A 57,671-nucleotide genomic window follows, 5' to 3' on the forward strand; every position below is an offset into this window, starting at 1 on the left:
AACACAGCCACGAGCGTCCCCGATCAGACCAACCGTCTTCCCTCTCAACAGCCGACCATGTCCAGTCGGTGCCACACCCAGCCAGCGCTGGAGCCATAGCGCACCAACAGGTACGGTGACGCCCAGCACGAAGCGGGAGGCAGTTCAATGGCGGTGCGGGCGGTATGACGACGGTGCGGGCCGGTGTGGTCCCGGGGCGGCGGGCTGCCTGGTACGGGGTGGCCGGGGTCTTGGTCGCGGGTTTGATCTGTGTGGCGATTGTCGGCGTATTCGGCCTGAATCGGGTGTTCACCGGGCTGCTGCTGGGGATCGCGGCAGGCGTAGCGCTGCTGGTGCTGCTGTTCGGGCGCGATGGCGTGGTCCTGACCGACCGCTCGATCGTCCGGCGAACCCCCTGGCACGCGGACACCATCGCATGGGACCGAGTGGTGGCGGGCCGGTTCGCGCTGGACGACAAGGCCCGCTGGTCACTGGCCCTGGATCTGAACGGCGGCGACGAGTTGCACGGCGAACTGGTGCTCTTGTCCATTCCGCCGGTGGTCCGCCCCATCGCCAATGCCTACGACCATCGCAAGCGCGAGCAGGTCAACGAGATCCGGGCCATGCTCCGGCAGAAGCGCATCCCCGTAACCGTCCTGCCCGAGATCGCCGAGGCCCTGCAACAGCATTGGCGCCTGGCCCCACCTGCCCGCTGACCCGCCCCCGCCGATCTCTAGGCTGATCCGGGTGATTCGCACAGCTGCTCTGGCTCATGTCCGCGATCGCCGTCTGCTCCAGACCCGTCCGGTCGGCAAGGACGTCTTCTACATGGCGGGCGGCAAGATCGACCCGGGTGAAACCCCCGAGCTCGCCCTGCACCGGGAGATCCGCGAGGAACTGGGCGTGGGCGCCACCGCGGTCACGCGTCTCGGCGTCTTCGAGGCCGAAGCCTACGGCCACGCTCCCGGCACCCGCCTGCACATGACCGCTTTCCTCGGCGAACTCACCGCGGACCCGGCCCCGTCCGGCGAGATCGCCGAAATCCGCTGGTTCACCCTCGGCGAGTACCGGGCCATGCCCCACGTCGCCCCCGGCTCCCTGCTGGTCTTCCAGCGCCTCCGCGAACTCGACCTCATCGACGAATAGCCCGGCTAGCCGTTCTCGGTTTCGCTGACGGCAGTGCCCGGGCGATAGGGGATTCGAGTGGCCGCCGCCAAGCCCACCAGCAGGAACAGCGCCGCGGCGAGCAGCGTGGTGCGGGTGGCGTCGGTGAAGCCGCGGCAGAGCGCGTCGAGGACCGGTTCGGCCACACCGTGTTCGCGCAGACTGGAAATGGCCCCGCCCGCGGATTCCCGGGTAGCGGTGGCCAGGGTGTCCGCGGGCTGATCCGGGAGTTCGCGCACCTCGTCCAGCCGTTTGGGCAGATCGTTGCCGAGGGCGACCGAGAGCAGCGCACCGATGAGAGCCGTGCCGAACGCCGCGCCGACTTGCCGGACGGTGCTCTGGGTGGCGGAGCCCTGTCCGGAGAAGGCGGCGGGCACATCGGCGAGCACGGTCCCGGTCAGCTGCGCGGAGGCCATGCCCAGCCCGATGCCGTAGCCGACGAGCAGTAGCGCCAGCCACCAGCCGGAGATGTGCGGGGTGACGAACAGCGCGGCCAGCGCGATCGCGATCGCCTCGAGGGCGAGGCCGAGCTGCACCACCCGCACCGGGCCGAGTTTGCGCACCAGCCCTTCGGCGATCCCGGCCGCGGCGAACGCGCCCACCGCCATGGCGGCCAGCACGTAACCCGCTCCCAGCGTGGACAATCCGAGCACATTGACCATGAACAGCGGCAGCACGAACAACAGCCCGAATTCCCCCAGCGCCACCGCGAAGGCGGTGATGTTGCCCCACCGGAAACTCGGGATCTCGAACAGCGCCGGATCCAGCAACGCCGATCTGCCGATGAGCTTCCGATGCCTCTCCCAGCGGAGGAACACCGCCAGCGCGAGCACGCCGAGTGCGAGGAAGACGGGGATGGGTGAGACGGGCGCGTCCGCCGACCAGGTGAATCCGGGCATGGGGAATTCCCGCAGCGGCTTCCACCACCCGTAGGTCGCGCCCTCGATGAGCGCGAACACCAGCAGCGCGAAACCGGCCGCACTGAGCAGGAATCCGTCCACGTCGAGTCCGGGCGCGGCCTTGCCCATGCGGGTTTCCGGCACGAACAGGAACAGCCCGATGAGCACCAGCACGCCGAGCGGAATATTGACCAGGAAGATCCACGGCCAGGTGAAGTAGGTGGTGAGCCAGCCGCCGAGCAGCGGCCCGATGGCCGCCACGCCGGAGATGACCGATCCCCAGATGGCGAAGGCGATGATCCGGTCCCGCCCGCGGAAGAGGGCGTTCATGGTGGCGAGCGTCCCGGGCATCACCCCGGCCGCGCCGACGCCCTGCACGATGCGGCCCCAGATGAGCGGCCAGGCGCTGGTGGCGGAGGCGGCGAGCACGCTGCCCGCCAGGAAGATCAGCACACCAAGGGCGAAGAGATTGCGCCGCCCGAGCCGGTCCCCCAGCCGCCCGCTGGTGATCAGCAGCGCCGCCAGCACGACCGCGTAGACGCTGGTGATCCATTGCGCCTGAGTGAAATTCAGCTGGAGATCGGCAATGATGACCGGCAGCGAGACCGCGACGATGGTGCCGTCGAGCACCACCATGGACAGGCCGAGCGCCAGCACGGCCAGCGTGATCCACCGCTTGCGCCCCGGTTCGGGGGCCTGGTCGAGCTCCGCGTCGGTCATTCGTCACTCCCGCCAGCAAGTTAGCCAGACATATGCCGCAAACCTGTATCAGTCTACGGTCAACCGACCGAAACCTGATTCAAGATCACGGACCTACAACGACCGGGCCATGAATGCCGCGATCCGACGGTAGTATCCGAGAAGGATCCACCCTCGGCGTGGCGCGTCGAATCGTTCATTTCCGCCGATGCTGACTGTTTGCCCCCCCCTTGACGCATCGGCCCATCGCCCGACTCACGAGGAGCGCTGATGGCGAAGAACGTGGCTGACGGCATGTGGGAGATGCTGGTCTCGGCGGGCGTGCAGCGGTGCTACGGCATTGTGGGCGACGCGCTGAATCCCACCATCGACGCGCTGCGGCGCAACGGTTCCATTGATTTCGTGCACGTGCGCCACGAGGAGTACGGCGTCTTCGCCGCGGTCGCGGACGCCAGGCTGACCGGCCGCCCGGTGGCGGTGTGCGGCACCGCCGGGCCGGGCGTCACGCACCTCATCAACGGCCTGCTCGACGCCCGCAAGGAGGGCGCGCCGATCATCGCCATCGCGGGCGACAGCGAGACGATGCTGCAGGACAGCGGCGCCCTGGAGGAACTCAACCCGTACCGGTTCTTCGAGACGGCCGCGAAGTACATCGGCCGGATCGTGAATCCGCGGCAGCTGCACCATGTGGTCGGCAATGCGGTCACCATCGCGCTCGCCGAGCACGGGCCGACGGTGATCGCGCTGCCCGGTGACGTGGCCGTCCAGGAGGCGCCGAAAATTCAGCTGCGCGTTCCGCTTCCGGCCACTCGCGCGGCGGCGGCCGTCGATGGGGATCTGCGCACCATGGCGGCGCTCATCGACTCCGGCAAGAAGATCGCCATCTTCGGCGGCGACGGCTGCGCGGCGGCGGGCGCGCAGGTGCGCGAGCTCGCCCGCAAACTCCAAGCCCCGGTGGGCTTCTCGCTCAAGGGCAAGCAGTGGCTCGAACACGACAATCCCCATGCCGTCGGCATGACCGGCCTGCTCGGCTACGGCGGCTGCTGGGACGCGGTGAACAAATGCGATGTGCTGCTGATGCTGGGCACCGACTTCCCGTTCACGAACTTCCTGCCGCACAGCAAGGTCCGGGTCATCCAGGTCGACCGTAATCCGCGCCATCTGGGCCGCCGGATTCCCTTGGAGCTGGCCGTCATCGGCGATGTGGGGGCCACCCTGGACGCGCTGCTGCCCATGGTCGAGCCCAAGGACGACAGCGCCTTCCTCGATAAATGCCGCAAGATCAGCGAGCGCTCCGCCAAGCGCATGCGGCACTACGTGGACGCGGGGCCGACCACGAAACCGATTCGACCCGAATACCTGGCCAGTATTCTCGACGAGGAGGCCGATGACGACGCCCTCTTCTTCGCCGATACCGGCACTGCCGTGATCTGGGCCTCGCACCATATCCACTACGGACCCAACCGCCGCCTGTTCGGCTCGTTCTCCTGGGCGTCCATGGCCAATGCCGCGCCCAATGCCTTCGGCGCGCAATTGGCCATGCCCGGCCGCCAGACCATCGCGCTGTGCGGGGACGGCGGATTCACCATGCTCGGGCTGGGCGATCTGCTCACCCAGGTGCAGCGCCGGACGCCGTGCGTCATGGTCGTCCTCAACAACAGCAGCTTGGATTTCGTGCACATCGAGCAGCAGGAGGCGGGTTTCGTCCCCTACGGCACCGATTTCCGGAACCCTGATTTCGGCAAGGTGGCCGAGGCCATGGGCGCCAAGGGCATTCGCGTGGAGGAGCCCGGTGAGCTGCGGGACGCGGTGCGCGCCGCGCTCTCGCACCGCTCCGGACCGGTCGTGCTCGACGTCCTGGTGGACAGCTACGCGCTGGCACTGCCCGAGCATGTGGAGGCGGAGACCGTGGTGGGCTTCACGCTCAGCCAAGCCAAGCAGCTCATGGAAGGTGACGGCCACAGCGTGCTGAAGAACATCACGCACAACGTGCGTTTGCTCTGATCGCGCGGGTGACCCGGCCCGTTCCGGTTCCGCGTGCAGCCCGCAGACAGCGGGTGTCCGAATCGGTTACGTTTGTGTGCGTGTCGATGATGAAGGGTTCCAACGTACCGGTAGCGGCGTCTGCGGTCCGGGTAGAACTGGGGTGGCAATCAGGTCCGGATGCCGATGCGTCGGCGCTGCTGCTGGTCAACGGCAGGGTTCGGTCGGACGCGGATTTCGTCTTCTACAACCAGCCGGCGCATGCCTCGGGCGCGGTGCGGCACGAGGGCAAGCGGCAGGGGCCGCAGGTCGTCGACGCGCTGTCGGTGCAGCTGGCGCAGGTGGAACCGCAGATCGAGACCATCGTCATCGCGGCGTCCGCGGACGGCGGCACCTTCGCCCAGTTCCGCGGGCTGCATGTGCGCGTGCTGGACGCGCATTCCGGTGCCGAGCTGGCGCGCTTCGATCCCACCGACGCGAGTTCGGAGACCGCGTACGTGCTCGGTGAGCTGTATCGCCGCCAGGGGGCCTGGAAGTTCCGCGCGGTCGGTCAGGGCTATGCCTCCGGATTAGCCGGGCTGGCAACCGATTTCGGCATCACCGTCGACGACGCCCCGGCGCAGTCCGCGCCCCCGCAACCGTCGCACACCGCGCCGCCACAGCCGAATTACGCTCCGCCGCAGGGCTACACCCCGCCCCCGCAGCAGCAGTTCGCGCCGCCGCAGGGCCAGCCGTATCAGACTCCGCCGGGCCAGTACGCGCCCCCGCCCGGGTATGCGCCGCCGCCCGGCCAGTACAACCAGGGCGGCTACCCGCCGCCGCCTCCGCCGGGATACCCGCCGCAGCAGGGCTACCAGCAGCCGCCCATGCCGCCGCAGCCCTATCAGCAGGTCCCGAATCAGGTTCCGCCGCAGCCGTTCCAGCAGACTCCTCCGCCGGCGTCCAATCCGCCGGTCAATCTGGGCAAGATCTCGCTGACCAAGGAAGCCCCCTCGGTCTCGCTGACCAAGCAGGGCGCGACCGGCGGCATCATGCGCGTCAACCTGAACTGGTCGGTGCCCGGCGCCTCGCACGGCCTGTTCGGCCGCAAGCGCGGCGGCAATGGCGGTCTGGATCTGGACCTGTGCTGCTTCTGGGAACTCAGCGACGGCACCAAGGGCAGCATCAGCCCCCTCGATACCTTCGGCAATCTGCATCGCGCCCCGTTCATCGAGCTGGATCAGGACGACCGCACCGGCGCGAGCGCGGCGGGCGAGAACCTGTCCATCAACCTCGATCACACCGCGAAGTTCAAGCGCATCCTGGTCTTCGCCTCGCTCTACGAGGGCGCGCAGGACTTCCGCGGCGTGCACGCCACCGCCACGCTCTACCCGCGCAATTCGCCGCCCATCGAAATGGAAGTGAGCGGCTGCGTGGACGATTCGCGCGAGATGGTGCTGGCGCTCATCGAGAACATCAATGGTGAGCTGGTGGTGCGGCGCGAGGGCGTCTTCGTGCGGCCGCCGGACGGGCACCGCTACTGGGGCAAGCTGGCCGTGGATCAGGCCTACCGCTGGGATCTGAAGTGGGGCACGTCGAAAGGCAAGTCCTAAGGGACGAGCGCGAGTGCGGCTGCCCGGGTCCGGTCCAGGTCTCCCTGCCACCCGAGCAGCCGCAGCATCGCGTCGGGAATCAGCCGTTCGGCGTACTCCGGCGCGGCCCCTTCGTCGGACCGGATATTGATCACGGATTCGACCAGCCGGAACGGCATCAGTTCGGCGCCCGGCACGGCATTGTTCCCCGCCTCGGCGATCACCGCAGCCGCCAGCGTCTCGTAGTGCCGGCGCAGCTCGTCGCGCTGTTCCCGGAATTTCGCGAAGCGCTCGGTGCGCAGCTCCGGCAGCAGGTAGAGCGCGCCCAGATTCCAGCGCGCATCGCAGAGCTGGCTGACGTCGAACCAGGCCAATGCGTACAGCCGCACCGCCGCGGGATCCGCGAGCCTATCCAGTCGCTCCGCCAATTCCAATGGCGCGCCGACGGTTCCGCCGAGCAGCGCGTCGAGGATATCGTCCTTCGCCCCGAAGTGGTGGTACAGCGACGCCTGCCGGATGCCCACCGCGTCCGCGATCATGCGCGTCGAGGTGCTGCCGTAGCCCTTCTCGGTGAACAGTTCGGCGGCGGCGTCGAGAATCTCGGCCCGCGGCGTCTGGCCCGCGCGGCGGCGGGGTTCGAGGCGGGGACGTCCGGGTCCGACTTGGGTCACGGCTTCATTCTGTCCTACCGACCGCGGGGGCCTACCAACCGCGCTGGTCACAGCGGCGTCGGCGCTACCGTGAGGTTTCTGTCACTCGATAGAAACTCCGGCAATGCAGAAGTTACGCCCGGCCACCAGACGGATACACGGGCGTCACCGCCCGGGCGATCGTGCCAGCAAAACTTTCAGTCGATAGATATTCATCCTCGCGAAAGATTCGCCATGGTTGCCTCTGCCCCCGACGTCACCGCCGATGGGAACGATCTGGCCCGCTTCGGCTATCAACCCGTCCTGCACCGCAAACTGGGCCGCTTCGCCTCCTTCGCGGCCGGTTTCTCCTTCGTCTCCATCCTCACCACGATCTTCCAGTTCTTCGCTCTCGGTTACTCTTTCGGCGGCGCCGCGTTCTTCTGGACCTGGCCGCTGGTGTTCCTCGGCCAGCTGCTGGTGGCCTTGAACTTCGCGGAACTGGCCGCGCGGTACCCGATTTCGGGCGCCATCTACCAGTGGGCGCGCCGCCTCGGCGGGGAGGCGGTGGGCTGGTTCGCGGGCTGGATGATGATCATCGCGCAGATCGTCACCGCCGCGGCGGCCGCCATCGCGCTGCAGGTCGTGCTGCCGTCCATCTGGAGCGGGTTCCAGATCATCGGCACCGATACCGCGCTGACCTCGCGGGACGGGGCCTCGAACGCGGTGCTGCTGGGCAGCATCCTGCTGGCGTTCACCACCACCATCAATGTGATCGGCATCGACATCATGTCGAAGATCAACTCCATTGGCGTGACCATCGAGATCGTCGGCGTGGCCGCGGTGATCGCGCTGTTCTTCAGCGGCGCCGAGCGCGGGCCGGCCGTGGTGCTGCAGACCGATCAGGCCGTGCCCGGGGCGTATTGGGCGGCATTCCTGGTGTCCGGGTTGATGGCGGCCTATGTGATGGTCGGATTCAATTCCGCCGGAGAGCTTTCCGAGGAGACCAGGAATCCGCGGCAGGTCGCGCCGCGCACCATTCTCAGCGCGCTGAGCGTCTCGGCGCTGGGCGGCGGGCTGATCCTGCTGGGTGCGCTCATGGCCGCGCCGAGCCTGTCCGATGGCGCGCTGGCCACCGAGGGCCTGGCCTACGTCATCAATGCCAAGCTCGGCACCACGGCCGGGAAGGTCGTGCTGGCCTGTGTCGCGGTGGCGGTCACGGTGTGCACCCTGGCGATTCAGACGGCGGGCTCGCGGCTCATGTTCTCCATGGCCCGCGATGGCAGGCTGCCGTTCGGCAACCAACTGTCGGCGGTGCACCCGCGCTACGGAACCCCGGTGCTGCCGGCCGTGGTGATCGGCGTGGCCGGAATCGGGCTGCTCGCGGTCAACCTCGGCAATGCCGCCATCTTCGCCACGCTGGCCAGCGTCTGCATCGTGACGATCTACCTGGCCTACGCGCTGGTGACGACGCCGCTGCTGATCCGCCGGATCAAGGGCACCACCGGTTTCGCCGAGACCGATACCGACGGGACACCGCTGTTCAGCCTGGGCCGCTGGGGCATTCCGGTCAATATCGGGGCCGTGCTGTGGGGCTTCGCCATGGCGATCAACCTGGCCTGGCCGCGCACGGAGATCTACACCCCCGCGGGCGGCGGCTGGTGGATGCTCTGGGCCGCACCGCTGTTCGTGCTGCTGACCGTGGTGATCGGCGCGCTGGTCTACCGCGCGGTGACCCCGGCCCGCCCGCTGCCCGGCGCCGAACCAGCCGTTCGAACCGCCTGAGCCGCCACCCGACCACCCGGACGGGCACGACACCACCCATCTCAGCCGCCGCAGTTCGCGGCATTCGGAAGGAGTTTCGATGACGAACACCGCCGACACCAGTGGCGCACGGGCGCACGCGAGATCGCAGGCAGCGGCCGCGACCATCAGTGGGCCCGTGCTTCCGGAGGATATAAGCGCCGCGAGAGTCGTTTTCGCACAGCGTATTCCGGCGGGTGGATACGCGAATGTGGTGCTCACCCGGGGCACTCGGGTCCGGCTGTCGGATCCTGACGGCGCGGCTTGTGCGCACCTGCTGCTCCTGCGGGCCGGATCCCCATGGGAGCGACTCAATGTGGCCGACACCGTGAAGGTGCCCTGGCAGGCCTACCTGGGCAAGGGCCACCCCCTGCTCTCCGATCAAGGCCGCATCCTCGCCACCGTCGTCGAGGATTCGTCCACACACCACGACACCCTCTGCGGCCCTTCGGATATTGCCCGTCAGCAACTGCGTATGGCCGGCGCCAAACAGGGCTTGGAACCCCGCGATATCGGCCCGACCGTCTCGTTCTTCCGCGGCGTGCGGGTAGAGCCGGACGGCGGTCTCACCGCGACCGGCAGCTCCGGCCCCGGCGGCACGGTCGACCTGCTCGTCCATCTGCCGGTCACCCTGCTCATCGCCAATGCCGAACACCCGCTCGATCCCATCCCCGTCTCCGCTCTGGACGTGGTGGCCTGGTCCGCCCCCGGCGACCTCGCCCTCGAGCACAACACCGATCCGGAATACCTGCGCGCGGTGGAGAACACCGAAACCGACTGGCACGCCCGCACTCTGGAGGCCCTCGCATGATCACCCGCACCGTCGTCCGCGACGAAACGGTCCCCGCCCGCGCGCCCTGGTCGGCCGTGGTGCACGCCGGTGAGCAGTTGGAGATCATCGACCTGCACGGCAATCAGGCGGTGGACTGCCTGCTCTACTCGGCCGCCGACCACACCGACCGCTACAGCGCCCAGGCCACCATCACCGCCCAACGCAATATCTTCCTCACCACCGGCAGCATCCTGCTCACCGACACCGGAACCCCCCTCATGACGGTCGTCGCCGACGAAGTCGGCAACCACGACACCGTCGCCGGCGCCTGCTCCCAGGAATCCAACACCCTCCGCTACGGCCACCACACCCGCCACCAGCACGCCTGCGTGGAGAATTTCCTGGCCGAAGGCATGAAATGGGGCCTGGGCAAACGCGATCTGGTCTCCAATATCAACTGGTTCATGAACGTCCCCGTGGAACCCGACGGCACCCTCGGCATAGTCGACGGCCGCTCCGCCCCCGGCAAGAAGATCACCCTCCGCGCCGAAACCGACACCCTCGTCCTCATCTCCAACTGCCCCCAGATCAACAACCCCTGCAACGGCTTCAACCCCACCCCCATCCGCATGGTGGTCACCCGATGACAGCCGCACTGTCCCACGGCGCTCAGAGCACACCCACCGCCGGCGACACGGCGGCGCTGTCCGGGGCTGCGGCAGAGCCTTCAGCCGCGGCTCTGGACCATAGCGCGGCCGAGTCGGCCCACGGCAGCAGCGATAGCCCGGCGCAGAGAGATACGGCCGAAATCCCCTCGGTCGCTGCCGCTACCGCTGCTCCGGGCGGTAGGGGCGACGGCCGCGACAACGACCGGGGTGACGGCGCTGTCCTGGACGGCCGCGTCGATCTGCCGGGCATCGCATCGGAGCGCGCCGCACCGCCGGGCGCGGCAGTCGACTCGGCCACCGTCACGGTCGTGCGGCCGGGTGTGCAGACGACCGTGCAGGATTGGCCCGGGCGGGTGGGGTATTGGCATGTGGGGGTGCCGCCGTCGGGGCCGATGGATGATCTGTCGTTCCGGCTGGGGAATCGGGCGCTCGGGAATGCCGAGGGGGCGGCCGGCTTGGAGTGCACGCTGGGTGGGCCCTCGCTGCGGTTCGAGAGCGCGACGTGGGTGTGTGTCACCGGTGCACCGGCGCCGGTGACGGTGAACGGGAAACCGGTGCGGCAGTGGCGGAGTGTGCTCGTGCCCGCGGGGGGTGTTCTCGATGTCGGCGCGGTGCGGGGGCCCGGGATGCGGTGCTACATCCTCATTGCCGGTGGGATCGATGTGCCCGAATATCTCGGCAGCCGTTCGACTTTCACGCTCGGCAAGTTCGGCGGCGGCAGCGGCCGGGCGTTGCGCGCGGATGATGTGCTGGCCCTGGGTGTACCGGGGAAGGTGACGGCGGGGATAACCGGAGACGACCAGCCGGTGCTGACCCGGCAGTGGGAGCTCGCCGTGACGGAGGGGCCGCATGGTGCGCCGGAGTTCTTCACGCGCGGTGATTTCGAGACCGTCATCGGCACGGATTACGAGGTGCATTTCAACTCCGATCGGACCGGTGTGCGGTTGATCGGGCCGCAGCCGCAGTGGGCGCGCGCGGACGGCGGTGAGGCCGGGCTGCATCCGTCGAATATCCATGACACGGCGTATTCCGTTGGGGCGCTGGATTTCACCGGGGATACGCCGATTCTGCTCGGGCCGGATGGGCCCAGTCTGGGCGGATTCGTGTGCCCGGTCACGGTGGTGGCGGCGGATCGCTGGAAGCTGGGGCAGCTGGCTCCCGGTGATTCGGTGCGGTTCGTGCCGGTGCGGGCCGAGCGGGCGGCCTCGCTGCGGGCAGTGGGGGCCGCGCGCCGGGCGTCGTTCCCCATGGTGCTGTCCTCCGGCGGCGATGGGGACGACGGAGTGCTGGGCCGTCGCGACGGCGCGGATACCGCGGTCACCTATCGGCGGGCGGGCAATGACGGCGTGCTCATCGAGTACGGCGATATGACTTTGGATCTGGAGTTGCGGGCGCGCGTACACGCCCTGCACCAGGCGCTGTTGGAGCGCTCCGAGCCGGGTGTCACCGAGCTGACTCCGGGTGTGCGCTCCTTGCAGGTGCGCACCGATCCGGATCGGCTTTCCACCGGAAAGCTGCTCGATCTGCTGGGTGAGGTGGAGTCGGAGCTGCCGTCGGCCGATGAACTGGTGGTGCCCAGTCGTACCGTGCGCATGCCGCTGTCCTGGGACGACCCGTCCACGCGCGAGGCGATCACCCGCTATATGCACGGCGTGCGCGCCGATGCCCCGTGGTGCCCGTGGAATATCGAGTTCATCCGTCGGATGAACGGATTGTCCTCGGTAGACGATGTTTTCGACATCCTGTTCGCCGCCGAGTATCTGGTGCTCGGGCTCGGCGATGTCTACCTGGGCGCACCGGTCGCCACCCCGACCGATCCGCGACATCGCCTGGTCACCACCAAGTACAACCCGGCGCGCACCTGGACCCCGGAGAACGCGGTCGGCATCGGCGGGGCATACCTGTGCATCTACGGCATGGAGGGGCCCGGCGGCTACCAGTTCGTCGGCCGCACCACCCAGGTGTGGAACCACGCCTCGTCCGGGCTCGGCGAAGATCCCTGGCTGCTGCGCTATTTCGACCGGATCAGCTGGTACCCGGTGAGCACGGAAGAGCTCACGGATATGCGCGCCGACTTCGCCACCGGACGCGGTGAGCTCCAGGCCGAGGACGGCGAGTTCCGGCTCGCCGACTATCGCGGCTTCCTTGCCGAGAACGCCGATTCGATCGCCGAATTCCGGTCCCGGCAAGCCGTGTCGTTCGCGGCCGAGCGCGAATCATGGCGTGCGGCAGGCGAGTTCGCGGCGCGGGCGACGTGAGAGCCGACCATGAGGGCATCCGCCTCGCACCTGCCGGCCGCCGCCTGCCGGGCGGGACGGCGGCGGGACCGGCACGGTGGAACCAGCCCGCAACCACGTGCGGGCTCGGAGTGAGAGGCACCGTGACGAACCGCAGAGTAATGGGCAGGACGCAACGGCGGCGGCGCAACGGCGGCGACCTTGTCGGCCGTCACAGAACTTCAGGAGGGCTTCGATGACCGTGTGGATTCACCGACGCAGTGAGGACGAGGTGGCGGCGGAGATTACGGCCGCGGCCGGGCCGCTCGCCGGATTGCGGCTGGCGGTCAAGGACAATGTGGACGTCGCGGGCGCGCAAACCACCGCGGGTTGTCCGGATTACGCGTACACGCCGGTGGACGATGCGGCTGCGGTCGCCGCATTGCGAGCAGCCGGTGCGGTGGTGGTGGGCAAGACGAACTTGGATCAGTTCGCGACCGGATTGGTCGGCACACGCTCTCCATACGGCGTGGTCGAGAATGCGCTGCGGCCCGGATTCGTCTCGGGCGGTTCGAGTTCCGGGTCCGCGGCGGCGGTGGCACGCGGCGAGGCCGATATCGCCATCGGCACCGATACCGCCGGATCCGGTCGAGTTCCGGCGGCATTGCACGGCATTGTCGGGATCAAGCCGACGGTGGGCGTGGTGTCCACGGCGGGGGTGGTTCCGGCTTGTCGTTCCTATGATTGCGTGACCGTCTTCGCCGCCGATCTCGAACTCGCGGGCCGCGCCATGGCAGTGATGGCCGCGGGTGCGCCGGGGCGGCCGTGGCCTGTGGATACCCGGCTGGCTGCGCCGCCGCAGCCGGCAGTGGCGGTCTTCAGCGAGTTGCCGGATCTGGAGACGGAGTGGCGCACTGCCTTCGATCGGACGGTCGCCGGGCTGCGGGATCGAGGCGCGCGCATTGTCGAGGTCGATCCCGCGCCGTTCCTGGCGGCTGCCGAGCTGCTCTACGGCGGCGCTCTGGTTGCCGAGAGGTACTCCGCTGTAGGCGAATTCATCGATGCGCAGGCCGATGCGGTCGATCCCACCGTGGGTGCGATCATCCGCCCCGCCAGGGATATTCCCGCCCACCAGCTGGTTACGGACCTGGCCGAGCTGGAACGGTTGCGCGCGCTCGCTCTCGCAAGTCTCGAGGGCGCGGATGTGCTGCTCACGCCCACCGTGCCCGGCCACCCCACGATTGCCGAGGTGGCCGCCGATCCGATCGGGGTCAATTCCCGCCTGGGTACCTACACCAACTTCTGCAATCTGTTCGACCTGTGCGCCGTCGCGGTTCCCGCCGGGACGGTGGGTGAGGCCCGGTTCGGCGTCACCGTGCTGGCACGCGCCTTCGAGGATGCCGTGGCTTTCGATGTGGCCGCTCTCATTGCCGGGCCGCCGGATTCGCAAGAATCGGCTTGGCCGCTGGAGGTTGCTCCCATGCAAGAGCTCATCGTCTTCGGTGCGCATCTGCGCGGGCAGCCGCTGGAGCATCAGCTGATCGAGCTCGGCGCCCGCTGGGCCGGTCCGGTGCGAACCTCGCCGCGGTACCGGCTCGGCGCGCTCGACACGATCCCGGCCAAGCCCGCCGTCACTCGCGTATCCGACGGCGAGACAGGCGTTTCCGTCGCCGGTGAACGCTGGTTCCTCTCCCCCGCCGCCCTCGGCCGTTTCCTCGCCGCGCTGCCCGCGCCCATGCAGCTGGGCGCGGTCGAACTCGAGGACGGCAGCTGGCGGACCGGTTTCAGCGCCGCCGGCGCGGCCGCCGAATCCGCCAAGGACATCAGCGAATACGGCGGCTGGCGGGCGGCGCTGGCGGCCGGGGCGGTGTGATTCAGCGCAGTGAGCGGAAGAATTCCCGCACATCGGCGACCAGCAGCTCCGGTTCCTCCATGGCCGCGAAGTGCCCGCCGCGATCCGCGTCCACCCAGTGGGTGATGGTGTTGGCGGTCTCGGCATAGCGCCGGATGCCGATATCGTGCGCGAAGGCGATGACGCCGGTGGGCACTCCGGAGTTCACCAGCTCCCGGCCCCAGGGACCGGACCCGCGCTGCGCGTAGCCCACATAGGCCGCCGATCCGGCGGTGCCGGTCAGCCAGTAGAACATCACATTGGTCAGCAGCCGGTCCCGGTCGATGATCTTGTCCGGCAGGACGTTCCGCGGATAGGTCCATTCCCGGAACTTGTCCATGATCCAGGCGAGCTGCCCGACCGGTGAGTCCACCAGCCCGTAGGCCAGCGCCTGCGGGCGCGTGGACTGGATCGCGATATAGCCGAACTCCTCCTGCATGAAGGCTTCGATGCGCCGTACTCGATCCTGTTCGATCTCGGTGAGCCGGGCGAACTCGTCCTCCGGCAGCGGCACCCGCGGAATGGGCGCGGGTCCCCCGTTGCAGTGCACGCCGATCACCCGATCCGGCACGATGCGGGCCACTTCCGGGCTCACCGACGCGCCGAGGTCGCCGCCCTGGACGCCGTAGCGTTCGTAGCCGAGCCGGTTCATGAGTTCGGCCCAGGCCCGCCCGATCCGGTCCATGGTCCACCCGGAATCGCTGACCGGACCGGAGAATCCGAAGCCGGGCAGTGCGGGGATCACCAGGTGGAAGGCGTCCGCGGGATCACCGCCGTGCGCCCGGGGATCGGACAGCGGTCCGATGACATCCAGGAATTCGGCGACCGAGCCGGGCCAGCCGTGGGTGAGCAGGAGCGGGGTCGCGTGCTCCTCGGGCGAGCGCACATGCAGGAAGTGGATGCGCTGCCCGTCGATCTCGGTGGTGAATTGCGGATAGCGGTTCAATTCCGCTTCCGCTGCCCGCCAGTCGTATTCGTCGCGCCAGTAGTCCACCAGCTCGCGCAGCCAGTGCACCGGCACCCCGGTGTCCCAATCGTCGCCGGGCAGCGGCGCGGGCAGGCGCGCACCGTCGAGCCGCGAGCGGAGGTCATCGAGCTGCTGCTGGGGAATGTCGATTCGGAAAGGTGTGATCTCAGTGCTCATGACTTTCACGATAGGAAGCACCTAGGACGGTTTCTGCCCTAGCTCTCCGGCAGAATATTTCTCGTGTTGGAAACCTCGGCTCGACTGCTGAAGCTGCTGTCGCTGTTGCAGACCCCGCGCGACTGGACCGGCGCCGACCTGGCCGAACACCTCGACGTCGATATCCGCACCGTGCGCCGCGATATCGAGAAGCTGCGCAATCTGGGCTATCCGGTGCATGCCGTCGCGGGTGCGGCCGGCTATCGGCTGGGCGCGGGCGCGCAGCTGCCCCCGCTATTGCTGGACGACGACGAGGCGATTGCCGTGGCCATGGGTCTGCGCACCGCCGCGGGCGGGACCATCGCGGGTATCGAGGAGAGTTCGCTGCGCGCCCTGGCCAAACTCGAGCAGGTCCTGCCGTCCCGGCTGCGGCACCGGGTGTCGGCGCTGCAATCGGCCACGGTCGCCATGCCCGCGGGCGGACCGGTGGTCGATCCGGAAACTCTCACCGCCATCGCGGCGGCCATTCGCGACCGTCATCGGCTTCGGTTCGACTACCGCACGCACACCGGCGATTCCAGCCGCCGGACCGCCGAACCGCACAAGCTCGTCCACACCGGCCGCCGCTGGTATCTCATCGCCTGGGATGTGGATCGCGAGGACTGGCGTACCTATCGGGTGGACCGGCTCACCCCGAAGATTCCCACCGGCCCGCGCTTCACCCCGCGCGAGGCTCCGGCCACGGATCTCGCCTCCTTTGTGTCCCAGGCCATCTCGTCGGCTCCGTACCGCTACCGGGCCCGCGTCACCCTGCACACCTCCGCCGAACTGGCCGCCGAGCGCATCGCACCCACCGTGGGCGCCATCGAGGCCGTCGACGAGCACAGCTGCATCCTGCACACCGGCGCCAACTCCCTCGACGAAATCGCCTTCTATCTAGGCGTTTTCGGCTTCGACTTCCACGTCGAGGAGCCGCCGGAGCTCGTCGAGCGCATCCGCGAGATCTCGGTCCGGCTGGACCGCGCCACCCGCTGAGTCAGTCCGAGGTGTGGGTGGCCTCGGGATTGGTGGTATCGCGGACGACGCGCAGCGCGGCAATGAGGTCGTCGAGCTGGGCGGGGGTGAACAGGCCGGTGAACCAGCGCTCCACACCCTCCAGATAGGCGGGCAGGATGCGGGCCACCCGGGTCGCGCCCGCCGCGGTGAGGACCGCGTAGGAGCTGCGGCGGTCGCTGGGATCGGGTTCGCGGCGGACGAAGCCGTTGCGTTCCAGGCGGTCGACCAGGCGGGTGACGCCGCTGGTGGAGAGGCTGGTCTGCACGGCCAGATCGGTCATGCGGAGTTTGCGGCCGGGCGAACGGCTCAGGCGCATCAGGGCGTTCAGGTCGAGACCGGAGAGCCCGTTGTCCTTCCAGGTGGGTTCGAGGCGGGCGACCACGCCGTCGTGGGCCTCGAAGAGGATGCCGACGGCGGTGAGCCGGGGGTCGTCGAAGAGATGCTTGGGATCCACGCCGAGCAGCCTAAACCAATCGTTTGCACCGGGGATAGTTGACACGCGGAACAAATGGGGTATCTTTTTGTCATCGCAATATTCCTCATGGCAACTAAATGGAGGTTCCGATGACGACGCAGCAGCAGTGGGTGGCGGGTTTCCGTGCGCCGCTGGTGAATCCGGCCGAGCAGATCCGGCTGGCGGAGCCGCGTGGCTTCGGCGACGAGACGATTCGGCAGGTCGTGCGGGTGGCGGGCGGCGGATCCCGGCTGCGGGTGCGGTTGACGAATCGGTACTCGGCGGAGGAGCTGGTGCTCGGCGCGGTCCGCATCGCGGTGCGCGCGGCGGGGAGCGCGATCGTGCGCGAGACCGATGCTCGGGTGCTGTTCGACGGCGCCGCGCAGGCCGAGGTCGCGGCATACGGCGATATCGTCAGCGATCCGATCGAGCTGGCGGTGCCGGCGGGCGCGGAACTGGCGGTGAGCCTGTATCTGCCGGAGCGGACCGGGTTTCCGGCGTTCGCGCACATGCCGGTGGAGACCGGCTGGATCGTGGACGGCGATCGGACGGGCGACGCTGCCCTGCCCGACGCCGAGGAGACCACCTCGCGTTTCTTCCTGACCGGGATCGACGTCCTCGTCGACGGCGAGGCTCCGGTGCTGGTCGCCTTCGGTGACTCCTGGTTCGAGGGGGTCGGTTCGACGCACGGCGCGAACCGGCGGTCGGTGGATCGGCTCAATGAGCGGCTGGAACACGGCTGGGCGGTGAATCAGGGCATCGGCGGCAACCGTTTGCTCACCGACCAGGTCGGCGAGCACGGGCTGTCGCGGTTCGAGCGGGATGTGCTGTCGGTGCCCGGGGTGCGGGCCGTGTGGGCCAACTTCGGGATCAATGATCTGATCCTGGGCGAGACCACCGCGACCGCCGCGGACATGATCGCCGGCTACACCGAACTGGCGCGCTCGGCGCATGCGGCGGGCCTGCCCATCTACATCAACACCATCGGCCCGTTCGCCGGGGTCACCTATCCGGGTTTGAATGTGGCCGAAGGCATTCCGGTCCGCCGCGAGATCAATGCCTGGCTGCGCACCACCGATGTCTTCGACGCCGTCTTCGATGTCGCCGCCGCCGTCGAGGACCCGGACCGTCCGGACTTCATCCGCCCCGAGTTCGACAGTGACGGCATGCATCTCAATGACGACGGTCATCGCGCCATTGCCGAGTCGGTGGATCTCGCCGTGGTCGCCGCGGCCCTGCACTGATCCGTCCTCCGGGTTCAGGTCAGCCTGGGCCCGGCCCCCGCCGCCTGCTTCAACCCGTTCGTCCACAGATCATTGGCCACATCCCGCCCGAGCCGCACCCCGCCGATGTTCTGCGACAGATCCATCCCGCCCGAGGAATCGGCGAGGAAGGCGTCGAACGACCAGTGCACACCGAGGAATACCCGGCTGCGACCGTTCTCCTCCATCATCTGCCACAGCCCGCCCGGGAACTTCCGGCTGTGCCGGCTGCGCACCACGCCGTAATTGTCGGACGTGCTCCCATTGAGTTCCTCGGACACGAAACCCATTCCATCGGTGAGATTGTCGGGCCCGTCGGCGTGCACGCCGTAGAAGCGCCGCACGATCTGCAATGCCGCCGCACCGAAAGTGGCATGCCCCGACGGGTAGGCCGGAAAAGGCGGGGTGAAGTTGAAGGCGATCTCATTGCTACGCGGCGCCCCATACGGCTGCCAGAACGGATCGCAATCCGGATCGAGCCCGTGCCCCGGGCTCGCATCCGGCCCCATGGACGGATCGTATTCGCGTATCCCGAGAATCGGCCGCCACAGATTGTGCCGATACTTGTCGTCCCAGCACAGAATCCCGGCATCCGCGAGCCCCGCATTGACCAGCGCGAACAGCCGGGCATTCTGCCCGATGTCATTACCGCGAGCCCTGGCGATCTCACGCACGATCTGGTTGTAGAGCCGAGGCGGCGTCCCCAGCTGTTTGGCCCCGTCATAGGCCCAATAAACGCCGATCAACGTCTCGTCCGCAGTACGCGCGGTGAACCCGGAGGGCAGCCCGACAACAGCTTCGGGCGCGATCCCCTTACCCCGCACCTCCCGCAAGGCCGCCAAATACCGCGGATCATTCCCCTTGGGCGGCGGATCGAGGGTATACCTGCTGGTCACCGCAAAACACCGCGCCCGCGCCCCATAATGCGGCGCATAGTACCCCTGCTTCGAATTGACCGGATCCGCCCGATGATTCGGCGCCCCCGCATCGGGCACATAATCATGATCATCCAACCCCGGATCCCCCTTCCGCGCCTTCAGCACCGCCGCCCCCACCGCCTGCCCGTGCGCCCCGCCCCGCCCGGTCCCGGGCCCATGCAACCCGGCCTCCCGCAAGGCTTTATCCAACCGCGCCGTCTGCGCCGGATACAACGCTGTCAACGTCGTATGCGCGGCCACCGCAATAGCGGCATCGAACGCGGCCCCATTAGCCGCCACCGGCGGATTCGTCAGCCAAGTCCCATGCGTCGCACCAATAATGCTGAAGTAGGCATCATGCATAGCCAGATGCGTGATAGCGAGCGCCCGCGAACTCCCAACCGGCCCACGCACCCCCCGCTCCACGGGTTTGATCTCGGTGTGCGCCACGCGGTCCGACTCCAGCGCCACCGCGTTCCAATACAGTATTTGATCCACAACCCCAGCCTGCGTGCCGAATCCGCTCCGGGCCCCAGTAGTCCACTACCTGAATCCGCCCGTGCACGCACATTCGGTGTGAGTAGCCAGGAATGGCAGTCGGGGCATGACAGCATCCGTGGCCACCGGTAGATATCGAAGCTATGAAGCTGGTTGAGGAACGTGTACAGGGCTGGGTGTGGGGATGGTCGCTGTGCAGGGATACCGGGGAACCGGTGGCGGAGCCCGATGGATTTCGGATTGATGTGGGGAAACACGGACATCGGGTGCGGTTCGTGCTGACCGGGACGGCGTCGGTGCGGCGGCGGGCGGAGTCGCTGACCGAGCCGGGGACGTGGCTCAAGGTCTGTGGGCGCCGGGATGAGGTACTGCCGCTGTTGGACTCGGCATGGAGGGTCGGCGACCCCGAGTATTTGATGAGCGTTCCGGTCGCGGGCGGCGACGCTCGAATCGCCGCGCCCGCAGGGTATTCGAGTGAAATCGTGGCCGAGCGCGGATTTCACGAGGTCGTGGTTCGCCGGGAGGACGGTGCACACGCCGCGCGTGGCCGGGTCGCGGTGCACGGCGCTACCGCGGTGGTGGATCAGGTTGTGACCGAACCGGATCATCGGCGGCGCGGGCTGGGGCGGGTGGTGATGGACGGGCTACGTACGGTCGCCGCGGCTCATGGCGCAACGACTGCGGTGCTGGTCAGCACCGTTGAAGGACGTCACCTGTACCGCACACTCGGTTGGCAGGTCGACTCGGAGATGGTCGCGGCGCACCTGCCCGAACCAGCCATCGCCGCATAGGACTCGTGGTGATCGATGCCGGGGTTCGCTTCGGAACCCCGGCATCTGCACGTTCGCCTAGTTGCCGGGCACGATTCTCACCTCGTCGCCGGCGGCGTCCGTCGGTTCGCCGGGGGCGGTGAACCAGTGGGTGACCTCACCCTCGTCCAGGTCGGCTTCCAGGTCGCCGGTCGGGAGGACCGAGAGGGCGCCTGCCGTTGCGGCGACGAGGAATTCGTCGATGGCGGCGGGGCCGGTGGCGGCCGTGGTGAAGGTGGTCGACTCGTAGTCGACGTCGTTGTCGGTGCGCAGGGTGGTTGCGCGGTCCAGTGCCTCGGTCTGGGTGAGGGTGGCCCAGGCCCCGGCGGGGGTGCGGTAGACGAAGGCCGGATCGGCCTCGGTCAGGGGACGGACGCGGTCGGTGTAGGTGACCGGGTGGGCGGGGCGGGTGGACAGGTCTGCCTGGACCTTCGGGTCGGAGGGGACCAGCCAGCGGACGGAGCTGGCGGCCGGTTCCTGGGCTATGCCGAAGCCGGCGCCCGCGGCGAGGATGTCGCCGAAGGACATGCCTTCGGCGAACAGGGCTGCGGCGCCTGCCTTGTGGATGGCCCAGACGGCCACCACCGCATCGGCGGAGCGCGGGAGGGCCACGGCGACGATGTCGCCGGGACCCGCGCCGCGGTCGATGAGCAGGCGGGCCAGCTGGGAGGAGCGGCGGTCCAGGACGTGGTAGGCCAGCTCCTGGCCGTCGTCGAGCAGGGCGGGGGCCTGCGGGTCTTCTTCGACGACCTCGGCCAGCACGTTGGCGACCGTGCGGGCGCCCACCCGGGCCGGTTCCACGGTCGAATCAGCCGGGGTGACAGCCGATTCGGCGAGGATGCGGGCGCGTTCGGTGGCATCGAGGATGTCGATGTCACCGACCAGGCTCGACGGTTCGCCGAGCAGGGCGTCCAGGACCCGGTCGAGGCGGGCCGCGAGGGTTTCCACCTCTTCCGCGGTGAAGCGGGAGTCGAGGTAGCGCATGGAGACCTCGATGGTCTCCGAGGCCATGACCACCAGCGTCATCGGATAGTGGGTGTCGTCGTTGATGCCGACGCCGCGCACCGACATGCCGTCGATGGAGCTGGCGGCGGCAATGGCGTCCTTGTCGACCGGGTAGGACTCGAACACCACGAGGGTGTCGAATTCCGAACCGGCGCCGACCAGTTGCTGGATCTCGGTCAGGCCGATGTAGTGGTGATCCAGCAGGTCGGCCTGTTCACGCTGGACGCGCTCCAGCAAACCCTCGATGGTGAGGCGGTCGTCGACGCGAATGCGCACCGGCACCGTATTGATGAACAGGCCCACCATGGATTCCACGCCCGGCAGGTCGGCGGGACGGCCGGAGACCGTCGCGCCGAAGACCACATCACCGCGGCCGGTGAGGCGGCCCACCAGGATGGCCCACGCCGTCTGCATCAGAGTATTGACCGTGATGCCGAGTTCGGCGGCGCGCTTGGTCAGCTGCCGGGTGCGTTCGGCGTCGATCTCCAGGGCGTGGCGGCCCACCTCGTACTGCTCGTCCTTGCGGGCTGCGGGCGCCAGCTGGGTGGGCTCGGACACGCCGGAGAGCGAACGAGTCCAGGCCTTCAGCGATTCCGCCCGGTCCCGCCCGGCCAGCCAGGCCAGGTAGTTGCGGTAGGAGGCGACGCGCGGCAGCGCCGAGACATCGCCGCGCACCGCGTACAGCACCAGCAGATCGCGCATGAGCAGCGGCATGGACCAGCCGTCCACCAGGATGTGGTGGGTGGTGATGACCAGGTGCCACTGTTCGTCGTCGATCTTGAACAGGTTGAACCGCATGAGCGGCGCGGTGGCCAGGTCGAAGTGGTTCGCGCGATCCTCGGCAATGAGCTCCCGCATGCGCGGATTGCGGTCCGCCGCGGGGAGATCGGTGAGGTCCACCAACCGGAACGGGGCTTCCACCCGGTCCAGCACGATCTGGTGCGCCTGCCCGCCGGAATCGGTGACGAAGGCGGTCCGCAGCGACGGGTACCGGTCCACGATGGCCTGCCCGGCCGCGCGCAGCCGCTCCACGTCCACCTGTCCGCCCAGGTCCAGCACGGCCTGAATGGTGTAGACGTCCACGGTGTGCTGGGTGAGCAGTGCGTGGAAGAGCAGACCGGACTGCAGCGGCGACAGCGGCCACACCTCGGTCATGGCCGGGTAGGCCCGCTCCCACATGTCCAGATCCGGCTGAGTCACCTTGACCAGCGCCATATCCGACGGCGTGAAGCCGCCGGCGTCGGAGCGCCGGGCGTGGCGGGCCAGCGCGGTCAGCGCCTCCACGTACAGGTCGGCGAAGCGCTGCACCTGTTCCCGGTCCAGCAGACCGCTCGGGTAGGCGAAGGCCGCACCGAGCTGCGGCCCGTCCGCGCCGTCGGTGGCAATGGCATTGATGTCGATGACGGCGTTCGCGGGCATGTCCGCGTCCATCTCGGCATCCAGGCGGCCCAGGTCGTCCGAAGGAGTCCAGCCGATCTCGGCCAGGTCCTCGGGCACCTCGCCGGCGGAGACGCGGCCCAGATAGTTGAAGCTGATCTGACCGGCGTCGCGCAGCTGCGCGCCCGTCTCCGGGTTCAGGTAGCGCAGCATGCCGTAGCCGAGACCCTTGTCGGGCACCGCCAGCAGCTGCTCCTTGACCGACTTGACGATGTCGCCCAGCGTCTTTCCGCCGTCGAAGGCATCGGCCAGATCGGCGCCGTGCAGGTCCAGGCGCACCGGGAAGGCCGCGGTGAACCAGCCCACGGTGCGCGAGAGATCCGCGCCCGGGACGACGTCCTCTTCACGGCCGTGGCCCTCGAGCTTGAACAGCGCCGCGCTGCCGGTGCTCTCACCGCGCCAGCGTGCGACCGCCAGGGCCAGCGCCGCCAGCAGACCGTCATTGACGCCGCCGCGGTACAGACCCGGAATCGAGGTGAGCACGGCATCGGTCACATCGGCCGGGACCGTGACCTCGACCCGCTCCACGGTGGCGAAGGTGTCGACGGCCGGATCGAAGGCCCGGGAACCGAGCAGCGGATCCGGGGTCTCCACGACCTTCTTCCAGAACGGCAGCTCCGCAACGCGTTCCGGCGCGCGGGCCTCCTCGACGAGGGCGTGCGCCCAGCGCCGCATGGAGGTCCCGTTCTCCGGCAGGGCCACCGGCTGCCCGAAGGCCAGCTGCGACCAGGCCAGACCCAGGTCCGGAATGAGGATGCGCCAGGAGACGCCGTCCACGACCATGTGGTGGCCGACGATGAGCAGCACGTCGCGGCGGGTGCCGCCGGCTGCGTCCAGCCCCTCGAAGGCGAACCAGACGAACTGCACCATGGCGGCATTCGCCGGATCGAGACGGCCCAGGGCCGCATCGAATTCGACGGTGCCCAGCCGCGTCAGCTCCGCATCGGAGATGTCGGCGGGCAGCTCGACCCGATGCACCAGGGCGTCCACATCCACGGCTCCGCGCGCGAGCGCCTCGAACTCGAAGCCCTCGGACGCATTGCCGCGCAGGCGGGTTCGCAGCACATCGTGGTGGTCGAAGACCGCCGCGATGGCGCCCACCAGCGCGTCCCGGTCGATGTTCTCCGGCAGGCGCAGCGCCATGGTCTGCGAGAACCGGTCGTAGGGCGAGCCGCTCGACAGGATGGCGTGCATGATCGGCGTCAGCGGAATGTCGCCGACACCGCCGCCGGGCAGCTCTTCCAGCTGCTGCACCTGGGTTTCGCCGCCGAGCGCGGCCACCTCGGCCAGCCCCGCGACGGTCCGCCGCTCGAACACATCGCGCGGGGTGAACACGATGCCGCGCGCCTTGGCCCGCGACACCAGCTGAATCGACAGGATGGAGTCGCCGCCGAGCGCGAAGAACGAATCGTCCGCGCCGACCTGCTCCAGTCCCAGCACATCGGCGAACACCTCGGCGAGGGTCGCCTCCAGCTCGGTGACCGGCTCCCGGAAATCGCGGGCGGTGAACACCGGTTCGGGCAGCGCCCGCCGATCCAGCTTGCCGACCGGGGTCAGCGGAATGGCGTCGAGGACCGTAATGGCCGTCGGCACCATGTATTCCGGCAGTCGACCGGCGACATGCTCTGTCAGAGCGGCGATGTCGACGGAGCGGCCCGCGACCGGCAGCACGTACGCGGCCAGGATGGTCGCTCCCGCCTCGGTCTTGTGACCCACGGTGACCGCGAAGTCGACGGTCTCGAACGACGCCAGCGCGGCGTCGATCTCGCCGAGCTCGATGCGGAAGCCGCGCACCTTCACCTGGAAGTCGTTGCGGCCCACGTATTCCACCTCGCCGGTGGGTGTCCAGCGGACCACGTCACCGGTGCGGTACATGCGCTCACCCGCCGCGAACGGATTCGCGACGAACCGATCGGCGGTCAGACCCGGCCGGTCGTGGTAGCCGCGGGAGAGCTGAATACCCGACAGGTACAGCTCACCCGCGACGCCGACCGGCACCGGCCGCAGCCGCGCGTCCAGGATCAGCGACTGCATGCCCCGCACCGGCGCACCGATGGTGACCAGATCGCCCGGCAGCAGCGCATCGCTGATGTTCGTCATGATCGTGGTCTCGGTCGGGCCGTACCCATTGTGGAAGGCGCGAACCGTGCCGTCCGCCAGCGGAACCGCCCACTTCGCGACCAGATCCGCGGGCACCGCCTCGCCACCGGCGACCAGCACCCGCAGGCTGTCGAGGCCCTTGGCGTCGAAGGTGGCCAGCGCCGCCGGGGTGATGAAGGCGTGCGTGGCCCGCTCGCGCTTGATCAGATCCGACAGCTCGTCGCCGCCGTAAACGCCCGGCGGGACGACCACCAGGGTGCCGCCGGAGCCGATGGCCAGCAGGTACTCCAGCACCGACGCGTCGAATGACGGCGAGGCGAAGTGCAGTGCGCGCGAGGCGGAGTCGAGGCCGTAGCGCTCGACCTGTTCGGCGCTGAAGTTGGCCAGGCCGGAGTGGGTGACCACGACGCCCTTGGGCATGCCGGTGGTGCCGGAGGTGTAGATCACGTACGCGACGTGCTCGGGCCGGATCGGCGCCCAGCGCTCGGCATCGGTGACCGGTGCGGCCGAATGCGATTCGACCTCGGCGATGACCATCGGATCGTCCAGGGAGATCCACCCGGCCAGGCTCTTGACCGGCGGCAGCCCGTCGAGTTCGGCCTCGACGGTCAGGCCGAGCACCGCGCCGGAGTCATCGACCATGTGCGCGATGCGATCCGCCGGGTAGGACGGGTCGACCGGCACGAAGGCCGCGCCGGACTTGGCCACGGCCCAGACCGCGAGCACGGACTCGAAGGAGCGCTTGATGGCGACGGCGACACGGGTTTCCGGTCCGGCGCCGCGCTCGATGAGCATGCGCGCCAGGCGCGAGGACGCCGCGTCGAGTTCGGCGTAGCCGAGCGCCTGCCCGTCGAAGGCCACGGCCTCGCCCACCGGGTTGGCGGCGACGGCCTCGGCCATGAGGTCGGGCAGCACCCGCGGCGCGACGGCCGGACCGCCGGTGCGGGCGGTCAGGTCGGTGCGCTCGCCGGCCTCCAGGATCTCCAGATCGCCCACGGCCTTGCGCGGCTGCGCCACGATCTCGCCCAGCAGTCGCGTGAACCGCTGCGCGAACACCTGAATGGTGTCCGCGTCGAACAGGTCACGGGCGTAGCCGAATTCGGCGTGCATACCGGCGTCGGACTCGGCCTCGGCCTCCTGCACGGTCAGCATGAGGTCGAACTTGGCGGTCTCGACATCGAAGTCGACGGCCGCGACCTTCAGGCCGGGCAGTTCGAAGCTGCTGTCGGGCAGGTTCTGGAACGACAGCGCCACCTGGAACAGCGGATGGCGAGCCGTGGACCGCTCCGGGTTGAGCACCTCGACGAGACGCTCGAACGGAATGTCGGCGTGCGCGAACGCCCGCAGATCGCTGTCCTTGTTCGCGGCCAGCAGCTCCCGGAAGGAGGCGCCGCCCTCGACCTTGGTGCGCAGCGTCAGCGTGTTCACGAACATGCCGATCAGGCCGTCGAGTTCGGCCTCGCCGCGACCGGCGATCGGCGTGCCGATGGCGATGTCGTCGGTGCCGGACAGGCGCGCCAGGAAGACCGCCAGCGCGGTGTGCACGACCATGAACAGCGTCGCGCCCTCCTCGCGGGCGATCCGCTTCAGGCCGCGGTGCAGCTGCTGGTCGATCGGGAACAGCACCCGGCCGCCGCGGAAGGACTGCACCGCCGGACGCGGGCGATCCGAGGGCAGGTTCAGCTCGTCGGGCAGGTCCGCGAGGGCCTGCTGCCAGAACTGCGCCTGCGCCGAGATCAGGCTCTGCGGATCGTCTTCGGAGCCGAGCGCCTCGCGCTGCCAGATGGCGTAGTCCGCGTATTGCACCGGCAGCGGTTCCCAGCCGGGAGCCGAGCCGTGGGCGCGGGACGCGTACGCGATCATGACGTCGCGGGTGAGCGGGCCCATGGACCAGCCGTCGGCGCTGATGTGGTGGGCGACGAATACCAGGACGTATTCGGCGGTTTGCGCGTCTTCGACACGGAACAGCGTGGCGCGCAAGGGCACCTCGCCGGTCACGTCGAAGCCGGTGGTGACCAGGGCCGCCACCCGATCGCGCAGTTCGCCCGCGGCCACCGGGACCGGCGTCAGATCCGGAACCGCCTGGGCGGCGGCCAGAATCACCTGCACGGCCGCGCCGTCGCGCTGCGGGTACACGGTGCGCAGGGTCTCGTGCCGGTCGACCACGTCGTACACGGCCTGCTGCAACGCCTCCACGTCGAGTTCGCCGGTGAGGCGCACCGCGACCGGCACGTTGTAGGCCGCCGAAGCGGTGTCGAACTGGTTGAGGAACCACATGCGCTGCTGCGCCAGCGACAGCGGCAGGTTCTCCGGCCGCTCCTGCGCGGTAATGGCCCGGCGGCCACCGGTTCCCGCATCGGGTGCCAGGGTCGCGGCGAGCCCGGCGACCGTGGAGACCTCGAACAGGGCGCGCACCGGCACCCGGGTGTCCAGCGCCGCGCCGAGGCGCGCCGCCACCTGGGTGGCCAGCAGCGAGTTGCCGCCGAGGGAGAAGAAGTCGTCGTCCGCGCCGACGCGTTCCACGCCGAGCACCTCGGCGAAGACCCCGGCGATGGCGATCTCGACTTCGCCCGTGGGAGCACGGAATTCGCGGGCGGCGAAGACCGGCTCGGGCAGCGCCTTGCGATCGAGCTTGCCGCTGGTGTTGAGCGGGAAGGCGTCGAGCGCGACGATCACGGCCGGAACCATGTAGGTCGGCAGCGTCTCGCCGATGGCCTCGAGCAGCGCCTCCTGGTCGATCGAGTAGCCCGGTGCGGGCACCGCGTAGGCGACCAGCTGATCGCCGAGCGAGGTGGGCAGCACCAGCGCCACGGCCTGGCTGACCGCGGGCTGCGCCAGCAGCGCGGTCTCGATCTCGCCGAGCTCGATGCGCTGACCGCGGAACTTCACCTGGAAGTCGGTGCGGCCGATGTACTCCAGCCGCTGCGGGCGGCCCTCGCTCGCAATCCGCCAGACCACGAGGTCGCCGGTGCGGTACATGCGCGCACCGGGCTCGAACGGGTTGGCCACGAAGCGATCCGAGGTGAGGTCCGGGCGGCGGACGTAGCCGCGCGCCAGCTGGTCACCGGCCAGGTACAGCTCGCCCGGCACTCCGGCCGGCACCGGCCGCAGGCGCGAATCCAGCACGTAGACGGTGCTGTTCCACTGCGGCACGCCGATCGGCGTGGTCCGGGTGTCGGAACCGTCGGCCTGCCAGTAGGTGATGGACACCGTGGCCTCGGTGGGGCCGTACAGGTTGTGCACCTTGATGCCGTCACCGAGCGCCAGCACCTGGGTGACGGTCTCCGGCGGCAGCGCCTCACCGATGACGAACACGTCGCGCAGGGTCGGCAGCGCGCCCGGCGTGGTATGCGTCGCGAACACGGTGAGCATGGACGGCACGAAGTCGGTGACCGTCACGCCCTGCGCCGCAATGGTTTCCGCGATGTAGTCGGCGTCGCGGTGACCGTCGTGGGTGGCCACGACCAAGGTCGAGCCCGCCCGCAGCGGCATGAAGTAGCCCCACAGCGACACGTCGAAGGTGGTGGCCGTCTTCTGGAAGTAGACGTCCTCCGGACCCATCGGGTACTCGGCGAGCATCCACTCCGTCTGGTTGTGGATGGCGCCGTGGGTGATCGCCACACCCTTGGGCTTACCGGTGGAGCCCGAGGTGAAGATGGCGTACGCCGGGTTGTCCGCGCGCAGCGGGCGCAGCAGCTCGGCGGCCGTTACCGGCTCACCCGAGAACTCCTCCAGCGCAACGGTATCCAGGTGCAGCAGCTCGATGCCCGCGGGCACCTCGACCGCGTCGGCGGTGGTGGTGAGCACGCACGCGGGCTGCGCGGTGTCGAGGATGTGGGCGATGCGCTCGGCCGGGTGATCCGGATCCAGCGGCACCCACGCGCCACCGGCGGTGACAATGGCGTACATGCCGACCACCAGGTCCAGCGACCGGCGAATGGCCAGGCCCACCAGCGATTCCGCACCCACGCCCTGCGAGATGAGCAGGCGCGCGAGCTTGTTCACGCGCTCGTCGAACTCGGCGTAGGTCAGCGACGCGCCCTCGTAGACGACGGCGGTCTTGTCCGGGTACTGCGCGACCGCGCGGCGGTAGCCGTCCAGGAGCAGTTCCGGAGCGACCTCGTGGCGAGTGTCGTTCCAGTCCACCAGCATTCGCGAGGTCTCGGCCGCATCGAGCAGGTCGATCTCGCCGACCGGCCGCTGCGGCTGCGCGGCCACGGCCGCCAGCACGCGCAGCAGGCGCTGCGCGAATACGGCCACGGTCGACTCGTCGAACAGATCGGTGGCGTAGACGAAGTTGCCGATGATGCCCGCGGGCGCACCGTTCTCGTCGTACTGGTCGCCCACGATCAGGTTCAAGTCGAACTGCGCCGTGGTGACCTCGTCGTCCACGCCCGAGACGGTCAGGCCCGGCAGCTCCAGAACGGTGCGGCCCAGGTTCTGGAAGGCCAGGCCCACCTGGAACAGCGGATGCCGCGCGGTGGAGCGCACCGGGTTGAGCACCTCGACCAAGCGCTCGAACGGCACGTCGGCATTGGCGAACGCCTGAATGTCGGTCTCGCGCTGACGCGCCAGCAGCTCGGTGAACGCCTCGCCGACATCCACCCGGCTGCGGAACACCAGGGTGTTGACGAACATGCCGATGAGGTCGTCGAGGACGGCCTCGCCGCGGCCCGCCATCGGGGTGCCGATGGCGATGTCGTCGGTGCTCGACAGTCGGGCCAGCAGCACCGCGAGGGCGGTGTGCACGACCATGAACAACGTCGCGCCCTCGGCGCGCGCCAGCTCCACGAGCTGACGGTGCAGCTCGGCGTCGATACGCACCTCGACCTTGCCGCCCCGGAAGGACGGGGTCGCGGGCCGCGGGCGGTCGGCGGGCAGATCCAGCTGATCGGGCAGATCCGCCAGGGCCTGTTTCCAGTAGGCGACCTGCTTGGCGGCGAGCGATTCGGAATCGTCCTCGCTGCCCAGCAATTCGCGCTGCCAGATGGCGTAGTCCGCGTACTGCACCGCGAGCGGGGCCCAGGCGGGCTCGAGACCCATGGACCGGGCCGCGTAGGCGGTCATGATGTCGCGGGTCAGCGGCGCCACCGAGGAGCCGTCACCGGAGATGTGGTGGGTGACCAGCGCCAGCACGTATTCCGCGGCGGGCGCGGTCACGGCGGTCGGGTCGATGGCCGCGAAGGTGGCGGTGGCGTACGGATCGGCGGCCGCGAAGGTGTAGGCCGCGGCGTGCGCGTCCAGATCGCTGTGCGACGGTGCCGCCGCCGGGGCGGCCGGGGCCCCCTCGATGCGGAACAGCGCGACCTTCAGCGGCACCTCGGTGGTCACGTCGAAGGCGGTGGAGGTCAGCTCCAGCACCGCCGCCGCGACCTCGTCGACGCCGACGGTGTGCACCGGCAGCTCCGGCATGGCCTGCGCCGGCGGCAGGATGACCTGCACCGGCCCGTTCTCGGTCTGCGGGTAGATGGTGCGCAGGATCTCGTGACGGGCAACCACATCCGCGACGGCGGCGCGCAGCGCGTCCACATCGAGGTGACCGGACAGCCGCACCGCGACGGGCACGTTGTAGGCGGCCGATTCGGTGTCGAAGCGGTTGAGGAACCACATGCGCTGCTGGGCGAGCGACAGCGGAATGTTCTCCGGTCGCGGCCCGGCGGTGAGCGCCTTGCGGCCACCGGCCCCGGCATCCAGTTCCACGCGCGCGGCCAGCGCGGCCACGGTGGAGACCTCGAACATCAGGCGCACCGGCACCCGGGTGTTGAGCGCCTCGCCGAGGCGGGCCGCCACCTGGGTGGCGAGCAGCGAGTTGCCGCCCCAGGCGAAGAAGTCGTCGTCCAGGCCGATGCGGCCGGCCTCGACGCGCAGCACGTCGGCGAACACGCCGGCGACGATCTGCTCGATCGGGGTGACGGGCGCCCGGAAGACCGCCTTCTCGAAGACGGGCTCCGGCAGCGCCTTGCGGTCGAGCTTGCCATTGGCGTTCAGCGGCAGCGCATCCAGCTGCATGAACACCGACGGGACCATGTAGGACGGCAGTTCCGCGGCCAGCGCGGTCTGCAGCGCCTGCTTGTCGAGTTCGCCGTCGGCGCCCACCACGTAGGCCACCAGGCGGTCGCCCAGCGCCGGATCATTGTGCGCGACAACGGCGGCCGAGACCACGGCGTCTCGGCGCAGCAGCGCCGATTCGATATCGCCGAGTTCGATGCGGAAGCCGCGGATCTTCACCTGGAAGTCGGTACGACCCCGGTACTCCAGCTCACCGTTGGCGTTCCACGCCACCAGGTCACCGGTGCGGTACATACGAGAACCGTTGCTGTCGAACGGGTTCGCCACGAACCGGTCCGAGGTCAGGTCCGCACGCCCGAAGTAACCGCGCGCCAGCTGCGCACCGGCCAGGTACAGCTCACCCGACACGCCGACCGGCACCGGCCGCAGCCGAGCGTCGAGGACGTACACCTGGCTGTTCCACTCCGGCGCACCGATGGACACCGACACGGCGTCGGCCTCGGTGACCCGGTGGCTGGTGATGGAGACCGCGGCCTCGGTCGGGCCGTACAGGTTGAACAACTCGGTCCGCGGACTCTCCCGCAGCACTCGCTGCGCGAGCGGGCCGGGCAGCGCCTCACCGATGGCCAGGATGCGCCACAGCGAATCCGGCAGACCGTCGGTCAGCAGCGCGTCCAGCATGGACGGCACCACATGCAGGGTGGTCACCCACTCCCGCGCGATCAACTCGTTCAGGTACGCCGGATCCTTGTGCCCATCCGGCGTGGCGATGACCATCCGGCCACCGCAGGCTGCGGCGGACCAGAATTCCCACACCGACAGGTCGAAGGTGGCAGCCGTCTTCAACAACACCGCATCGGCCGGGTCGAGACCGAATTCGGTGACCTTCCACAGCAATTGATTGACCACGGCACCGTGCGGCACCGCCACGCCCTTGGGGCGGCCGGTCGAACCGGAGGTGAAGATGACATACGCCGTGTTCGCCGCCGTCAGCTCCCGCACTCGCTCAGCGGCGGTGACGGGCGTATCCGCGTGCGTGGACAGATCCAGCTCGTCGATGCGCAGCACCGTCGCGACCTCGGAGTCGAATCCATCGCCCGCGGTGGTGAGCACGCACGCCGGGGCGGCGGTCTCCAGAATGTACCCGGTCCGCTCGGCAGGCTGATCCGGATCGATCGGCACATACGCCGCACCCGCCTTCGCCACCGCATACATGGCGACGACCAACTCGGTGGAACGCCGGATAGCCAGCGCCACACGATCTTCGGCACCGATACCCCGCGCGATGAGCTCGCGCGCCAGCTGGTTGACGCGGGCGTCGAGTTCCCGGTAGGTCAGTGACTCCGGCTCGCCGTCGGTCCGATCGGCCACGATGGCGACCGACTTCGGATCGGCGGCGACGGAGGCGTCGAGCAGCGACACCAGCGTGGCCCGCGATCCGCCGTCGACGACCGCGTCGATGTCCTGCGCGGTGTCGTTCCACCGCTTCAGGATTCGCTCGTTCTCGTCCGCGTCGAGCAGATCGATCTCGCCGACGGTGATGCCCGGCTGCGCCAGGATGGCGTCCAGCACCCGCACGAACCGGTCCGCGAAGGCGCGCACCGTGGCTTCGTCGAACAGGTCGGTGGCGTAACCGAATTCGGTGAGGATCTCGGCCGGGGTGCCGTCCTCGGCGTACCGGTCGTAGAGCGTCACGTGCAGATCGGTCTTGGCCAGCTGCGATTCGAACTGCACCGCGGCCACGTGCAGGCCCGGCAGTTCGAAGGCGGTCTCGGCCAGGTTCTGGAAGGACAGGCCGACCTGGAACAGCGGGTTGCGCGCGGTGGAGCGGACCGGGTTGAGCACCTCGACCAGGCGCTCGAACGGCACCTCGGCATTGGCGAAGGCCTCCAGGTCGCGTTCGCGCACCTCGGCGAGCATGTCGGCGAAGGTCTGGCTCGCGTCCACCGTGGTGCGGAACACCAGGGTGTTGACGAACATGCCGATCAGATCGTCGAGTTCGCGTTCGCCGCGGCCCGCGATCGGGGTGCCGACCGCGATGTCGTCGGTGCCGGACAGGCGCGCCAGCAGCACCGCGAGCGCGGCGTGCACGACCATGAACAGCGACGCGTTATGGGCGCGCGCCAGTTCGTGCAGCTTGGCGTGGCGGTCGGCGTCGATATCGAAGCGCAGCGCCTTGCCGTGGAAGGACTGCGCCGGCGGGCGCGGCCGATCGGTGGGCAGCTCCAGTTGATCCGGCAGCCCGGCCAGTGCGCGCTTCCAGTAGGAGACCTGCTGGGCGGCAAGCGATTCCGGATCGCTCTCAGCGCCGAGCACCTCACGCTGCCAGAGCGCGTAGTCGGCGTACTGCACCGCCAGCGGGGCCCACAGCGGGGCTTCGCCGGTGGCGCGGGCCGCGTAGGCGACCATGATGTCGCGCGCCATCGGGCCCATGGAGGAGCCGTCGGCGGAGACGTGGTGGATGGTGAAGGCCAGCACGTGCTCTTCGGTCCCGGCATCGCTGATGCGGAACAGCTTGACCGCCAGCGGCACCTCGACGGTGACGTCGAAGGTGGTCATGGCGAATTCGATGACCTTGCCGAGCAGATCTCCCTCGGTCACCGCCTCGGGCACCAGCAGCAGATCGGTCTGCGATTCGGGCAGGATCACCTGGTGCGGCCCGTCGGCCGTGCGCGGGTAGACGGTGCGCAGCACCTCGTGGCGGCTGATCACATCGCCGATGGCCTGCTCGAGCGCGTTCAGGTCGAGCGCGCCGGTGAGCCGGACCGCCAGCGGAATGTTGTCCACCGCGGAGGTGCTGGTGTCGAACTGGTTGAGGAACCAGTAGCGCTGCTGCGCCGGGGACAGCGGCAGCAGATCCGGGCGCTCGCCGGCGACCAGGCGCGGGCGAGTGCGGCCGGAACCCGCATTGCGTTCCACGCGGGCGGCCAGGGCCGCGACGCTGGAGGCCTCGAACAGATCGCGCACCGCGAGGTGGGTGTCCAGGGCCGCGCCGAGGCGGGCGGTGACCTGGGTGGCGATGAGCGAGTTGCCGCCGAGCTCGAAGAAGTCGTCGTCCAGGCCGACCCGGCCGACGCCGAGCACGTCGGAGAAGGTGTTGGCGACGATCTCCTCGATGGGGGTCGAGGGGGCGCGGAACACCTTGGCCTCGAACACCGGCGCGGGCAGCGCCTTGCGGTCCAGCTTGCCGGAGGCATTGAGCGGGAAGGCCTCCAGCAGCACGAAGGCGGCCGGGACCATGTAGCTGGGCAGTGCGTCGTGCAGTCCGGTGCGCACGGCGTCCAGGTCCACGGTGTGACCCGCGGCCGGGATGAGGTAGCCGACCAGCTGATCGCCGAGGCGGTCGTCGGAGCGGACCACGACCACCGACTGGGCGATGGCGTCCAGGGCGGTGAGGGCGGCCTCGATCTCGCCGAGCTCGATGCGCAGACCGCGCAGCTTGACCTGGAAGTCGGTGCGGCCCAGGTATTCCAGTTCGCCCGCGCCGGTCCACTTCACCAGGTCGCCGGTGCGGTACATGCGCTGCCCGGCGGTGAAGGGGTTGGCCACGAAGCGATCCGCGGTCAGTTCCGGACGCGCGACATAGCCGCGCGCCAGCTGGGCGCCCGCCAGGTAGAGCTCACCCGGGACCCCGGCCGGAACCGGGTTCAGGCGCGAATCCAGCACGTACACCTGGGTGTTGAACACCGGTGCGCCGATCGGCACCGAGACGGTGTCGGCGGCGGTGACCTCGTGGAAGGTCACGTCGACCGCGGCCTCGGTGGGGCCGTACAGATTGTGCAGCTGCGCGCCGGTCAGCTCGATGAGCTTCTGCGCGGTGGGCGCGGGCAGCGCCTCACCCGAAGCGAAAACGTGCAGCAGCGAAGTGCATTCGGGCACGTTTCTATCCGAAGTGCTTGACCGGCCCAATTCGAGCGTGGCGACGAACACCGACAGCATGGACGGCACGAAGTGCGCGGTGGTGACGCCGTGCGCGCTGATGAGATCGGCCAGGTACGCCGGATCGCGGTGGCCGTCCGGCTTGGCGACCACCAGCTGCGCGCCGACCTGCAAGGGCCAGAAGAACTCCCAGACCGACACGTCGAAGGTGGCCGGGGTCTTCTGCAGCACCACATCGTCGGTGTACAGGCCGTATTCGGCCTGCATCCACACCAGGCGGTTGACGATGGCGGCGTGGGTGACCGCGACGCCTTTGGGGCGGCCGGTGGATCCGGAGGTGAAGATCACGTACGCGGTGTTCGACTCGCGCAGCGGGGCACGGCGTTCCGCATCGGTGACCGGGGCGTCGGAGTAGGCCGACAGGTCGAGCGAGTCGATCCGCAGCGCCTCGGCCGAGAAGGCGTCCTTCTCGGTGGTGAGCACGCACACCGGCCGGGCGATATCGAGGACGTACTGGTTGCGCTCCTCCGGGTGATCCGGATCCAGCGGCACGTACGCGCCGCCGGCGGCGATGACCGCGTACATGCCGACCACCAGGTCGAGCGAGCGGCGCATGCCCAGGGCGACAAGCGAATCCGGTCCTACGCCCTGCGCGATGAGGTGGCGGGCCAGCCTGTGCACGCGAGCGGAGAACTCGGCGTAGGACAGACCTGTCCCCTCGAAGACCACCGCGGGCGCATTCGGGCTGGTCAGCGCCTGGGCCTCGAACATGGACGCGAGGGTGACGTCGGCCTCGGCGGTGCGACCGCCCAGGGCCACGCGGGTCACGTCGTATTCGGTGGCGTTCCAATTGCGCAGCACGCGACGGCGTTCGAGATCGTCGAGCAGCTCGATATCGCCGACGATGGCGTCCGGTTCGCCGACGACCGCGTTCAGCATGCGCACCAGGCGATTCGCGAAGCCCGCGACGGTGTTCGCGTCGAACATGTCGGTGGCGTAGGCGAATTCGGCGGCCATGCCCTCGGCCGCGCCGTCCGCGCCGACCCGTTCGGTCAGGTTGAGGTGCAGGTCGAACTTGGCGGTGACCACGTCCAGCGGCACGCCCGTGACTTCCAGCCCCGGCAGGGTGAAGGTGGCCGCGCCGGTGTTCTGGAACGACAGCATGACCTGGAACAGCGGGTGCCGGGCCTGCGAGCGGGCCGGGTTGAGGATCTCCACCAGGCGCTCGAACGGCAGGTCGGCGTGCCCGAAGGCGGCCAGGTCGGTGTCCTTGGTGCGGGCGAGGAGTTCGTCGAACCGCGCACCCGAGTCGACGGCGGTCCGCAGCACCAGGGTGTTGACGAACATGCCGATGGCATCGTCCAGCACGGCTTCGCCGCGGCCCGCGACGGCGGTGCCGATGGCGATGTCGTCGCCGCCGGACAGGCGCGCCAGCAGGGCCGCGAAGGCCGCGTGCACGACCATGAAGAGGCTGGCGCCGTGCGTGCGCGCCAGCGCGTTCATGCCGTCGAGCAGGTCGGCGTCGATGGTGAACTCGTGCACGCCGCCGCGGTTGGAGGCCACCGCCGGGCGCGGGCGATCCGAGGGCAGGTCGATCTGGTCGGGCAGGCCCGCCAGCGAGTCCGACCAGTAGGCGACCTGCTGCGCGATGAGCGAGTCGGCCTCGTCCTCGGAGCCGAGGGTTTCGCGCTGCCAGAGCGCGAAGTCGGCGTACTGCACCGGCAGCGGGGTCCACTGCGGGGCTTCGCCATTGGCGCGGGCCAGGTAGCCGACCATGACGTCGCGGGCGAGCGGGCGCACCGACCAGCCGTCGCCGGAGATGTGGTGGACCACGAAAACCAGGACGTGCGTGGGCTCGTCGGCATCGGCCACCCGGAACAGTCCGGCGCGCACCGGAACCGCCGCGGTGACGTCGAACCCGGTCAGTACCATGCCCGCAATCCGCTCGCGCAGTTCGGCTTCGGGCACGGTGACCGGCGCCAGATCGAGCTGCACCTGGTCGGCGGGCAGGATGACCTGCACGCCGAGGCCCTCGTCGTTCTGCGGGTAGACCGTTCGCAGCACCTCGTGGCGTTCGATCACATCGCCGACGGCGGCGATGAGGGCGTCCGCGTCCAGCTCGCCGGCCAGGCGCACGGCCATCGGGATGTTGTTGACGGCCGAGGCGGTGTCGAAGCGGTTGAGGAACCACATGCGCTGCTGCGCGAGCGACAGCGGGATCTCCGCCGGACGCTGCTGGGCGACCAGTTCGCGGCGGGCGCCGCTGCCGGAGTGGGTTTCGACGCGGGCCGCCAGCGCGGCCACGGTGGGCGCCTCGAACAGCACGCGCACCGGCACCCGGGTGTCGAGGGCCGCGCCGAGGCGGGCCACGACCTGGGTGGCGATGAGCGAGTTGCCGCCGAGCTCGAAGAAGTCGTCGTCGAGGCCGATGGGCTGGTCCACGCCGAGCACCTCGGCGAAGACGCCCGCGACGATCTCCTCGGCCGGGGTGGACGGGGCGCGGAATTCGCGCGCCTCGAACTCCGGCTCGGGCAGGGCGCGGCGGTCCAGCTTGCCATTGGCATTGAGCGGGAACTCGTCGAGCGCCACGAAGGCGGCCGGGACCATGTAGGACGGCAGCTGCGCCGACAGGTGGGCCTTGAGGGCGTCCACGTCGATCGCGCCGGCGGCCGGCACGACGTAGCCGACGAGGCGGTCGCCGGTGCGGTCGTCGGAGCGCATGACGACGACGGCCTGGGCGACGGAATCGTGCGCGGTGAGCGCGGATTCGATCTCACCCAGCTCGATGCGCAGACCACGCAACTTCACCTGGAAGTCGGTACGGCCCAGGTACACGATCGAACCGTCGGCGGCCCGCCGCACCAGGTCACCGGTGCGATACATGCGCTGGCCGGTCCCGAACGGGTTGGCCACGAACCGATCCGCGGTCAGATCCGCGCGGCCGACGTAGCCGCGCGCCAGCTGGTCGCCCGCGAGATACAGCTCGCCCGCGACGCCCTGCGGCACCGGGTGCAGACGCGAATCCAGCACGTACGCCTGGGCGTTCCACACCGGCAGACCGATGGGCACCGCGCCCTGCACATCCTCCGCGACCGGCGCGAACGTGGCGTGCACGGTGAATTCGGTGGGGCCGTACAGGTTGTGCAGCTTCGCCGGGCTGATACGACGGAACGCGGCGACATTGTCGGAGGTGAAGGCCTCACCGGCGACGAGCAGCGCCCGCAGCGAGGCGAGGGCTTCGGCATTCGCGCTGCCCGCGAACACGGTCAGCATGGACGGCACGAACGAGGTCATGGTGACCCGCTCGGCGGCAATGACATCCGCCAGATACTGCGGATCACGATGACCATCCGGCGTGGCCACGACCATGCGGCCACCGGTCGCCAACGGGCCGAACAACTCCCACACCGACACGTCGAAGGTCTGCGGGGTCTTGAACAGCACCACATCGTCGGCGTCGATGCCGTATTCGGTGGTGATCCAGCGGATCTGATTCACGACCGCCGAGTGCGGCACCGCCACACCCTTCGGGCGGCCGGTCGAACCGGAGGTGAAGATCACGTAGGCCGCGTTGGACGGCCGCAGCGGGGCGATCCGCTCGGCGTCCGAAACCGGAACAGCCTGGTATTCGGACAGATCCAGCGCGTCGATGACCAGGGTGTCCGTGCCCGCGGCCGTGAAGCCGTCGCGCGTGGTGGTCAGCACGCAGACCGGCGCCGCCGTCTCGAGGACGTAAGCGATGCGATCCTCCGGCTGGTCCAGGTCCAGCGGCACGTACGCGCCACCGGCCTCGAGCACCGCGTAGGCGGCGACCACGAGGTCGAGCGAGCGCCGCATACCCAGGGCGACAAGGGAATCCGGTCCGACACCGGTCGCGACCAGGTGCCGGGCCAGGCGATGCACCCGGTCGGCGAACTCGCCGTAGGAGAGTTCCGCTCCCGCTTCCCGATCGATGATCGCGACGGCATCCGGGGTCCGCGCGGCCTGCGCCTGGAACAGCGACACCAGCGTGCCGGTCGCCCCGGCGGGCAGGCCCGCCGCGACATCGACCCGGGTGAGGTTCCAGTCGCGCACCTCCTGCGCCACCGCCAGCACGTCCATCAGCGCGAGATCGCCGATCGGGCGGTGCGGGGTGAGCGCGACGGCCTTGAGCAGCTGGTTGAACCACTTGGCGAAGCGCTCGACGGTCGAGGCGTCGAACAGGTCGGTGGCGTAGATGAATTCGGCGGCCAGACCGGCGGGCGCGGCCGAGCCGTTGCCGGTCGCATCGGCGACGGCGGACTGCTCGGTGAGCACCAGTTGCAGGTCGAACTTGGCGGTGTCGATGCGCAGGTCCACGCCGCTGGCGGTCAGACCCGGCAGTTCCAGTTCGGCCGGTCCGGTGTTCTGGAACGACAGCATGACCTGGAACAGCGGGTGCCGGGCCTGCGAGCGGGCCGGGTTGAGGATCTCCACCAGGCGCTCGAACGGCAGGTCGGCGTGCCCGAAGGCGGCGATATCGGTGGCGCGCACCGAGTTCAGCAGATCGGTGAAGGACTCACCGCCGTCGATCTGCGTGCGCAGCACCAGGGTGTTGACGAACATGCCGATCAGATCGTCGAGCGCGCGCTCGCCACGACCGGCGACCGGGGTGCCGATGGCGATGTCCTGCTCGCCCGACAGGCGAGAGAGCAGGGCGGCCAGGGCGGCGTGGGCGACCATGAACAGCGTGGTGCCATTGGCGCGCGCCAGTTCGGCCAGCTTGGCGTGGGTGTCGCCGTCGATCCGGAAGTGGTGCACCGCACCGCGACCCGAGGCCACGGCCGGACGCGGGCGATCCGACGGCAGGTCCAGCTGTTCGGGCAGGCCGCGCAGGGTCTGGTTCCAGTAGGCGATCTGCTGGGCGATGACCGAGGTCTCGTCGTCCTCGCGGCCGAGCACCTCGCGCTGCCACAGCGCGTAGTCGGCGTACTGGACTTCCAGTGGCTGCCAGGCCGGTTCGCCGCCGTCGACGCGAGCCGCGTAGGCGGTCATGACATCCCGGGTGAGCGGCAGCATGGAGAAGCCGTCACCGGAGATGTGGTGCACCACCAGCGCGAGCACGTGCTCGGTCGGGGTGATCTCGAACAGCCCGGCCCGGAACGGCACCTCGGCGGTGACGTCGAAGCCGGCGCCGATGAGCCGCGAGAGCGCCTGCGGCAGTTCGGCTTCGGTGATCTCGATCGGCGTCAGGTCCGGGATGACCTGGGCGGTAGGCACGATCTCCTGGAAGGCCTGGCCGTCGATCTCCGGGTAGCGGGTGCGCAGCGACTCGTGCCGCGCCAGCACATCGGCGACCGCGATCTGCAGGGCCTGGCGGTCCACCAGACCCGACAGGCGCACGGCGGCCGGGATGTTGTTGACGGCCGATTCGGGATCGAACCGGTTGAGGAACCACATGCGCTGCTGCGCCAGCGACAGCGGCAGCCGCTCGGGCCGCTGCCGCGCGGTCAGCGCCAGGCGGGTGCCCGCGCCGGAATGGGTTTCGGCGCGCGCGGCCAGGGCGGCGACGGTGGCGGCCTCGAAGATCTCGCGCACGCCCAGTTGGGTGTCCAGCGCGGCGGACAGGCGCGCCGCCACCTGGGTGGCCGAGAGCGAGTTGCCGCCGAGGGCGAAGAAGTCGTCGTCCAGGCCGACCCGGCTCAGGCCGAGGATCTCGGCGAAGACGCCGGCGACGATCTGCTCCACCGGGGTGGTCGGGGCGCGGAAGACCGCGGCCTCGAACACCGGGGCGGGCAGGGCCTTGCGGTCCAGCTTGCCGGAGGCATTGAGCGGGAACTCGTCGAGCACCATGAGGACGGACGGCACCATGTACGACGGCAGCGCCTCGCCGAGCTCGGCGCGCACGGCGTCGGCGTCCACGCTGCGGCCCTGCGCGGCAATGACATACGCCACCAGCTGGTCGCCGGTGTGCACGTCGGAGCGGACCACGACCACCGACTGGGCAATGGAATCCAGTGCGGTGAGCGCGGATTCGATCTCACCGAGCTCGATGCGCAGACCACGCAGCTTCACCTGGAAGTCGGTGCGGCCGATGTAGTCGAGTTCGCCGTCGGCGGTCCACACCACGAGGTCGCCGGTGCGGTACATGCGCTGGCCGGACCCGAACGGGTTGGCCACGAACCGATCCGAGGTCAGGTCGGGGCGCGCCACGTATCCGGTGGCGAGCTGATCGCCCGCCAGGTACAGCTCACCCGCGACGCCGACCGGAACCGGCCGCAGACGCGCGTCGAGGACGTAGACCTCGGTGTTGTAGACCGGGCGGCCGATCGGCACGGAGTCGATATCGGCGTCGACCACCCGGTGGTAGGTGACGTCGACCGCGGCTTCGGTCGGGCCGTACAGGTTGTGCAGCTCGGCCCCGGTCAGCTCGCGCAGGCGGTGCGCGGGCTTGGGCGACAGGGCTTCACCGGAGGCGAAGACCATCCGCAGGCTGCTGCACTGCGCGGCGGCCGGCTCGGCCACGAACACCGCGAGCATGGACGGCACGAAGTGGGTGACCGTGACGCCTTCGCGGGCAATGAGTTCGGCCAGGTACGCCGGATCGCGGTGGCCTTCCGGCTTGGCCACGACCAGCTGCGCGCCGATCTGCAACGGCCAGAAGAACTCCCACACCGACACGTCGAAGGTGGACGGCGTCTTCTGCAGGACCACGTCCGCCGCGGTGAGCCCGTACGCGGACTGCATCCACACCAGGCGGTTGACGATGGCCGAGTGCGGCACCGCCACACCCTTCGGGCGGCCGGTCGAACCGGAGGTGAAGATGACGTAGGCGTTGTTCGACTCCCGCAGCGGCGCAAGGCGATCCGCGTCGGTGAGCGGCGCGCCCGAGAAGCTGGACAGATCCAGCAGGTCGATGCGCACCTGCGCGGTCTCGATCCCCAGGTCCTCGCCGGAGGTCAGCACGGTGACCGGATCGGCGGTGGCCAGGATGTATTCGGTGCGCTCGGCCGGGTGATCCGGATCCAGCGGCACGTACGCGCCACCGGCCACGGTCACCGCGTACATGCCGACCACCAGATCGATGGAGCGTCGCATGCCCAGCGCCACGAACGATTCCGCGCCCACGCCGCGCTCGATGAGCCAGCGCGCCAGGCGGTGCACCCGGTCGCCGAACTCGGCATAGGACAGAGCTGTCCCCTCGAAGCTGACGGCGGTCGCGTCGGGAGTCCGCGCGGCCTGCGCCTCGAACAGCGCGACCAGGGTCTTCGCGGCACCGGTTGCCTTCGCGGCGCCAGTCTTCGGAGCACCGCCCTCCGTCATTCCGGCGCGCTTTCGGCCGGAATCCACACCGGCAACGACATCATCCGCGTCGAGTGGATCCCGGCCAAAAGCATGCCGGGAGGACGCGGCGGCGGTCGAGGTCGAGGCGGCGGTCAGCGCCGCGTCCACGTCGAAGGTGGTCTCGTTCCACGTCTTCACGACCAGTTCGCGCTCGGCGGCGTCGAGCAGTTCGATATCGCCCACGGCCGCGGCGGGTTCGGTGGTGATGGCCGTCAGCACCCGGATGAGGCGGTCGGCAATGCGGCGGACCGTCTCCTCGTCGAACAGATCGCGCAGGTAGCCGGCGCGAATGCGCAGGCGGGTGTCGAGCTGGGCGATGAGCGTCAGCGGGTAGTGGGTGGCGTCGGCGGCGTCCAGGCCGGTGACGCCCATGCCGTCGATATCGGCGGCCTGGGCCTGCAGGCCCTCGGCGTCGACCGGGTAGGACTCGAACACCACCAGGGTGTCGAAGAGTCCGCCGATGCCCGTGGCGGTCTGGATGTCGGCCAGGCCGATGTAGTGGTGGTCGAGCAGGTCGGCCTGCTCGCCCTGGGTGCGGGTGAGCAGCGAGCGCGCCGATTCGGACGGATCGAAGGCGACCCGCACCGGAACGGTATTGATGAACAGGCCGACCATGGATTCGACCCCGGCCAGCTGCGCCGGACGGCCGGACACGGTGGTGCCGAACAGCACGTCGTCGCGGCCGGTGAGGCGGCCGAGCAGAATGCCCCACGCCACCTGGAGCACGGTGTTCGGCGTGACGCCGAGCTCCGCGGCCAGGGCGGTGAGGCGCGCGGTCGCGGCCTCGTCCAGATCGAAGAAGTATTCGCCGGACAGCGTGGCGATCTCGCGGCCCGCATCGGGGCGGGTCAGCAGGGTCGGCTCGGAGACGCCGCGCAGCGCCCGCTTCCAGGATTCCAGCGACGCCGAACGATCCTGCTGCGCAACCCATTCCAGGAAGTGGCGGTAGGACCGGACCGGCTGCAGCGCACTGCTGTCGGAGCGGGTCGCGTACAGCACCAGCAGGTCCTGCATGAGCAGCGGCATGGACCAGCCGTCCAGCAGGATGTGGTGGTTGGCCACGGCCAGCTGCCAGGAGTCGGCGGCGGTCTGCACCAGGGTGAAGCGGATGAGCGGCGGCTCGGTGAGGTCGAACCGCTGCATGCGGTCGGCCTCGATGATGTCCGACGCGTCGCCCGTGGCGGTGCGGTCGTGCTGCGACCAGGCCGCGCGCACGCCCTCGATGACCAGCTGTACCGGAGTGCCGGAGGCATCGGAAACGTAGGCGGTGCGCAGGATTTCGTGCCGGTCGAGCAGCGCCTGCGCGGCGGCGCGCAGCCGGTCGGCGTCGACGCGGCCGGTGAGGGTGAGCACGGCCTGGGCGGTGTAGACGTCCACCGAGGTGGCCGCCAGCTGGGCGTGGAAGAGCAGACCGGCCTGCAGGGCCGACAGCGGCCACACCTGCTGGAGTCCGCCGAAACGCTGTTCCCAGCCGTCGATATCGCGCTGGGTGATCTGCACCAGACCGAAGTCGGACGGCGTGTGCCCGCCCGCCTCGGCCGATTCCGCATGGCGTGCGACGGCGGACAGCGCAGTGGTCCACAGCGCGGCGAACTCCGCGATCTCGGCGGCCGACAGCAGCGTGCTCGGGTAGCCGATATTGGCGGTCAGCTTGTCGCCGGTGACGATGGCATTGATGTCGATCGGCGCCATGGCCGGCATATCGGCGTCGTACGCGCCGCCCAGCTCGCCCAGGTCGGCGGCCGGGATCCAGCCGAAGCCGCGCAGCGCCTCGGGCACATCGCCCTCGTTGACCCGGCCCAGGTAGTTGAAGCTGACCTGGCCGGGCAGCTGCTTGGGCAGCTGATCGGCGGTGGCCTGGTTCAGGTACCGCAGCAGCCCGTAGCCGATGCCCTTGTCCGGCACCGCGAGCAGCTGCTCCTTGATGGCCTTGATGGCGCGGCCCATGGCCGGGCCACCCGCCAGCGCGGCGTCCACGTCGATACCGGTGAGGTCGAAGCGGACCGGGAAGATGGCGGTGAACCAGCCGGCCGTGCGGGACAGATCCGCGCCCGGCACGACCTCTTCCTCGCGGCCGTGGCCTTCCAGGCGGACGAGGGCTGTGTTGTGCCCCTCGGCCTTCTCCCCCGCGCCGATTCCCTTGTCCGCGCGCCACTTCGCGACGGCCAGCGCCAGCGCGGTCAGCAGACCGTCATTGACGCCGCCGTGGAACAGCGCGGGCACGGTGGTGAGCAGCGCCTTGGTGGTCTCGGCGGAAACCTCGACGCGATGCTTCTCGATGACGGCGGTGACGTCCACGGCCGGATCCAGGGGCCGCTCGGTGAGCAGCGGGTCCGGGCCGTCGACGACCGTGCGCCAGTAGTCGAGCTCGGCCAGGCGCGCCTCGGTGGCGGCTTCCCGCTCGAGGGCGTGCGCCCAGGTGCGCATGCTGGTGGCGGGCGCGATGAGCTCGGGGGTCTGTCCGGCGGACAGCTGGCCCCAGGCGGTGACGAAGTCCGGCACCAGGATTCGCCAGGTGACGCCGTCGACCACGAGGTGGTGGGCGGCGACGATGAGGCGGCCGGCGCGGCTCTGATCCGTCGGCTCCAGCCAGACGAACCGGATGACCACGCCCGCAGCGGGATCCAGTCGATCGAGGGTGGCATCCAGTGCGGCGGAGGCGATCTCGACGAGCTGATCGTCGCTCACGGCCGCATCGAACTCGACGCGGTCGATGAGCGCGTCCACGTCGATGGTGCCGGGCTCGACGGTTTCCACGATCCAGTCCGCCCCGGGCACCCGGCGCAGGCGCGAGCGCAGCATGTCGTGGCGGTCGATGACCGCGCCGACGGTGGCGGCGATGCCCGCGCGATCGATGCCGATCGGCAGTTCGAGAGCCATGGTCTGGTTGAAGCGCCCGAACGAGCCCGGCCGCTCCACCATGAACCGGACGACCGGCGTCAGCGGCATGACACCCACGCCGCCGCCCGGCAGCTCGGTCAGCTGCGGAGCCGAATCACCCTGGCCGTCGGTGGTTTCCGCGACGGCGGCCAGTCCGGAGACGGTGCGCTGTTCGAACACGTCGCGCGGGCTGAAGACCACCCCGCGCGCCTTGGCCCGCGACACCAGCTGAATGGAGACGATGGAGTCGCCGCCCAGGGCGAAGAACGAATCGTCGATGCCGACCCGCTCCACGCCGAGCACCTCGGCGAAGACCTCGGCAATGGTGTGCTCGACGGCATTGCGCGGGGCCCGGAAGGTGACCTCGGTCGCGAACACCGGCTCGGGCAGGGCCTTGCGGTCCAGCTTGCCGACCGGAGTCAGCGGCACCCGGTCGATGATCATCACCGACGACGGCACCATGTACGCGGGCAGACGCTGCTCGACATGCGCGGTGACGGTGGCGACATCGATCGTATGACCCGGCGTGGCAACCACATACGACACCAGCGACACCGCGCCCGCGGCGTTCTTGTGACCGACCGTGACCGCGAAGTCCACGGTCTCGTGCGACGCCAGGGCCGCGTCGATCTCACCGAGCTCGATGCGGAAACCGCGGACCTTCACCTGGAAGTCGGAACGGCCGACGTACTCGACCTCACCGGCAGGGGTCCAGCGGACCACGTCACCGGTGCGGTACATCCGCGCACCCTCGACGTACGGGTTGGCGACGAACCGATCGGCGGTCAGACCCGGGCGGGCGTGGTAGCCGCGCGCCAGCTGAATGCCCGACAGATACAGCTCACCCGCGACACCGACCGGCACGGGGCGCAGCCGGTTGTCGAGGATCAGCGACTGCATGCCGCGGATCGGGCCGCCGATGGTGACCAGCTCACCGGGCTCGAGCGCCTCGCTGATATTGGTCATGATGGTGGTCTCGGTCGGGCCGTAACCATTGTGGAAGGCGCGCATGGTGCCGTCCGCCAGCGGAACCGCCCACTTCTCGACCAGGTCGGCCGGAACGGCTTCACCACCGGCGACCAGCACGCGCAGCGAGTCCAGTCCGGCCGGGCCGAAGGTGGACAGCGCGGCCGGGGTGATGAAGGCGTGCGTGGCCCGCTCGCGCTTGATCAGCTCGGACAGTTCCTCGCCGCCGTACACGCCCGGCGGCACCACCACGAGGGTGCCGCCCGCGCCGATGGCGAGCAGGAATTCCAGCATGGACGCGTCGAACGACGGCGAGGCGAAATGCAGTGCCCGCGAACCGGAGTCGAGCTCGTAGCGAATGGTCTGCTCGAGGCAGAAGTTGGCCAGGCCGGCGTGGGTGACCACGACGCCCTTGGGCACGCCGGTGGAACCGGAGGTGTAGATGACATACGCCGGATGCTCCGGCCGCAGCGGCCGCACCCGATCGGCGTCGGCAATGGCGGTGGCCGCGAAGGCGTCCAGGTCGAGTTCGTCCAGGACCAGCCATTCCACCGATTCCGGCAGATCGGCGCGCACCGAGGCCACGGTCAGGCCGACCGGCGAACCGGAGTCGGTGACCATGTGGGCGATGCGGTCGGCCGGGTAGTTCGGGTCCACCGGCACGAAGGCCGCACCGGTCTTGGACACCGCCCATTCGGCGAAATACGAATCCGCGGACCGCGGCACCGCGATGGCGACCAGGTTCTCCGTACCGATGCCGCGCTGAATCAGCAGGCGCGCCAAGCGGTTCGAGCGCTCGTCGAGCTCGCCATAGGACAGACTCGTCCCCTGCGACGGCGAGCCGTCAATCGAACTCTGCACCACGGCGGGCGCGCTCGGGTTGAGCGAAACGGCGTCGGCCAGCAGCTGCGGCAGGGTGCGCGCCGGAACGGCCGGGCGGCCGAAACGGCTCACCAGATCGGCGCGCTCGTCCTGATCCAGGATGTCGATGGCCCCGACCGCGATCTCCGGATTCGCGGCGATCGCCTCCAGCACCCGCAGCCAGCGCTGCGCGAAGCTGTCGGCGGTGGTCTCGTCGAACAGGTCGGTGGCGTAGGTGAGCGCCAGCGCCATGCCTGTGCCGGATCCCGCCCCGCTCCCGCCCGTGTCCCGTTCCGACAGCGTGAACTGCATATCGAAGCGGGAGATGTTCTCCTCGAGATCCAGCGCGGAGACCGTCAGCCCCGGCAGTTCCAGGCTGGCGCGATCCAGGTTCTGGAAGGCCAGCATGACCTGGAACAGCGGGTTGCGGGCCTGCGAGCGCTCGGGCGCGAGCAGTTCGACCAAGCGCTCGAACGGCACATCGGCATTGCCGAAGGCGTCGAGGTCGGCGTGCCGGGCCCGATCGAGCAGATCCGAGAAGGATTCGGCCGGATCGATGCCGGTGCGCAGCACCAGGGTATTGACGAACATGCCGACCAGGTCGTCCAGCGCCGCCTCGCCGCGACCGGCGACCGGCGTGCCGATGGCGATGTCATCGCCGCCGGACAACCGGGCCAGCAGCACCGCGAGGGCGCTGTGCATGACCATGAACAGCGAGGAACCCCGCTGCCGGGCAACGTCTTCCAGCGCCCCGAGCAGTTCCGGCGACAGGCTGCGGTGCAGCGTCGCGCCCCGATGCGAGGCGACGGCGGGCCGCGGCCGGTCGGTCGGCAGCGCCAGCTCGTCCGGCACGCCGTCGAGCACGCGCTGCCAGTAGGCGACCTGGCGGGCCATGAGCGAGGACGAATCCTCTTCCGAGCCCAGCACTTCCCGCTGCCAGATGGCGAAATCGGCGTACTGGATGGCCAGCGGGGCCCAGCCGGGCGCCGCGCCCAGGGTGCGCGCGGTGTAGGCGGTCATGACATCGCGGGTCAGCGGGGCCATGGAGAAACCGTCACCGGCGATGTGGTGCACGACCACGACGAGCACATGCTCGCGCGTGACCGAGTCTGCCTCGGCGGCAGCCTCGTTCGAGTCCTCGTCGGCCGCAGCCGGGGTGGCGACGCGGAACAGGCGGGCGCGCAACGGAACCTGATCGGCGACATTGAAGCCCAGCGTCGCGAACGCCGTCACGGCCTCGGTCAGGCTCTCCGGCGCGACCGTGACCGGGCGCAGATCGAGCGCGACCTGCTCGGCCGGGACGACCACCTGCATCGGCGTGCCGCCGTGCTCCGGGTAGCGGGTGCGCAGCGACTCGTGCCGACGCACCACATCGGCGACCGCGAGTTCCAGTGCGGCGGTATCGAGTTCGCCGGTGAGGCGGATGGCCAGCGGCAGGTTGTAGGCCGCCGAGGAGGTGTCGTACTGGTTGAGGAACCACATGCGCTGCTGCGCGAACGACAGCGGCACCAGTTCCCCGGCCGGGCGCGGGCGCGCGACCAGCTTGGCGCGGGACGCACCGTCGGCATGCGATTCGATGCGGGCGGCCAGGGCCTCCACGGTGGTGGCCTCGAACAGGGTGCGCACCGCGACCGTGGTGTCCAGCGCCGCGCCGATGCGCGACACCACCCGGGTGGCGATGAGCGAGTTGCCGCCCAGCTCGAAGAAGTCGTCGTCCAGGCCGACCCGCGCCAGGTCCAGGACCTCCGCGAACACGGCGGCCACGGTCTCCTGCGTCGGCGTCTCCGGCGCGCGGAAGGCGCGGGCCTGCACCGCCGGGGCGGGCAGGGCGCGGCGGTCCAGCTTGCCGTTGACGGTCAGCGGAATGGCGGCCATGACCACGAGGGCCGAGGGAACCATGTAGGACGGCAGGCGTTCCGCCGCACCGTCGCGGACGGTGTGCAGCCACTCGTCCGAGCCGATGGTCGTACCGACGGCCGAGGCGGCCAGCGCCGCGTCGGAGTCGGAGCCCTCTGGCACCACGTACGCCACGATGCGCTGATCGCCCGGCTGGTCCTCGCGCACGATGACGGCGGCCTGGGCCACGCCCGGCTGGCCGAGCACGGCGGCCTCGATCTCGCCGAGCTCGATACGGAAGCCGCGCACCTTGACCTGATCGTCGGCGCGGCCGAGGTATTCGAGTTCGCCGAAACGGTTCCAGCGCGCCACGTCACCGGAGCGGTACAGGCGGCTGCCCGGCTCGCCGAACGGGCTGGCGACGAAGCGGGCGGCGCTCAGGTCGGGGCGGCCGAGGTAGCCGCGCGCCAATTGCGGTCCGGCGACGTACATTTCGCCCGCGACGCCCACCGGCACCGGGTGCAGGCGGTCGTCGAGCACATATACCCGCAGCCCGGCGATGGCGCGGCCGACCACGGAACCCGTTGCCGCGGCGATGGTCTCGGCATCGAGCACACGGTGCGAGACGTGCACGGTGGTCTCGGTGATGCCGTACATATTGACCAGCTGCGGACCGCCGGCCCGCACGCCGGTGGCCGCATCGACACAGCCGTCGCCGTGGCGCGCAACCCAATCGGCGAGGCGGCGCAGCTCGAGCGCCTCGCCGCCGAAGACCACGTAGCGCAGGGCGAGGGCCTGGTCGGCACCGGCCTCGGTATGCGATTCGCGGCTCGCCGCGGCGGCAATGCGATCGGCCTCGGCCAGCTGGTAGAACGCCGACGGGGTCTGGTTGAGCACGGTGACCTGCTCGCGGCGCAGCAGTTCCAGGAACTGCTCCGGCGAGCGCGACACGTAGTAGTCGACGACCACGAGCTTGCCGCCGTAGAGCAGCGGACCCCACAGCTCCCACACCGAGAAGTCGAAGGCGTAGGAGTGGAACAGCGTCCACACGTCATCGGGCCCGAAACCGAACTCGCGATCGGTATTGGCCATGAGCCGCACCACATTCCGGTGCGCCACGGCCACGCCCTTGGGGCGGCCGGTGGAGCCGGAGGTGTAGATGACGTAGGCCACGTGCTCGGGACGCAGCGCGGCCCGGCGGTCGGCATCGGTAATGGGCGCGTCGGCCGCGTCCTCGATATCCCCGGCCTCGAGCGAGAAGCCGTCCAGGGAAACGGCGGGCAGTTCGGCGGGGAGCTCCACCTGCACGGTGGAGTCGATGATCACGCTGGTCGGCTCGGCATCCGACAGCACGTAGGCAATGCGATCGGCCGGGTAGGTCGGGTCCACCGGCACATAGCCCGCACCGGTCTTGATCACGGCCAGCAGCGCCACCACCAGGTCGGCGGAGCGCGGCAGCAGCACCGCGACCAGGGACTCCGGTCCCGCGCCGTCGGCGATCAGCCTGCGCGCCAGCACATTCGCGCGACGGTCGAGATCACCGTAGGTGAGCTCTTCCTCGCCGAAGCGCACCGCGACCCGGTCCGGGTAGGCGGCCACGGCCGCGTCGAACAGCCCGGACAGCGTGGCGTCCGGATCCACGAACTGATTCAGGCGCGCGGCGGACAGCGCGGAACCGCCGACGGGCAGACGGGTGGCGTGGGCCAGGGCCGCGGCGGCGCTCTCCACGCCCGCGGCGGTCAGGGCGGCCGGATCGACCGGGCTCGCCGGATCGCCGTCGGCCCGGTTGCCGTCCTCGGCCAGCGCCCGCGCGGCCGCTTCGACCGTGCTGCGCGCCGCCCGCGCCACGGCGACGATGTCATCGCCCGCGGACACCCAGCGCTCCGAGACATCGCGGCGCTCGGCCTCACCCAGCAGATCGATATCGCCGACCAGCACGGCCGGATCGTCGGCGACGGTGCGCAGGATGCGGACCAGGCGTTCGGCGAAGGAGGCGATGGTCTCCGGGTCGAACAGATCGGTGGCGTAGTTCCAGGACAGCCCCAGCGAGCCGTCGGCGCGCTCGCCCACGGTCAGCTGCACATCGAATTTCGCGGTGCCCGCGTCGAATTCGACGGCCTCGATATCCAGCCCCGGCAGCGCGACCGCGCCCGCGTCCTTGGCGCTCGCGGCCTCGAAGGTGAGTGCGACCTGGAACAGCGGGTGGTGCGCCTGCGAGCGCACCGGGCTGAGCACGTCGACCAGCCGCTCGAACGGCACGTCGGCGTGCGCGAAGGCGGCCAGGTCGGTGCGCCGCGCCTGGGCGAGCAGCTCGCGGAACGGTGCGTCCGGCCGCACCTCGGTGCGCAGCACCAGGGTGTTGACGAACATGCCGACGAGATCGTCGAGGGCCTTCTCGCCACGGCCCGCGATGGGCGTGCCGATGGCGATGTCGGTGGACCGCGACAGGCGCGCCGACCAGGTGGCCAGCGCGGCGTGCAGCACCATGAACAGGGTGACGTCGTGCTCGCGGGCGAGCGCGGTCAGGTTCCGGTACAGCTCGGCGTCGATCGAGAAGTCGTGGGTGCCACCGGCATTGGTGGCGATCTCCGGTCGCGGCCGATCGGCCGGGAGCTCGATCTGCTCGGGCAGGTCGGCCAGCTGCCGGGTCCAGTAGGCGATCTGCTCGGCGGCCGCCGATTCCGGATCGGTCTCCGCGCCGAGCACCTCGCGCTGCCACAGCGCGTAGTCGGCGTACTGCACCGGCAGCGGCGTCCAGGCCGGGGCCTCTCCCCCGCTGCGGGCGAAGTAGGCGGCGACCACGTCGCGCAGCAGCGGGCGCAGCGAGAAGCCGTCGGCGCTGATGTGGTGCAGCACCAGGACCAGCACGTGCTCGGTCTCGCTCAGGCTGAGCACCGTCGCGCGGAACGGCAGTTCGCGGGTGACGTCGAAGAAGACGCTCGCCAGCGCGGTGATGCGCGCGGGCAGTTCGGCGGCCGTGACATTCTCGGCGCGCACCTCGAAGTCGATCTCGGACAGCCCCAGCACCCGCTGGTAGCCGTCGCCCTCGACCTCCGGGTAGATGGTGCGCAGCGCCTCGTGCCGGGCCAGCACATCGCCGATGGCGGCGGCGAAGGCCGCGGTGTCGATCTCGCCGGTGAGCTTCAGCGCCACCGGGATGTTGTTGACGGCGGTGCGGTTGTCGAAGCGGTTGAGGAACCACATGCGCTGCTGCGCCGGGGACAGCGGCACCAGCTCGGGGCGCTCCTGCGGCGCGAGCGGCGTGCGCGTGCCGGTGCCGACGCGCGATTCCAGTTGCGCGGCGAGGGCGGCCACGGTGGTGGCCTCGAACAGGCTGCGCAGCGGGATATCGGCGTCGAGGGCGGCGGACAGGCGCGCGATCACCTGGGTGGCGATGAGTGAGTTGCCGCCGAGCTCGAAGAAGTCGTCGTCCAGGCCGACCCGCTCGCTGCCGAGCACATCGGCGAAGACGCCGGCCACGGTCTGCTGCACCGGGGTCTCCGGGGCGCGGTAGGCGGCGACGGCGAAGGTCGGCGCGGGCAGCGCCTTGCGATCCAGCTTGCCGGAGGCATTGAGCGGGAAGGCGTCGAGGACCATGAAGGCCGCGGGCACCATGTAGGCCGGAAGCTGCTGTGCGAGCGCGTCCTTCACGGCCTCGGTGTCGAGATGCCCGTCGGCCGCGACCAGGTAGGCCACCAGCTGATCGCCGGTGCGCTCGTCCTGGCGCACCACGACGACGGACTGCGCGACGGCGGGCAGCGCGGTGAGCGCCGACTCGATCTCGCCGAGCTCGATGCGCAGACCGCGCAGCTTCACCTGGAAGTCGGTGCGGCCCAGGTATTCCAGTTCCCCGGCCGGGGTCCACACCACCAGGTCGCCGGTGCGGTACATGCGCTCGCCGTGGCCGAACGGATTGGCCACGAAGCGATCCGAGGTCAGGTCGGCCCGCGCCACATAGCCGGTGGCCAGCTGATCGCCCGCCAGATAGAGCTCACCCGCGGTACCCACCGGCACCGGCCGCAGCCGCGAATCCAGCACGTACACCTGGGTATTGAAGACCGGGGCGCCGATCGGCACGGAGGCCAGATCGGCATCGGTCACCTCGTGGTAGGTGACGTCGACGGCGGCCTCGGTGGGGCCGTACAGGTTGTGCAGGCGCGCGCCGGTCAGCGCGCGCAGCTGCTGTGCGGTCGGCGCGGGCAGGCCCTCACCGGAGGCGAAGACATTGCGCAGCGAGGTGCATCCGGCGACGCCGTCCTCGGCCACGAACACGGCCAGCATGGACGGCACGAAGTGCAGCGTGGTGACCTGCTCGGCCTGAATGAGGCGGATCAGGTAGGCGGGATCGCGGTGGCCGTCCGGCTTGGCGACCACCAGTCGCGCACCGACCTGCAACGGCCAGAAGAACTCCCACACCGACACGTCGAAGGTGGAGGGCGTCTTCTGCAGCACGACATCGTAGGCGGCCAGCGCGTATTGGGCGTGCATCCACACCAGGCGGTTGACGATGGCGGCGTGCGAGACCGCGACGCCCTTGGGGCGGCCGGTCGAACCCGAGGTGAAGATGACGTACGCGGTGTTCTGCGGGCGCAGCGGCGTGCGACGCTCGGCATCGGTGACCGGAGTGTCGGCGAAGGCCGACAGCTCCAGCTCGTCGATACGAACCTGGCGTGCGGCAACCTCTTCCAGATCATTGCCGGAAGTCAGCACGCAGACCGGCTGTGCGGTCTCGAGGATGTACTGGGTGCGCTCGGCCGGGTGATCCGGGTCCAGCGGCACGTACGCGCCACCGGCCACGGTGACGGCGTACATGCCGACCACCAGATCGAGCGAGCGGCGCATACCGAGCGCCACAAAGGATTCCGGCCCCACGCCCGCGGCGATGAGCCAGCGCGCCAGCTGCCGGACGCGACCGGCGAACTCGGCGTAGGACAGACTCGTCCCCTCGAACGTGACCGCCATGGCATCGGGGGTCAGCGCGACCTGGTTCTCAAACAGCGAGACCAGCGTGGCGGCAGCGCCTTCGGCGACCTCGGGCAGCGCCGCGTCCAGATCGAAGGCGGTGTCGTTCCAGGCGTGCAGCACCTGGTTGCGCTCGATGTAGTCGAGCAACTCCACATCCCCGACCCGCATGGCCGGGTCGGCGACCACGGCGCTGAGCACGCGCACGAACCGCTGCGCGAAGGTGTCGGCGAACGCGCCGTCGAAAAGGTCGGTGGCGTAGACGAGTTCGGCGGCCATGCCGCGGTCGTCGTCGGCGATCTCGCTCAGCGTCAGCTGCAGATCGAATTTGGCCGTCTGCTGGTCCACGCCCAGCTCGGCCACGCGCAGGCCCGGCAGTTCCAGGGCGGTGCGGCCCAGGTTCTGGAAGGAGAGCATGACCTGGAACAGCGGGTGCCGCGCCTGCGAGCGCGCCGGGTTGAGCACCTCGACGAGGCGCTCGAACGGCACGTCCGCGTGGGCGAAGGCCTGCAGGTCGCGCTCACGCACCTGCTTCAGCAGATCGGCGAAGGTGTCGCCGGTGTCCACCTGCGAACGCAGTACCAGGGTGTTGACGAACATGCCGACGAGATCGTCGAGCGCCTGCTCGCCACGGCCCGCGACCGGGATGCCGACGGCGATGTCGTCGGTGCCGCTCAGGCGCGCCAGCAGCGCGGCGAAAGCACTGTGCACCACCATGAACAGCGTGGTGCCGTGCTGCTGCGCCACACGGTTCAGGCCGGTGATGAGCTCGCCCGGCACCTGGAAGCGGTGCGTGCCCGCACCGTAGGAGGCGACGGCCGGACGCGCCTTGCTGGACAGCCGCAGCTCGTCCGGCAGGCCGTTGAGGGCGGTACGCCAGTAGTCGAGCTGCTCGGTGACCAGCGAGCGCGGATCCTCTTCGGAGCCCAGGGTTTCCCGCTGCCACAGCGCGTAATCGGCGTACTGCACCGGCAGTTCCGGCCAGCCCGGGGCCTCGCCGTTGCTGCGCGCCACATAGGCGGTCATGAGATCGCGCACCAGCGGGTTCATCGAGAATCCGTCGGCGGCGATGTGGTGCGCCACCAGTACGAGCACGTAATCGTCGGCGGCGACCTGGAAGGCCCGCAGCCGCACCGGCAGCTCGGCGGTGACATCGAAGCCGCGACCGGCGAATTCGTAGATCGCACCGAATAGTTCGGCCTCGTCGACCTCGACCACGTCGAGCTGCGGAATGGCCCGCGCGGTGGGCAGCACCTTCTGGTAGGCGACGCCCTCGTGCGACGGGTAGACGGTGCGCAGCGATTCGTGCCGCGCCATCACATCGGCGACGGCGCCGCGCAGGGCGTCGAGATCCAGTGCGCCGGTGAGGCGGACGGCCGCGGGAATGTTGTTGGCGGCCGAGTCGGTGTCGAACCGGTTGAGGAACCACATGCGCTGCTGTGCCAGCGACAGCGGCGGGTGCTCCGGCCGAGTCTGGGCGGTGAGGGCTTGGCGCACACCGGTTCCGGCGTGCGATTCCACCCGGGCGGCCAGCGCCGCCACGGTCGGGGCCTCGAACAGCACGCGCACGCCGATCTCGGCGTTCAGCGCGGCCGACAGCCGCGCCACGGCCTGGGTGGCGACGAGGGAGTTGCCGCCGAGTTCGAAGAAGTCGTCGTCCACGCCGACGCGTTCCACGCCGAGCAGGTCGGCGAAGATCTGCGCGGTGATCTCCTCGATCGGGGTCGAGGGCGCGCGGAAACGCTTGGCCTCGAAGACCGGTGCGGGCAGCGCCTTGCGATCCAGCTTGCCGGAGGCATTGACCGGGAAGGCGTCCAGGACCACCAGGGCCGAGGGCACCATGTACGCGGGCAGCGAGCGGCCCAGCGCGGCCTTCACCGCGTCGGCGTCCACCACGGCGTCCTGCTCGCGGACCACGTAGCCCACGAGCTGATCGCCGGCGTGCGGATCGTTGCGCACCACCACGACCGACTGCGCGATGCCGGGCTCGGCCAGCAGCGCGGCCTCGATCTCGCCCAGCTCGATGCGCAGACCGCGCAGCTTGACCTGGAAGTCGGTGCGGCCCAGGTAGTTCAGCTCGCCGTCGGCGGTCCAGGTGACGAGGTCGCCGGTGCGGTACATGCGCGCGCCGGGCGCGCCGTACGGGTTGGCGACGAAGCGGTCCGCGGACAGGTCCGGGCGGCCGAGATAGCCGCGGGCCAGCTGATCGCCCGCCAGATAGAGCTCACCCGCGATACCCGGTGCGACGGGTCGCAGCCGGGCGTCCAGGACGTAGGTGCGGGTGTTCCACACCGGCCGGCCGATCGGCACGAACACGGTGTCGGCCTCGGTGACCTCGTGGTAGGTGACGTCGACGGCGGCCTCGGTGGGGCCGTACAGGTTGTGCAGGCGCGCGCCGGTCAGCTCGCGCAGCTTCTGCGCGGTCGGCGCGGGCAGCGCCTCACCGGAGGCGAAGACCTGCCGCAGCCGCGGCGCGGGCAGCACGGAGTCACCGTTCTCGTTGCCCAGGGTGGCCACGAAGACCGACAGCATGGACGGCACGAAGTGCGCGGTGGTGATGCCTTCCTCGGCGATGACCTGCGCCAGATAGACCGGATCACGGTGCCCGTCCGGCTTGGCCACGACCAGGCGCGCCCCGGTCTGCAAGGGCCAGAAGAACTCCCACACCGACACGTCGAAGGTGGCCGGGGTCTTCTGCAGCACCGCGTCGTCCGCGCCGATCGGGTACTCGTGCTGCATCCACAGCAGGCGGTTGACGATCGCGCCGTGCTCGACCGCGACGCCCTTCGGGCGGCCGGTCGAACCGGAGGTGAAGATCACGTAGGCGGTGTGCGCTGGCGAGATCGCCCGTCCGCGTTCGGCATCGGTGATCGGCTCGGCCGAGTAGCCGTCGAGGTCGATCGAATCCACCTCGAGCACCGGCACATTGCGGCCGGTCACGAAGTCGTCGCGGCCGGTGGTGAGGATGGCCGCCGGGCGGGCGGTGTCCAGCACGTAGTCGATGCGCTCTGCCGGCTGGTCCGGATCCAGCGGCACATACGCGCCACCGGCCTCCAGCACCGCGTACATGGCGACCACGAGGTCGAGCGAGCGCCGGATGGCCAGCGCCACAAGCGATTCCGCTCCGACGCCGTCGGCCATGAGCTTGCGGGCCAGGCGGTGCACCCGCGCCGAGAACTCGGCGTAGGACAGACTTGTCCCCTCGAAGCTGACGGCAGGCGCATCGGGGCTGGTCAGAGCCTGTGCCTCGAAGAGCGAAACCAGCGTCGCCGCCGCGCCTTCGGGCAGCGCGGGCAGGACGCGCCCAAGCTCGAAGTCCGTGTCGTTCCAGCCCGAGAGGACCTTGGCGCGCTCGTCGCCGATCAGCAGATCGATATCGCCGATCGGCCGCTCCGGATCGGTGGCGACCGCGTCCAGGATCAGATCCAGCCGGTGCGCGAACGCCGCGACGGTGGACTCGTCGAAAAGATCCAGGGCATAGGAGAACTCGGCGGACATGCCCGCGTTCTCACCGTGCGCGTCCTGGGTCTCCTGCAGGGTCAGCTGCAGGTCGAACTTGGCCAGGCCCGGGTCGTAGTCGATGCCGTTGACCGAGAGTCCGGGCAGTTCCAGGCTGGCCTGCCGGGTGTTCTGGAAGGTCAGCATGACCTGGAACAGCGGGTGCCGCGCCTGCGAGCGCGCCGGGTTGAGCACCTCGACGAGGCGTTCGAACGGCACGTCGGCGTGGGCGAAGGCGTGCAGGTCGGTATCGCGCGCGGTGGCGAGCAGTTCGGCGAAGGTGGTGTCATTGTTCACCTCGGTGCGCAGCACCAGGGTGTTGACGAACATGCCGATGAGGTCGTCGAGCGCGGCCTCACCGCGGCCGTGCACCGGGGTGCCGATGGCGATATCGCTGGTTCCCGACAGCCGGGCCAGCAGCACCGCCAGCGCGGAGTGCAGCACCATGAACAGCGAGGCATTGTGCCGGCGGCCCAGATCCAGCAGGCGCTGCTGGGTCTCGGCGGAGATGGCGAACGGGTAGGTGCCGCCGCGGTAGCTGGC

At 69.7% G+C, this 57,671-nt stretch carries 18 protein-coding genes and 1 pseudogene (1 of these 19 cut by a window edge); 12 read left to right on the forward strand and 7 right to left on the reverse strand.

All coding sequences use genetic code 11. From position 1 onward, the window contains the following. Positions 1-164: 164 nt before the first annotated feature. A complete protein-coding gene (locus ACYQ5L_RS34920; protein ID WP_459962468.1) occupies positions 165-695 on the forward strand; it encodes a hypothetical protein in 531 nt (176 codons plus the stop codon). A 31-nt stretch (positions 696-726) separates the two neighbouring features. Beyond that, positions 727-1,125 carry an NUDIX hydrolase gene (locus ACYQ5L_RS34925; RefSeq protein ID WP_459962470.1) on the forward strand — a complete coding sequence of 133 codons (399 nt, stop codon included), beginning with the start codon at positions 727-729 and terminating at the stop codon, positions 1,123-1,125. A 5-nt stretch (positions 1,126-1,130) separates the two neighbouring features. Here ACYQ5L_RS34925 and ACYQ5L_RS34930 read toward each other — a convergent pair whose 3' ends face one another. Further along, on the reverse strand, positions 1,131-2,762 hold the full coding sequence (locus tag ACYQ5L_RS34930; RefSeq protein WP_459962471.1) for an MFS transporter: 1,632 nt from the start codon (positions 2,760-2,762) through the stop codon (positions 1,131-1,133). A gap of 249 nt (positions 2,763-3,011) precedes the next feature. Between ACYQ5L_RS34930 and ACYQ5L_RS34935 the strand changes: the two genes are divergently transcribed. Next, on the forward strand, positions 3,012-4,745 hold the full coding sequence (locus ACYQ5L_RS34935) for a thiamine pyrophosphate-dependent enzyme (protein WP_459962472.1): 1,734 nt from the start codon (positions 3,012-3,014) through the stop codon (positions 4,743-4,745). An 86-nt stretch (positions 4,746-4,831) separates the two neighbouring features. Beyond that, on the forward strand, positions 4,832-6,316 hold the full coding sequence (locus ACYQ5L_RS34940; protein WP_459963638.1) for a TerD family protein: 1,485 nt from the start codon (positions 4,832-4,834) through the stop codon (positions 6,314-6,316). Here the strand turns inward: ACYQ5L_RS34940 and ACYQ5L_RS34945 are convergent. Further along, positions 6,313-6,966 carry a TetR/AcrR family transcriptional regulator gene (locus ACYQ5L_RS34945; RefSeq protein ID WP_459962473.1) on the reverse strand — a complete coding sequence of 218 codons (654 nt, stop codon included), beginning with the start codon at positions 6,964-6,966 and terminating at the stop codon, positions 6,313-6,315. The two genes, ACYQ5L_RS34940 and ACYQ5L_RS34945, sit on opposite strands and share 4 nt — an antisense overlap. Before the next feature lie 213 nt (positions 6,967-7,179). Here ACYQ5L_RS34945 and ACYQ5L_RS34950 point away from each other — a divergent pair, with 213 nt between their 5' ends. From ACYQ5L_RS34950 to atzF, 5 genes are all read left to right on the forward strand, one after another. Continuing rightward, complete coding sequence (locus tag ACYQ5L_RS34950) at positions 7,180-8,709, forward strand: amino acid permease (RefSeq protein ID WP_459962474.1); 1,530 nt, start codon at positions 7,180-7,182, stop codon at positions 8,707-8,709. 79 nt (positions 8,710-8,788) lie between these two features. Beyond that, the gene (locus tag ACYQ5L_RS34955; protein WP_459962476.1) at positions 8,789-9,538 is read left to right on the forward strand and encodes a DUF1989 domain-containing protein; all 750 of its coding nucleotides are present in this window, start codon (positions 8,789-8,791) and stop codon (positions 9,536-9,538) included. Continuing rightward, the gene (locus ACYQ5L_RS34960; RefSeq protein WP_459962477.1) at positions 9,535-10,146 is read left to right on the forward strand and encodes an urea amidolyase associated protein UAAP2; all 612 of its coding nucleotides are present in this window, start codon (positions 9,535-9,537) and stop codon (positions 10,144-10,146) included. Before ACYQ5L_RS34955 ends, ACYQ5L_RS34960 begins: the two co-directional genes overlap by 4 nt. Next, positions 10,143-12,425, forward strand: a complete 2,283-nt coding sequence (locus ACYQ5L_RS34965) for a 5-oxoprolinase/urea amidolyase family protein (RefSeq protein WP_459962478.1) — start codon at positions 10,143-10,145, stop codon at positions 12,423-12,425. Before ACYQ5L_RS34960 ends, ACYQ5L_RS34965 begins: the two co-directional genes overlap by 4 nt. 214 nt (positions 12,426-12,639) lie before the next feature. Continuing rightward, complete coding sequence (gene atzF / locus ACYQ5L_RS34970; RefSeq protein WP_459962479.1) at positions 12,640-14,256, forward strand: allophanate hydrolase; 1,617 nt, start codon at positions 12,640-12,642, stop codon at positions 14,254-14,256. 1 nt (position 14,257) lies between these two features. On the opposite strand, the gene ACYQ5L_RS34975 is transcribed toward atzF, so the two are convergent. After that, complete coding sequence (locus tag ACYQ5L_RS34975) at positions 14,258-15,418, reverse strand: epoxide hydrolase family protein (protein WP_459962480.1); 1,161 nt, start codon at positions 15,416-15,418, stop codon at positions 14,258-14,260. Positions 15,419-15,481: 63 nt separating this feature from the next. Here ACYQ5L_RS34975 and ACYQ5L_RS34980 point away from each other — a divergent pair, with 63 nt between their 5' ends. Then, positions 15,482-16,432, forward strand: coding sequence for a helix-turn-helix transcriptional regulator (locus tag ACYQ5L_RS34980; protein ID WP_459962481.1), 951 nt, complete (start codon positions 15,482-15,484; stop codon positions 16,430-16,432). A gap of 1 nt (position 16,433) precedes the next feature. Here ACYQ5L_RS34980 and ACYQ5L_RS34985 read toward each other — a convergent pair whose 3' ends face one another. Continuing rightward, the gene (locus ACYQ5L_RS34985; RefSeq protein ID WP_459962482.1) at positions 16,434-16,907 is read right to left on the reverse strand and encodes a MarR family winged helix-turn-helix transcriptional regulator; all 474 of its coding nucleotides are present in this window, start codon (positions 16,905-16,907) and stop codon (positions 16,434-16,436) included. A gap of 110 nt (positions 16,908-17,017) precedes the next feature. On the opposite strand from ACYQ5L_RS34985, the gene ACYQ5L_RS34990 reads away from it, so the two are divergent. Further along, positions 17,018-18,151 carry a GDSL-type esterase/lipase family protein gene (locus tag ACYQ5L_RS34990; RefSeq protein ID WP_459962483.1) on the forward strand — a complete coding sequence of 378 codons (1,134 nt, stop codon included), beginning with the start codon at positions 17,018-17,020 and terminating at the stop codon, positions 18,149-18,151. 14 nt (positions 18,152-18,165) lie between these two features. On the opposite strand, the gene ACYQ5L_RS34995 is transcribed toward ACYQ5L_RS34990, so the two are convergent. Next, on the reverse strand, positions 18,166-19,065 hold the full coding sequence (locus ACYQ5L_RS34995) for a vanadium-dependent haloperoxidase (protein WP_459963692.1): 900 nt from the start codon (positions 19,063-19,065) through the stop codon (positions 18,166-18,168). A 258-nt stretch (positions 19,066-19,323) separates the two neighbouring features. Further along, positions 19,324-19,584: pseudogene (locus ACYQ5L_RS35000) on the reverse strand (hypothetical protein); the annotation flags it as partial. 245 nt (positions 19,585-19,829) lie between these two features. Here ACYQ5L_RS35000 and ACYQ5L_RS35005 point away from each other — a divergent pair. Next, the gene (locus ACYQ5L_RS35005; RefSeq protein WP_459962484.1) at positions 19,830-20,375 is read left to right on the forward strand and encodes a GNAT family N-acetyltransferase; all 546 of its coding nucleotides are present in this window, start codon (positions 19,830-19,832) and stop codon (positions 20,373-20,375) included. Positions 20,376-20,432: 57 nt separating this feature from the next. Here ACYQ5L_RS35005 and ACYQ5L_RS35010 read toward each other — a convergent pair whose 3' ends face one another. After that, on the reverse strand, positions 20,433-57,671 hold the 3' portion of the coding sequence (locus ACYQ5L_RS35010) for a non-ribosomal peptide synthase/polyketide synthase (protein ID WP_459962485.1). It continues 7,095 nt past the right edge of the window; only the last 37,239 of its 44,334 coding nucleotides appear in the window; the start codon falls outside the window, past its right edge; it ends in the stop codon at positions 20,433-20,435.

It is taken from the genome of Nocardia sp. IFM 10818 (genome assembly GCF_054655275.1).

Excerpts from the sequence above, each read along its gene's own strand:
- ACYQ5L_RS34920 (WP_459962468.1), top strand. The coding sequence starts at position 165 with ATGACGACGGTGCGGGCCGGTGTGGTCCCGGGGCGGCGGGCTGCCTGG.
- ACYQ5L_RS34930 (WP_459962471.1), bottom strand. The coding sequence starts at position 2,762 with ATGACCGACGCGGAGCTCGACCAGGCCCCCGAACCGGGGCGCAAGCGG.
- ACYQ5L_RS34935 (WP_459962472.1), top strand. The coding sequence starts at position 3,012 with ATGGCGAAGAACGTGGCTGACGGCATGTGGGAGATGCTGGTCTCGGCG.
- ACYQ5L_RS34940 (WP_459963638.1), top strand. The coding sequence starts at position 4,832 with ATGATGAAGGGTTCCAACGTACCGGTAGCGGCGTCTGCGGTCCGGGTA.
- ACYQ5L_RS34950 (WP_459962474.1), top strand. The coding sequence starts at position 7,180 with ATGGTTGCCTCTGCCCCCGACGTCACCGCCGATGGGAACGATCTGGCC.
- ACYQ5L_RS34955 (WP_459962476.1), top strand. The coding sequence starts at position 8,789 with ATGACGAACACCGCCGACACCAGTGGCGCACGGGCGCACGCGAGATCG.
- ACYQ5L_RS34960 (WP_459962477.1), top strand. The coding sequence starts at position 9,535 with ATGATCACCCGCACCGTCGTCCGCGACGAAACGGTCCCCGCCCGCGCG.
- ACYQ5L_RS34965 (WP_459962478.1), top strand. The coding sequence starts at position 10,143 with ATGACAGCCGCACTGTCCCACGGCGCTCAGAGCACACCCACCGCCGGC.
- atzF (WP_459962479.1), top strand. The coding sequence starts at position 12,640 with ATGACCGTGTGGATTCACCGACGCAGTGAGGACGAGGTGGCGGCGGAG.
- ACYQ5L_RS34975 (WP_459962480.1), bottom strand. The coding sequence starts at position 15,418 with ATGAGCACTGAGATCACACCTTTCCGAATCGACATTCCCCAGCAGCAG.
- ACYQ5L_RS34990 (WP_459962483.1), top strand. The coding sequence starts at position 17,018 with ATGACGACGCAGCAGCAGTGGGTGGCGGGTTTCCGTGCGCCGCTGGTG.